At 36.3% G+C, this 46,626-nt stretch carries 34 protein-coding genes and 6 tRNA genes (1 of these 40 only partly in view); 19 read left to right on the top strand and 21 right to left on the bottom strand.

The window, feature by feature from the left end; all coding sequences use genetic code 11:
• From F3J23_RS16220 to F3J23_RS16235, 4 genes are all read left to right on the top strand, one after another.
• On the top strand, positions 1–400 hold the 3' end of the coding sequence (locus tag F3J23_RS16220; RefSeq protein WP_167031319.1) for an ABC transporter permease. The gene continues 830 nt to the left of window position 1, outside the view; only the last 400 of its 1,230 coding nucleotides appear in the window; its start codon lies off the left edge, out of view; it ends in the stop codon at positions 398–400.
• A 116-nt stretch (positions 401–516) separates the two neighbouring features.
• Positions 517–1,182, top strand: coding sequence for a DUF2461 domain-containing protein (locus F3J23_RS16225; protein WP_167031322.1), 666 nt, complete (start codon positions 517–519; stop codon positions 1,180–1,182).
• 290 nt (positions 1,183–1,472) lie between these two features.
• Positions 1,473–2,267: an FkbM family methyltransferase gene (locus tag F3J23_RS16230; RefSeq protein ID WP_167031325.1), complete on the top strand. Its 795-nt coding sequence runs from the start codon at positions 1,473–1,475 to the stop codon at positions 2,265–2,267.
• A gap of 9 nt (positions 2,268–2,276) precedes the next feature.
• Positions 2,277–3,776 carry a lipopolysaccharide biosynthesis protein gene (locus F3J23_RS16235; RefSeq protein ID WP_167031328.1) on the top strand — a complete coding sequence of 500 codons (1,500 nt, stop codon included), beginning with the start codon at positions 2,277–2,279 and terminating at the stop codon, positions 3,774–3,776.
• 32 nt (positions 3,777–3,808) lie between these two features.
• On the opposite strand, the gene F3J23_RS16240 is transcribed toward F3J23_RS16235, so the two are convergent.
• The 4 genes from F3J23_RS16240 to F3J23_RS16255 form a co-directional block, all read right to left on the bottom strand.
• The gene (locus tag F3J23_RS16240) at positions 3,809–4,855 is read right to left on the bottom strand and encodes a hypothetical protein (protein ID WP_167031331.1); all 1,047 of its coding nucleotides are present in this window, start codon (positions 4,853–4,855) and stop codon (positions 3,809–3,811) included.
• 152 nt (positions 4,856–5,007) lie between these two features.
• Entirely contained in the window at positions 5,008–5,862 is an 855-nt protein-coding gene (locus F3J23_RS16245) for a glycosyltransferase (protein ID WP_167031334.1), read from the bottom strand.
• Between the two features lie 72 nt (positions 5,863–5,934).
• Positions 5,935–7,335, bottom strand: a complete 1,401-nt coding sequence (gene aspA / locus F3J23_RS16250; RefSeq protein WP_167031337.1) for an aspartate ammonia-lyase — start codon at positions 7,333–7,335, stop codon at positions 5,935–5,937.
• A gap of 72 nt (positions 7,336–7,407) precedes the next feature.
• On the bottom strand, positions 7,408–8,433 hold the full coding sequence (locus F3J23_RS16255) for an N-acetylmuramoyl-L-alanine amidase (protein WP_167031340.1): 1,026 nt from the start codon (positions 8,431–8,433) through the stop codon (positions 7,408–7,410).
• A 136-nt stretch (positions 8,434–8,569) separates the two neighbouring features.
• Between F3J23_RS16255 and F3J23_RS16260 the strand changes: the two genes are divergently transcribed.
• The 9 genes from F3J23_RS16260 to F3J23_RS16300 all read left to right on the top strand — a co-directional run bounded on the left by F3J23_RS16260 (position 8,570) and on the right by F3J23_RS16300 (position 13,529).
• Positions 8,570–8,654 (top strand) — tRNA-Ser (locus F3J23_RS16260).
• A 14-nt stretch (positions 8,655–8,668) separates the two neighbouring features.
• Positions 8,669–8,743: transfer RNA gene (locus F3J23_RS16265), tRNA-Pro, on the top strand.
• Between the two features lie 43 nt (positions 8,744–8,786).
• Positions 8,787–8,860 (top strand) — tRNA-Arg (locus F3J23_RS16270).
• A 46-nt stretch (positions 8,861–8,906) separates the two neighbouring features.
• Positions 8,907–9,179 (top strand): GIY-YIG nuclease family protein, encoded by a 273-nt coding sequence (locus F3J23_RS16275; protein WP_167031343.1) that lies wholly within the window; start codon positions 8,907–8,909, stop codon positions 9,177–9,179.
• A gap of 82 nt (positions 9,180–9,261) precedes the next feature.
• Entirely contained in the window at positions 9,262–9,534 is a 273-nt protein-coding gene (locus F3J23_RS16280; RefSeq protein WP_167031346.1) for a GIY-YIG nuclease family protein, read from the top strand.
• 279 nt (positions 9,535–9,813) lie between these two features.
• On the top strand, positions 9,814–10,638 hold the full coding sequence (locus F3J23_RS16285) for a helix-turn-helix domain-containing protein (protein WP_167031349.1): 825 nt from the start codon (positions 9,814–9,816) through the stop codon (positions 10,636–10,638).
• A gap of 156 nt (positions 10,639–10,794) precedes the next feature.
• Positions 10,795–12,021, top strand: coding sequence for a serine hydrolase domain-containing protein (locus F3J23_RS16290; RefSeq protein ID WP_228455360.1), 1,227 nt, complete (start codon positions 10,795–10,797; stop codon positions 12,019–12,021).
• 259 nt (positions 12,022–12,280) lie between these two features.
• On the top strand, positions 12,281–13,105 hold the full coding sequence (locus F3J23_RS16295) for a 5'-nucleotidase, lipoprotein e(P4) family (RefSeq protein WP_167031355.1): 825 nt from the start codon (positions 12,281–12,283) through the stop codon (positions 13,103–13,105).
• 349 nt (positions 13,106–13,454) lie between these two features.
• Positions 13,455–13,529: transfer RNA gene (locus tag F3J23_RS16300), tRNA-Pro, on the top strand.
• A 186-nt stretch (positions 13,530–13,715) separates the two neighbouring features.
• On the opposite strand, the gene F3J23_RS16305 is transcribed toward F3J23_RS16300, so the two are convergent.
• Entirely contained in the window at positions 13,716–14,240 is a 525-nt protein-coding gene (locus F3J23_RS16305) for a thermonuclease family protein (RefSeq protein ID WP_167031358.1), read from the bottom strand.
• A gap of 114 nt (positions 14,241–14,354) precedes the next feature.
• Positions 14,355–14,696 (bottom strand): hypothetical protein, encoded by a 342-nt coding sequence (locus F3J23_RS16310; protein ID WP_167031361.1) that lies wholly within the window; start codon positions 14,694–14,696, stop codon positions 14,355–14,357.
• Between the two features lie 261 nt (positions 14,697–14,957).
• Between F3J23_RS16310 and F3J23_RS16315 the strand changes: the two genes are divergently transcribed.
• From F3J23_RS16315 to F3J23_RS16325, 3 genes are all read left to right on the top strand, one after another.
• Positions 14,958–15,032, top strand: a tRNA-Pro gene (locus tag F3J23_RS16315).
• 19 nt (positions 15,033–15,051) lie between these two features.
• A tRNA-Arg gene (locus F3J23_RS16320) sits at positions 15,052–15,125 on the top strand.
• Between the two features lie 250 nt (positions 15,126–15,375).
• Entirely contained in the window at positions 15,376–15,792 is a 417-nt protein-coding gene (locus F3J23_RS16325) for an EamA family transporter (RefSeq protein ID WP_167031364.1), read from the top strand.
• 295 nt (positions 15,793–16,087) lie between these two features.
• On the opposite strand, the gene F3J23_RS16330 is transcribed toward F3J23_RS16325, so the two are convergent.
• The 8 genes from F3J23_RS16330 to F3J23_RS16365 form a co-directional block, all read right to left on the bottom strand.
• A complete protein-coding gene (locus F3J23_RS16330; protein WP_167031367.1) occupies positions 16,088–16,720 on the bottom strand; it encodes an MgtC/SapB family protein in 633 nt (210 codons plus the stop codon).
• Positions 16,721–16,908: 188 nt separating this feature from the next.
• Positions 16,909–17,736, bottom strand: a complete 828-nt coding sequence (gene prmA / locus F3J23_RS16335) for a 50S ribosomal protein L11 methyltransferase (RefSeq protein ID WP_167031370.1) — start codon at positions 17,734–17,736, stop codon at positions 16,909–16,911.
• Between the two features lie 194 nt (positions 17,737–17,930).
• Positions 17,931–18,644, bottom strand: coding sequence for a 3-ketoacyl-ACP reductase (locus F3J23_RS16340; RefSeq protein ID WP_167031373.1), 714 nt, complete (start codon positions 18,642–18,644; stop codon positions 17,931–17,933).
• A gap of 251 nt (positions 18,645–18,895) precedes the next feature.
• Entirely contained in the window at positions 18,896–20,458 is a 1,563-nt protein-coding gene (locus F3J23_RS16345) for a calcineurin-like phosphoesterase C-terminal domain-containing protein (RefSeq protein WP_185156470.1), read from the bottom strand.
• Positions 20,459–20,527: 69 nt separating this feature from the next.
• The gene (locus F3J23_RS16350) at positions 20,528–21,976 is read right to left on the bottom strand and encodes a SusD/RagB family nutrient-binding outer membrane lipoprotein (protein WP_167031379.1); all 1,449 of its coding nucleotides are present in this window, start codon (positions 21,974–21,976) and stop codon (positions 20,528–20,530) included.
• Between the two features lie 11 nt (positions 21,977–21,987).
• The gene (locus tag F3J23_RS16355) at positions 21,988–24,951 is read right to left on the bottom strand and encodes a SusC/RagA family TonB-linked outer membrane protein (protein ID WP_167031382.1); all 2,964 of its coding nucleotides are present in this window, start codon (positions 24,949–24,951) and stop codon (positions 21,988–21,990) included.
• A gap of 474 nt (positions 24,952–25,425) precedes the next feature.
• Complete coding sequence (locus F3J23_RS16360; protein WP_167031385.1) at positions 25,426–26,172, bottom strand: glycerophosphodiester phosphodiesterase family protein; 747 nt, start codon at positions 26,170–26,172, stop codon at positions 25,426–25,428.
• 158 nt (positions 26,173–26,330) lie between these two features.
• A complete protein-coding gene (locus F3J23_RS16365) occupies positions 26,331–29,417 on the bottom strand; it encodes a TonB-dependent receptor (protein ID WP_167031388.1) in 3,087 nt (1,028 codons plus the stop codon).
• A 323-nt stretch (positions 29,418–29,740) separates the two neighbouring features.
• Between F3J23_RS16365 and ligA the strand changes: the two genes are divergently transcribed.
• Positions 29,741–31,747 (top strand): NAD-dependent DNA ligase LigA, encoded by a 2,007-nt coding sequence (ligA, locus tag F3J23_RS16370; protein WP_167031390.1) that lies wholly within the window; start codon positions 29,741–29,743, stop codon positions 31,745–31,747.
• Between the two features lie 198 nt (positions 31,748–31,945).
• Positions 31,946–34,447: a T9SS type A sorting domain-containing protein gene (locus F3J23_RS16375; protein ID WP_167031393.1), complete on the top strand. Its 2,502-nt coding sequence runs from the start codon at positions 31,946–31,948 to the stop codon at positions 34,445–34,447.
• Positions 34,448–34,751: 304 nt separating this feature from the next.
• Here the strand turns inward: F3J23_RS16375 and F3J23_RS16380 are convergent, their stop codons facing one another.
• The 7 genes from F3J23_RS16380 to F3J23_RS16415 all read right to left on the bottom strand — a co-directional run bounded on the left by F3J23_RS16380 (position 34,752) and on the right by F3J23_RS16415 (position 45,255).
• A complete protein-coding gene (locus F3J23_RS16380; protein WP_167031396.1) occupies positions 34,752–36,467 on the bottom strand; it encodes an ATP-binding protein in 1,716 nt (571 codons plus the stop codon).
• A gap of 5 nt (positions 36,468–36,472) precedes the next feature.
• Complete coding sequence (locus F3J23_RS16385; RefSeq protein WP_167031399.1) at positions 36,473–37,582, bottom strand: sensor protein KdpD; 1,110 nt, start codon at positions 37,580–37,582, stop codon at positions 36,473–36,475.
• Positions 37,583–37,855: 273 nt separating this feature from the next.
• Positions 37,856–38,941 (bottom strand): porin, encoded by a 1,086-nt coding sequence (locus tag F3J23_RS16390; RefSeq protein WP_185156469.1) that lies wholly within the window; start codon positions 38,939–38,941, stop codon positions 37,856–37,858.
• A gap of 67 nt (positions 38,942–39,008) precedes the next feature.
• Positions 39,009–39,566, bottom strand: a complete 558-nt coding sequence (kdpC, locus tag F3J23_RS16395) for a K(+)-transporting ATPase subunit C (RefSeq protein WP_167031402.1) — start codon at positions 39,564–39,566, stop codon at positions 39,009–39,011.
• A 10-nt stretch (positions 39,567–39,576) separates the two neighbouring features.
• Positions 39,577–41,616, bottom strand: coding sequence for a potassium-transporting ATPase subunit KdpB (kdpB, locus tag F3J23_RS16400; RefSeq protein WP_167031404.1), 2,040 nt, complete (start codon positions 41,614–41,616; stop codon positions 39,577–39,579).
• A 182-nt stretch (positions 41,617–41,798) separates the two neighbouring features.
• Positions 41,799–43,493, bottom strand: a complete 1,695-nt coding sequence (gene kdpA / locus F3J23_RS16405) for a potassium-transporting ATPase subunit KdpA (RefSeq protein ID WP_167031406.1) — start codon at positions 43,491–43,493, stop codon at positions 41,799–41,801.
• 439 nt (positions 43,494–43,932) lie between these two features.
• Positions 43,933–45,255, bottom strand: a complete 1,323-nt coding sequence (locus F3J23_RS16415; RefSeq protein WP_167031408.1) for a sigma-54-dependent transcriptional regulator — start codon at positions 45,253–45,255, stop codon at positions 43,933–43,935.
• A gap of 1,141 nt (positions 45,256–46,396) precedes the next feature.
• Here F3J23_RS16415 and F3J23_RS16420 point away from each other — a divergent pair.
• The coding region (locus F3J23_RS16420) for a hypothetical protein (RefSeq protein WP_167031410.1) at positions 46,397–46,626 on the top strand (230 nt) is incomplete at its 3' end.

Below are 46,626 nucleotides of genomic sequence, written 5' to 3' on the forward strand. Positions count from 1 at the left end.
CTCCACCAGCCAGCTTTTAACGGTCCTTTTATCTGCAATTGCCGGGATTTCCCTGATTGTGGGCGGTATCGGAATTATGAATATCATGTATGTTTCCGTTACAGAGCGAACAAAGGAAATCGGCTTAAGAATGTCTATTGGAGCCAGAGGAAAGGATATCCTGTATCAGTTTCTTATTGAGGCGGTGCTTATCAGCATTACGGGTGGAGTGCTCGGGGTGGTTTTAGGCGTTTTATCCTCAGAACTGGTCACTTTTTTCCTGTCCTGGCCTACTTTCATTACAGAATCTTCCATTATCATTTCATTTATCGTCTGTGCAGTAACCGGTGTATTTTTCGGATATTATCCGGCATTGAAAGCTTCGAAACTGGATCCTATTGAAGCATTGAGATATGAATAGTTTTTGTAAATTTGGAATGAATAAGGTACAAAGTTTAAGTTTTAGAATAACAGATTTCAGGACATAAAATCTGAAATTTAAACGAATCGGCAATAATAAAAACACCAAATAAAAATATGTCAGCAAGCATTTCACCAAAAACATTTGATTTTTTAAAAAAGTTAAATAAAAACAATAATCGTGAGTGGTTCAATGAAAACAAAAGTCTTTATACAGAATCACAGGAAAATATTGTTTCTTTCCTGGACGGTCTAATTAAAGAAATGTCCGGATTTGATGAGGAGCTTGCAAAAATTGACAGTAAAAAAGCATTATTCAGAATTTATCGGGATACCAGATTTTCAAAAGATAAATCACCTTATAAAACCAATTTCGGTGCCTCTCTGGGAATGGGAAAAGGAAACCAGAAAGGAGGATATTATCTCCACATGGAACCTGGAAAATCCTTTTTAGCCGGCGGAATCTACATGCCTGAATCTTCTGTTCTTAAAGAAGTACGAAAGGAAATTTCATTATATGGAGATGATTTCCTAAAAATTCTAAATCATAAAGATTTTAAAAAGCATTTCCCTGAACTTGATCAGGATGATAAACTGAAGAAAGTTCCCCAAGGTTTTGAAAAAGAAGATCCGATGGCGGAATATCTGAAACTTAAAAACTTCATTGTGGTTTATTCTCTTAAAGACGAAGAAGTTCTTGATAAAAATGCCGTAAAAAATTTATCTAAAGTTTTTAAACTGATGAAACCTTTCAATGATTTTCTAAATACTCCTTTTCTTTAAATCACCGAACGATCTCAAACGTTTGCAGATATATCAAACCGGCAGTAAACATTTGTCTGTGAGGGTCTGTTTTAATATTCCAAGGTGAATTATTCAGATTTTCACGGGCAATTGTTGTTTGAATTTTTATCATCTCCACAAGAATTCGGCCATTCAAAACCTGTTAAAACTCATTTACAACAAAAAACACCCAAAAGCCTATCTATTGATAATCAATTAATTATATTTAACATTTTTTAAGATAAGTTTTACATTTTTGCTTATCTTTGCTATTCGTCAAAAAGCAAAGGATGTCTTTATACCAACAAATTGCAGAGAAGCTACAATATATAAGTCCGAATTTCTACAAAAAAAGATATTTTAAGAACTTAAATAATCTTAACAAAGATAATTTTTCGACCCGTAATGTAGAACCGGAGCTGGTATGGATCAAAGAATACCTTCCTAAAAATGCAGTAATACTAGACATTGGTGCGAATGTGGGAACTTTTCTCTATCAATTGGAAGACAAGCTGGATCATGAGCATATTTATGGTTTTGAACCCAATAAAAAGCTTTACAGAAGGTTGAAAAGGCTGTTTCCTGCAATGCGTATCTTCCCTCTGGCCCTTTCTGACGAAAATATGACTGCTGAATTCAAAGTACCTGTCATTAACGGTAAAACCATAGCTTCCCGTGGAACTTTAAATACTTCCTATAAAGAAAAAGGCGAGGAAAAAAGTTACACAGAGAAAGTGAAGGTAATCAAACTGGATGAATGGGCAGCACTGGAACATTTCAACCGACTTGACTTCATCAAAATAGATGTTGAAGGAAATGAAATAAAAACGCTTTCAGGAGCTAAAGAGACCATCAGACAATTCAAACCGACATTAATGGTCGAAATGGAACAAAGACACCACCAAACACCTATATGGACGGAAATCTCTGAAGTAATGAGCTGGGGATATGAAGCTAAATATCTGAATAGAAAAAACTTCATTCTGGAACCTCTCACGGAAGATATCATATCACAAAATATAAACGACGAAAAAAATAAAACTCAGTATATCAACAATATTATTTTTATACCTAAAAACATTTAAAACAACTTTATGAGTGTAGTAGCGAGACAAGGCTTCAAATATTCCATTATCGGTTATATTGGTTTTTTGCTGGGCACAGTTTCCGCAATATTCATTTTCCCGAATGATTTTGAATTTTATGGAAAACTTCGCTATATCCTTCCTACTGCTGAAATGCTGGTTCCTTTTGTGGTATTAGGGATTTCGTACTCTAATGTAAAGTTTTTTCATACGGTTGAAAAAGATGGTAAAAAGCAGAATATGCTTTCATTGTCATTACTTACTGTTTTTATCAACTTTCTAATTTTTACGGCAGTTTTTTTTGTGCTCCCCTTTTTTTATCCGAAATTCAGGCATTCGGAAGCATGGAAAATCAAAGAAATGATCCTTCCCTTAATTTTGATTCTCTCGCTTTGTGCGATTTTTAATAAATATACTTCCAACTATAAAAGAATTGTTGTTTCCAACATTTTTGATAATCTGTTTCCAAAGATTGCTAACCTGGGTGCGTTCTGCCTCTTTTTCTTTGCATTATCGCAGAATATTCCCACTGCAGCATCACAAAAAATTGCTTTTGCATTTTTCTTTGGAGTATTTCTTTTAATGCTTTTCGGGTATGTTTATTACACCAACAAGCTGGAGAAGATTCAGCCGGATTTCAATACGGACTATTTCAAGAAGAATAATTTCTGGAAAGAGTTTTTTAATTATAGTTTCTTCGGATTTCTGGGAACCTTTGGAAATTATCTGGCCATCAATAGTTTTATGATCGGAGAATTTATGGGTATGGAAGAAGTAGGAATCTATTCCGTTCTGTATGCTCTGATCTCACTGATCTCTATTCCGCAGCTCGGATTATTCAATATCTCCGCTCCCATTATCAACAAAACTTTAGCCGACGGAGATATGGAAGAACTGGACAGGTTTCACAAAAAAACTTCTCTGACTTTATATTTTCTTGGCGCTGTTCTATTCTCCTGCATTATGGTAGGTTTTCCTTATCTGACCCAGTTTATGCCAAAGAATGGAACTATGCTCAGAGAATACGAACCTGTAGTCTGGATCTGGGGTTCTGCAGTATTGATAGATCTGGCAACAGGGTTCAACGGAAATATTATTTCTCTTTCTAAATATTACAGATTCAATATCCTGGTTATGCTTTTATTGGCTGGATTAACCATCGGACTGAATTATTATTTCATTAAAAATACGGATCTGAAACTGATCGGAATTGCTTTATCTACAGCAATTTCTCTTACTATTTACAATGTTGTAAAAATAGTTTTCAATTATTTTGTATTCAAAGTTTCCCCATTGAGTATTGAAATGATCTTCGTTTCCATTATCTGTACGCTTGCGATTACTGTAGCAATTGTTCTTCCGAATTTTGAAAGTAATTTCCTCAACCTGATCTATAAACCCGCGGTTGTTTTACTTCTGATTTACATCGGCAATTATTTCACAAAAATATTTCCGATCGAAGATTACCTGAATATGAGGTTTATTAAAAGTGTTTTTAAAATTAAATAGGTTGAATAGCTGAGAAAGCCAAGAGGATAGTATTAATTGGAAATAAGTTGACTTAAAAGCTGTTCCAGTTTATTCTGAACTTTATCTTTTCCGTATATTTTCTGAAAATCAAAATGAACGGATGAAAGCTCTTTTAACTGCTCAAGAACATTTTCTTTTGCCGGTATAATAAAATCTACTTTTGAAGGGTATTTTTCAGGAAAAACAGCCAGTTTTCCATAAGTTACAGCATCACCGAAGTTTCCTGTCACCTTAGTTACTCCATACACTTCTTTCATACTGAAAAATTCTGTTTCCTGCTGAATAGGACACCAAAGAATATCTGCTTTCCGCATCCATTTTTCAAAATTCTCTGTGGAAACTCTTTCGGAAAAATAAGTAATCCTGATATTGGCAGCTAACTCCTTAGAAAGGTTTTCAAGCTGTTTCAGTTCATGATCTTTTGCTTTTCCCAGGAATACAAATTCGTACTTGCGATCGGTATTTATATCCTGAATGATTCTAAAAACAGAGTCGTAATCTCTTCTCTTCTGTGAAACTCCGCCGGGAATAACTACAGTGAGAAATTCATTCTCAGATTTATCAAATTCCTTTGTGTAAAACAGCGGTAAAAACTGCTGTCTTTCCGATATCATTGTTTCATCCAGAACCAACAGTGCTTTTGACTTCTGATATACTTTAGTTTTGTAAAACAACCCTTCTTTCAGCCATAGCTTTAGTCTGAAAATCACATCACCTTTGAAAAAACTTTTCATCAGATCCAGCTTTGAGGCTTTGGTAAAATTAAGATTATGTGATATAATAGCCGTATTATATTTTTTTGTTATTGCCGAAAAGGTATTAAAATACCGATGAACAGTCCCAATAATAACCAGTTCATATCCTTTATCTTTCAATTGATCAAAAATCATAGAACTGTCTGATAGGAAAATATTTTCGTCTTTTGAAATAACCTGATCCTTGATTTTTTTTGAAAAATAATAGTCTACAACAAAGGCCTGGGAGCCTTTCATAACATCAATGAAAGCCTGAGCAATTTCTGCGTGAGTGTCTATTTCTATGTAAGCTATTTTTTTCACAGATTTAAGGAAATCTTATAAGTTTTGGCTACAGCCAATTGATTTTAATTTTTATTGAACGGGCTAAAGCCTATCCCTATTGAATTTGCAGACCATTTTTTGTAAAAATTTTACCATTCTGCGATTTTTCCTTTTTACTTTTTCCCTTTCATCTACATTTTCAGCCATTTCTTCTTCAACATTCTCCAACGTTGATCGTTAACGGCTTTTTGTTCTTCTTTTGTAATCTTAAGCTCCAGTTTTTTTGATTTACAGTTTTCATAAGACTTAATAATTTCAAAGAAAAAAGAGGGAGACTTACTTTTCATGGCTTCTTTTGAGGAAGCAATATACGCCAGAAATCTGTTCAGTCCTAAGAAATAAAAGTATCGTCCATAATAATCGGCAGGCCGTATGGTGTAATCCGCTCCTTTTACTTTGATGAGTTTTACATGAAGCTCCGGAAGAACCACTTCTTTCCACCCTAATGTTTCCAATAATATGGAATCAATATTATCCCAACCCAAAGTTTCTCTCAAACCACCGATCTGAATGAAGCATTCTTTCCGATAGGCTTTCATAGGTCCTCTAACATGGTGTTTGTTGGAATTTCCTTCGTATACCCAGTTTCCATCTTTTTCAATATACAATAACCCTCCTACTAGTCCATATTCAGGGTTATTTGTGAAAGCATGTGCAATTGTTTCAAGATAATTTTCCGGAAGAATGATATCGGCATCAAATTTACAGATGATATCAAATTCATCCATAGATTGTGTCCGTAACCCATTTTTAAAGGCATGAACAACTTTAGAACCCGGCTGATGTTCAGATTTTTGAAGATTAATAGTTTCAAAACGGGAATCACTCTCTGTGTATTTCCTGATCAACTCGGGAGTTCTGTCTGTAGAGCCGTCATTTACCACTACCACTTTAAAATTCTCGCAGCTTTGCTGTTGTAAAGAATTGAGTGTAAATGGGAGGTTATCTTCTTCGTTATGGGCAGGAATTATAATTAAAAACCTCACGGATTAATATATAAATGATGAATGATAAGTGATAAATGATCTGAATGACCATTCATCACTTATTGTTTGATATTATTTGTTATGCGGTTTCAGCATATTTTTCGGATCAAGGATCTCATCTAGTTTTTCCTGAGAAAGAATTCCTTTCTCCAGAACAAGATTGTAAACGCTTTTTCCGGTTTCTAATGCTTCTTTCGCAATCTGTGTAGATTGTTTGTAACCGATATAAGGGTTAAGCGCCGTTACAATACCGATACTGTGCTTCACCATATTCAGACAAACTTCTTTATTGGCAGTGATTCCTACAACACATTTATCACGAAGGGTATCCAGAGCGTTGCAAAGGAAGTTGATATTTTCCATGATTGCATGCGACAATACCGGCTCCATTACGTTAAGTTGTAACTGCCCTGCTTCTGCGGCAAATGTTACGGTAAGATCATTACCAAATACCTTAAAGCAAACCTGATTTACAACTTCCGGAATTACAGGGTTTACTTTACCCGGCATGATTGAAGATCCCGGCTGCATTGGCGGAAGGTTGATTTCAAAAAGACCGGCTCTTGGCCCTGATGAAAGTAATCTTAAATCGTTACAGATTTTTGATAGCTTCACCGCTAAACGCTTCATAGCCGAGGAGTAAATTACATAAGAACCTGTATCAGGGGTAGCTTCTACTAAATCCGGCGCAGAGATAATCGGGAACCCTGTGATCTGAGCCAAATTTTTAGCACAAAGGGTTGCATATCCAACGGGAGCATTCAAACCTGTTCCGATCGCTGTTGCACCCATATTCACTTCCACAAAAAGGTTTGCATTGTTATTGAGTTTTGAAATATCTTCTTCCAATGTAGCGGCATACGCTTCAAATTCCTGCCCCAATGTCATCGGAACTGCATCCTGAAGCTGTGTACGTCCCATTTTAATAACATCATGGAACTCCTGCCCTTTGGCGCGGAAAGCGGCAATAATTTTTTCAAGTCTTTCTACCAGTCCGATGTTCATCTGTAACAGTCCCATTTTGATGGCTGTAGGATAAGCATCATTGGTTGACTGGGATAGGTTGATATGGTCATTAGGTGAACAGAATTCGTATTCTCCTTTATTTTTTCCTAATTTTTCTAAAACGATGTTTGCGATTACTTCATTCGCATTCATATTGATAGAAGTTCCTGCCCCACCCTGAATCATATCTACCGGGAACTGTTCATGATATTTTCCTTGTACAATTTCATCACAAGCTTCTGCTATTTTGAAATATAGGTTTTCATCAAGAAGTCCTAATTCATAATTGGTTTTTGCTGCTGCTTTTTTTACAAAAGCCAACCCTTTGATAAAATCCGGATATGAAGACAAAAGCTGCCCTGAAATCTTGAAGTTGTTGATAGCTCGTTGTGTCTGAACCCCATAATAAGCATCTAAAGGCACATTTAGTTCACCTAATAGATCACTCTCTTTTCTGAAATTTTCCATTACAGATATTTTACTGTTTTTGATCGTTTAAAGATAGCAAAAACGCATCTAACCGATGCGTTTTAATTTGAATTATTTTACTGGATATTTTTGATTCAAAGCCTGCAGTATCGCCCATGATTCGGCATCCATGATTCCGTCATAGTTTTGTGGACGGAAATGGTACTGGAATGCTTCAATGGTTTTCTTGGTAGCATCATCCCATTTCCCGCTAAGATCCAGTCCGTAGCCTAATTTCTGTAATGCGGTCTGGATAAGGAAAACAAAGGAAGGTTCGTTATATCTTACAGCAAAGTCTGTTTGTGCCTGATCGAAAAAGGTTTGTTTAGCGGCATCATCATACCACATCCCGATCTGGTATTCATCATATAATTTTTTCCAGGGGAACATTGGACCCGGATCTTGTTTTCTTGTAGGAGCAATATCTGAGTGAGCAAGTACATTGGTTGGAGGGATCTGATACCTTGTAACAATATCTTTAACTAATGCTGACACTTTTTTCATCTGGTCATCATTAAAAGGAGCAAATGTTCTTTTGCCGGCCGCATCTGTAGTATAGCCCATATTTACAATCTCAATTCCAATAGAGGTATCATTAAGATTCTTATCATTTCTCCATGAGCTTACTCCGGCATGGTATGCCCGTTTATTCTCATCTACCAACTGATAGATTTCGTTGTCTCCTGTATTGTTGACAAGATAATGAGCGCTCACTGCCTGCTGGGTAAGAACAGTAATTGATTTATCATCAGGAAGTGCTGTATAATGTAATATAAGGTAACGTTGTCTGAAATTTTGGGCTACAGCAGGAAAATAAGTCTTTACGACTTTATATCCGGCTGGTTTTGCCGATACAATAGAACCGTAGCTTGCTGTATTATCATTTTTTGTCGGGTCTGCTATATTAGTAGTAAAAAAGTCTACTCCATGATCCGACACTACTTTTGGTTTCGGAGCTTCCGGAGTTTGGGTTTTGACTACCGGTTTCGCCTGTGTTATGGGGGTTTTCGGTTTGTAAGTATTTTTTTTCACATTTTGTTGGGAAGTACATGAAAAAACAAAAGTGCTTAATCCGATGATATATAATGTCTTACGCATCAGTTTGATTTTTGAATGATTTATTAGTTCAAAAATACACAAATTTTTCTTGAATTTTATTTGGTAAATAAAGAAATCTGTTCTATATTTGCACTCGCAATAACGGAACAACGATCATTAAAAAATAAACAAAAAAGGAGGGTTGCCGGAGTGGTTAACGGAGCAGTTTGCTAAACTGTCGACGCGAAAGTGTCGCAAGGGTTCGAATCCCTTACCCTCCGCTCTTCTATATATTCGGGGCGTAGCGTAGTCCGGTCATCGCGCCTGGTTTGGGACCAGGAGGTCGCAGGTTCGAATCCTGCCGCCCCGACTTTTTTTAATGCGCTTATTAACTAAGCGAGAATCAACTTTAAGGGTGCGTAGCTCAGCTGGATAGAGCATCTGCCTTCTAAGCAGACGGTCACAGGTTCGAATCCTGTCGCGCTCACAAGACTCACTAGAAATAGTGAGTCTTTTTTGTTTATTTTAGTACAATGTGTTACTGTTATATACTTTATTCTAAATTTCTAGACAAATATTACATCGGACATTCTTCTGAAGCTCTACAAGAAAGATTAAGAAGACATCTCTCTAATCATAAAGGTTTTACCTCAAAAGCGAAAGATTGGGACATTGTTTATTTTGAAACTTTTAAGACTAAATCTGAAGCATACAAAAGAGAACAAGAAATAAAAGCATGGAAAAGCAAAACTAAAATCCAAAAATTAATTAACAACTCTGATGAGATAGAGCATCCCGATCTATAATCGGGACGGTCACAGGTTCGAATCCTGTCGCGCTCACAAGACTCACTAGAAATAGTGAGTCTTTTTTGTTTATTTTAGTACAATGTGTTACTGTTATATACTTTATTCTAAGTTTCTAGACAAATATTACATCGGACATTCTTCTGAAGCTCTACAAGAAAGATTAAGAAAACACCTCTCTAATCATAAAGGTTTTACCTCAAAAGCGAAAGATTGGGACATTGTTTATTTTGAAACTTTTAAGACTAAATCTCAAGCATACAAAAGAGAACGAGAAATAAAAGCATGGAAAAGCAAAACTAAAATCCAAAAATTAATTAACAACTCTGATGAGATAGAGCATCCCGATCTATAATCGGGACGGTCACAGGTTCGAATCCTGTCGCGCTCACAAGACTCACTAGAAATAGTGAGTCTTTTTTGTTTATTTTAGTACAATGTGTTACTGTTATATACTTTATTCTAAATTTCTAGACAAATAAATCCTAATCATCCCTTCGCATCTTACTAAAACCTAATAATCCCAGGGCTAAGGATAATCACAAATGTTCATTATATTTAACATTCAAATAACCATTCATCCAAAAGCTGAAACCATTAGTTGAATTAAGATGTATTTACCAAAGTAAAAAACATGATCGTAAAGACCTATAAACCTGAAAATCCATTATTGAAAAGATATATTGAGTGCTTTTATATACTTGAAATAAACTCTGAGGAAAAGCCTATTACTTATCTAACCTTTCCCAATATTTATACAATTGTTACTGTGAGTGAAAAGACTATAACTTTTGTAAACGAAAATATTATCACGATAAAACATTGCCCATCCAGCTCAATTGAATCAAATCTGGTATGCAATTTCAATGAGCCGGTCTTAGTGAAATATGAAGGAAAAATAAATGAAATCACAACCTATTTCAAACCTCTTGGAATCAATACATTTATAAAGGATAATTTGAAAGATTACAGCGAAGGAACCTTCCCCGATTTTAATCCATACGAAGATTATAAAAATGTTATGACAGGTATTCTTTCAATAAAAGATCATAGCGAAAAAATCAGGACTTTAGAATCTTACTGGGTTTCAAAAATACGTCCATTTGAAGATCTTTTACTGGAAAATGTACTCAGCGAAATGCTGGATGCAACCAACCTCAATCAATCTATGACAGAACTATCTCATAAAACCGGCCGGTCACGAACAACAATAAATAAACATTTTGATCAACATATTTGTAAAACACCTTCTCAATTCAAAAAAATCATTAGGTTCAGAGCAGCTATTCAAAGTCAGCTCGAAGATAAAAATAAAATAAGCAGGTCATATAATCTAGATTATTTTGACCAGTCGCACATGATCAGGGATTTTAAAAGATTAACAGGTTTTACACCAAAAGTTTTTTTTTCTAAAATAAAAGCTTTCGAACAAGAGCAGATAAAATGGATTTTTGTTTAACAGGTTTACAAAAATACAATGATACGAGTTTTTTAAATGGTAACATTGTAATTCAATTATGTTATTAAATAATTTATGAAGCTTATCCTGATAATAATCCTGTTTCCATTTTTGATTTTTGGGCAGAAAAATATACCAACTGATCTTGCTAAATATATGCAAGCTCAAGCTGATGTAAATAACTTTAGCGGAACAGTCCTTGTTACACAAAACGGTTCTGTTTTACTGAAAAAAGCATACGGTCTGGCAGATTACGAATGGAACATTAAAAATACCATAGACACCAAATTTCAGCTGGCTTCCGTAACGAAACAGTTTACCGCTGCAGCTATTCTGCTATTAGCACAAAGAAAACAACTATCCCTGAATGATAAGCTCAGTAAATTTTTTCCTGACTATCCAAAAGCTGACAGTGTCACTATCCATATGTTATTGTCTCATACTTCAGGGTTGGCTTTAGGTTTCAAAGAAATTGCATTAAGTACCATCAGCCAAGACTCTGCTTTCTCTCTGATCAGGAAAATCCCTTATGAGTTTTCACCGGGAACTAAAAGTACATACAGCAATATAGGATATTATTTATTAGCTAAGATCATTGAAAAAGTTTCGGGTGAAAAGTACGCTGTTTTTTTAAAGAAAAATATATTTGAAAAAGCAGGTATGAAGAATACGGGAGTCAGCAACAATGACTCTATAATTCAAAAAAAGGCACAGGTTTATTGTCATACAGAAAAAGGATACATCCACAATCCTTATATCAATTGGGAAGTTAATCTGGGACATGACGGGGTTTATTCTACCGTTGAAGATCTGGCTCTTTGGGACAAGGCTCTATATGGAACAGCTATTCTAAACGCTGAAATGAAAAAAAAGATGTTTACCCCTCATAGTTCGGAGAATTGGGGATATGGATTTATTATTAATCCTTTTTACAATCATGGCCATCAATTAATTGCTCATGACGGAGGCTTCTTTGGCACAATAACATCCTTCAACCGATTTACAGATGATAAACTCTTTGTTACTGTACTTTCTAATAATGGATCCCTATCTCATATTATTGGCTACGGGCTTTCGGCGATTGCCCTTGGAAAAGAGGTAGAACTCCCTTACAAGCATCATAGAACCAAAGTAGACACTACAATATACGACAACTATGTGGGCAGGTTTGGAAAGATTGAGATATTGAAAGCTGATAATAAACTTTACTACAATAATACAGAAATTGAACTCATACCTGAATCCAAAACAAAATTTTTCAGAACGGACGATAATGACAGGACAATTGAGTTTATACAGGATAAAACAGGCGCATACAATTCTATAATTTTGACCAAAGGTGGTGTTAAGGAAACTTTTGTTAAACAAAATCAGTCACAATAAGTAGGAAAAGTATCCATATTCGGTAAAGGAGAGGTACACTTTGTTAAAATTTAGAATATTTAAATAGTACTTAGAATTCGGTCAATATCAGCAACAAATTGGTTCGGGAATAATCCTTTAGTGGCGACGAGACTCACTATTTCTAGTGAGTCTTTTTGTGGTGTATCATTATTCAAAGAATAAAGAGGAATGATTACATTTATAAAATACTTGTCATAAAAATCAAATTGCATAATTTTGCTTTCTCTATTCTAATTCAATGAAAAATTTTAATATCATCATCTCAGGCTGTTTATTAGTTTCAGCTCTATCGTGTACAACTACACCTTCAGCATCAAAGGTTTCCACTCCAAATACGCCGTATGAAAATCTTGGACGTGACGGGAAGATATATGCAGCATTTTATCAGCAAAGAGCTGCAGAGTACGAAGCATTATGTCTTCAAGCTTACAATATTGCAAAACTTCGTCTGGACGAAGCTTTAGCTCATCAATCCGATAAACCTTTAGCAATTATTTCGGATATTGATGAGACTTTCCTTGATAATTCTTATTATGCTGTTGAGCGTGCAAAAATGGGAAAGAACTATGATCAGAAAACATGGGAAGAATGGACAGCTAAGGGCATTGCAAAACCACTTACGGGCTCGCAGGAATTTTATCAGTATGCAGCCCATAAAGGGGTTCAGCTTTTTTACGTTACCAACCGTGTGGAACAGGAACGAGAAGGAACCCTGAAAAACTTAAGAAAATATAATTTTCCTCTTCAAAATGAGAATAACCTCATCCTTCGATCAAAAGAAAGCAGCAAGGAAAACCGTCGAAGGGATATCGCTAAAAACTATAATATTGTTTTACTGTTAGGTGACAATCTCGCCGACTTTTCCGCTATATTTGATAAAAAATCAGAAGCGGAAAGATCTGCAGCTGTTAAGAGTTCTGCAGAAGATTTCGGTAAAAAATTCATTATCATTCCCAATGTTGGTTATGGAGACTGGGAATCTTCATTTTATAATTATAAATACGATTATACGGATCAACAGAAAGATTCCTTGATGTACAATGCAGTAAAGGCCCAGCCTTAAAATAAGACCTGAATAGCAACAAGAAAATGTTGAATCCTTTCTCCCATCTTATACTCCTCACAGATCTTAAAACTGTGAGGTTTTTATTGTTATAAGTTTTGTGATTTAAAAAAAATTCACATTTCTAAGAGAATAAATATTATCCTGGAAATATATTGCATGATCCTTCAATAGGAGTATTCTTTTTTTCAATCGGAAATCATTCACATTCAATCAGATAAATTTATTTATGGTAAAATGTTAAAAAAAACATTATTTTTTTCACCTTTTTATCCTCCTTATCAAAAAAAGTATACTTATATTTGCACACGCAAAAACTACCCTGATACAGGTAGTTTCCATGACCATTCGGGGCGTAGCGTAGTCCGGTCATCGCGCCTGGTTTGGGACCAGGAGGTCGCAGGTTCGAATCCTGCCGCCCCGACTTTTTTACTCATTATACAGACTCACTATTATTGTGGGTCTTTTTTATTTAAAGAGGCTGCTCATAAAAATGAGACAGCCTTTATAGTTTTATAAAAAAAGAAATGAAAATAGCTCGAATTACAGCAAGCTGAAGGCTGGAAGTTATTAGCACAGCAATTAACTTCAAACTTCCTTGCCAAAGTATTTATGCTACTTCTCTTATTTTAGCTCTGGTTTTAGCAACTTCAATTTTCTTCTTATTTCTAAGTTCTCGTTTCATTTTACGGTATTCCCAGGGAGCAATTGCATTAATATCCTGCCAAAGGCCAATCTTTCCGCGTTTAGCACTTTCCTGAATTTGACCTAAAGAAGCATCTTTGGAATAAGAAAAATACCACCATCCTAATCCTGCCCTGATAAGCTCTTTTGAAAGGTATTTCCCATCATCATAGTACACTTTTGCAATAGATCTTCCATAACGATCTGTAGTGGTTTCTACAAAACTTACAGTTTTTCCGAATACTTTAGCTGAGGTAAACTGTTTGGCATTTTTCCCAAATGCCTGCCCATTTTCCGGGCAATCGACCTCAGCCAGTCTGATTTTCTTTTGCTGATTGCCTTTTAGCAGTAAAGTAATGGTATCTCCGTCTGAAATTTTGATCACTTTTCCGGTAGTCTGTGAGAATAGAAATACAGGGAAAAGCAGGTACGTCAACATTAATCTTTTCATGTGGCAAATATAAGTGTTATAAAGAATAAAAACACTTCAAACGCTCTATACATCAGGTAAAACATTCATCATCAGGCACAAATTTTCATAACGATTTCTTTCCCACAATATTTTTTATTGTATCTCCCAATATCCAATACTTATAGGTAAGGAAGGATAAGTTTTTACCAAAGTATCATGATCAAAACTGGAAAAATAAAAATCTTCAATATTGATCTCAATTTTACTGATTCCAATTTTAAGATTAATAAAAAATACAATAAAGTTTTTTATAAAATCATTAATATTAACAATCATATTTTCATCAGCATATAAACCTCCATTGAGCTGATTGCAAGAATAACTACCTCCCCAATACACTGAACAATCTTCTATAAAAGCAATAAAACTGTCAATTACAGAATCATTTGACAAACCTTCATGAATTACAATTTTAAACTCTAATATATCTCTCATTAATCTTTATTTTTTTTAAAAAAAATATAACAATAAAATGGCTCCGTTATTGGAAAAAACAGATGTACTGAAAAAAAAATATTTTTTTTCATCATTTTTAAAAATAAGATAAGTCCATGGTTACTAACTGGGTAAAGGTAACAAAAAATGGGTGTCGAAAAATTAATTAAAAATTATTGTTCAATTTATTTTTTTATTTCAAAAAGTATTGTACCTTTGCAACCGCAAAAACGAAGTAAAATTCGTTACTGATGACAGCCTCGGGGCGTAGCGTAGTCCGGTCATCGCGCCTGGTTTGGGACCAGGAGGTCGCAGGTTCGAATCCTGCCGCCCCGACTTTTTTTCAAAATTTTATGGGTGCGTAGCTCAGCTGGATAGAGCATCTGCCTTCTAAGCAGACGGTCAAAGGTTCGAATCCTTTCGCGCTCACAAGACTCACTAGAAATAGTGAGTCTTTTTTTGTTTATCATTAATTCAAAAAATATCAGAATGGATAGAGCATCCCGATTACAAATCGGGACGGTCAAGTTTAATACTTTACCCTATTGAAAAAATAAAAAAGAAATTTATTCATCCCAATAAAATATCACTAACTTTAATATAGATATTTTCCTGGCGGTTGGCAACCCCCAAAGCTCTATTAGTAGATCAGATCAATAATTTTTTTAAACTTAAAAATATGTGGTGGGTATACGCAATTCTTTCAGCTTTTTTCGCTTCATTGACGGCAGTTTTTGCCAAGATCGGAATTACAGGGGTTAATTCAAACCTTGCAACCGCTATAAGGAGTATTATCATCCTGTTGGTAGCATGGGGAATTGTTTTCGCAAGAAGCGAATACAAAGGAATACCGGCTCTATCCCGCCATAACCTTGCTTATATTGTGATTTCAGGGATTACTACAGGGCTTTCCTGGATATTTTATTTTAAAGCCCTGCAAACAGGCAAAGTTACACAAGTAGCTCCGGTAGACAAACTCAGTGTGGCCTTAACCATTCTCCTGTCAGTTATATTTCTTGGAGAGTCATTAACATTAAAAACATCGATAGGGGCATTATTGATCATTATTGGGACCATTATATTGATTTTTGAATAACTTCCATCCGGTTATTCACTTCATCCGCCAAAAACGCTGTTTCAACCTCTTTTTTTGTTGAATCAGTTGAACTTTTACTTTCTCAACTAATGATTCACTTTACTTTTACAAAAGAAAACTTAACCGAAAGGTTATAAAAGTTAGTTTTAATTAGTATGTAAAAGAAACATTGATTAGGGATCAATAAAAATCTTTTTGTGCATTGTAATTCCTTGTAGCCTTTTAGGCTCAACTATACACTTAATCATGTTTGGGTAGGATTGGTTTATACCAGTCCTATTTTTTTCAAAAGATATCAAAATTTAAATTCTTCAATTCCCGGATCATTAAGCAGGACTTTTGTGCAGACCTGATGATTCTTTGCTGCACCCTGCACGCGCCAGATGACAGTATATTTATTCCCGCTTCTCATCTGCTTTCCCCTGATTGATATTAAATGATATTCTTTAAACATGTTTTCATATCTTTCTACGACTCCGTCTTCATAAGGAAGTGTGATCTGATAGGTATAACGGGTACTGATCCTGTCAATGACCTCCTGAATATATTTAAACATAATAAGCAGCAGGAAAACAACCACAGAACCAATGGTAGCTTCCTGGTAATAGCCTGCACCTATCGTCATTCCCAATGCGGCACAAATCCATATGGTAACAGCAGTAGTAAGTCCTGACACTCTGTTTTCTTCTTTAAAAATCACCCCTGCTCCTACAAAACCTATTCCCGTGATAATATTGGCTGCAATGCGGTCGGGACTTCCTTTTTCACCCAGATTCATGGAAAGCATTGTAAATATACAGGCTCCCAGTGTTACAAGAATCATTGTTCGCAGCCCTGCAGATTTTAGCTGATATTCTCTCTCAATTCCTATAATACCGCCTACCAGAACAGAAAATAAAATAGGAAGCAAATCATCAAGTAAATCCATTGGTTGTTTTTTCTTTAAATTTATTTGATTTTTTCCAAAAAATAAACATGTTTTTAAGCCTATGAATTTTTTTACGAATAGAATCCCATAAAAATTATACAGATTTGCTGCGTACTGATTAAAAAAAAGGACCGCTATAATCATAATGATACAGCGGCCCCATTTATTTAAGTAAAAATCTTTTGGTATTATTTTTCAAGCAGAAGACTTACCCACTCTTCTCGCTGTAATTGCTTTTTCAGCTCAAGTCCACTTTCTTTGCATACTTCAAGAATATCATCTACATCGAAGAAACACAGTCCTGAAAGCAATAGCTTCCCACCTTCATTCAATACTGAAACGTAGGTTGGAATATCTGAGATCAGGATATTTCTATTGATATTGGCTAAAATAATATCATAGTTTTCCTTTCCTAAATTTTCGGCAGTTCCCTGCTCAATATCCAGTTCAACATTGTTTCTTTCTGCATTTTCTTTTGAATTTTCTACTGACCATTCATCAATATCGATCGCTTTCGTTTCCCCGGCTCCCTGTTGTTTTGCATAAATTGCCAATACAGAAGTACCGCAACCCATGTCCAGCACTTTTTTACCGTTGAAATCGATATCCATCATCTGCTGAATCATCAAATGGGTAGTCGGGTGATGCCCGGTTCCGAAAGACATTTTAGGCTGGATAATAATTTCATGCATTCCTGGTACAGACTCATGAAACTCTGCTCTGATCAATACTTTATCATCGATATTAATTGGAGAGAAGTTTTTTTCCCATTCTTCATTCCAGTTAATATTCGGCATTTCCTGGAAAGAATACTCAATCTTCACCAATTCATTTTCAAAGATCGGAAGTGCATTAAGCTGATCTTCATTAAATAAATCTGTCTGGATATATCCTAAAATTCCGTCAATTTCTTCTGTAAAGCTGTCAAAACCTATCTCAATAAGCTCAGCCATTAATATCTCATTCCAAGGCTGTAATGGAGAAATTTTGAAATTGAATTCTAAATAATTTTGCATGTGATTAATTTGCTGCAAAAATACTAATGTTATTATTGTTAAAAAAATGAAGTCGTAAGTTTTGGCTAAAGCCAAATAGTGAAAGGTAAAAAGAAAGCGGGCTAAAGCCCGCTCCTAATGAATTTTATCATTCAAGGCAAGGTAACAATTATTTACTGGTGACCTTAATCCTGAATTTTGAATTGTAAACTTTTTTATGGATTTGTAGAGAAAATAGAACCATTTGCAATCAATGCTCTTCTGTTCATTTTCAGGATATCTCTTACCCATTCTGCGAAGTCTTCCGGCTGTAATACTTTATCAGGATTTCCGTCTGTAAGTCCTCCCTGTATGCTCATGTCAGAAGCAATGGTACTTGGAGTTAAAGTGATCACACGAATATTTTCTTTTCTCCATTCCGCCATCATAGATTGTGATAAAGACACTACAGCTGCTTTTGAAGCGGCATATGCTGACATATTCGGACCACCTTTCAAACCGGCAGTAGAAGCTACGTTTACGATATCTCCTTCTCCCTGAGCTTTCATAAATGGATGGGCTGCCTTTGCAGCATAGTATACACCAAATAGGTTGGTCTTGATCACCTGCTCCCATGTTTCAGAAGGCATATTTTCAATAGTTCCAAAGTCCCCGATTCCTGCGTTATTGATCAAAATATCAATACTTCCCAATTGCTCTGCTAAAGATTCTATTCCGGCTTTTACCTGAATTTCATTGTCCATAGAAAAAACGGCATATGTTGAATTTACACCTGCTTTTTTGATTTCCTCAACCGTCATTTTCAGGTTTTCTTCATTTCTTCCTGTAATAGCAACGTTTACTCCTTCATTTGCCAAAGCTAATGCTACAGCTTTCCCCAGTCCTCTTCCACCACCTGTTACGATGGCATTTTTTCCGTTTATATTCATAGTAATAATACTTTTCTTTGTACAAAGTTACGAAACAACATTTTTACGCAAGAGTGAAAACATGGATTTAATAGTTTTTTAATGGTTTTTAGATGACCATTGAAAATTATACTGTATTAACCTACAAAAGTCAGGAAAGTTTTAAACACTTAGAGCCTGTTTAAATTTTATACCTAGCTGATTAAAATTAAAACCGGCTCCAACGAACCGGTTTCAAAATCTAAAAAAAGGTATAGTAAAAAAATGAAAGCTTAAGGAATCTGAATTGAATTCTGAACTTCAAAATCTTCTGAAGCTGAAAATTCATTTCCATACATATCAACAGCTTTTACCTCCACTTTATGTTTTCCTAATGATAGTTTCTTAGGAAAATCTCCGATCCAGATATGCTTTGACATTTCAGGATTAGAAGGCCTTCTTCCGGGTAAAATTTTCTCTGTAGCATCCCATTTGAAAACGGATAAGGCAAAATTCGGATCTATGGTTTCGTCATATTCCATCTCTTCCCATTTTCCGCCATCTATTCTGTATTCTACTTTATCTTTGCTGCTGCCCATGAAGAAATTAGCCAGTATTTTTGCAGAAGTTCTTGATGAAGGAATCACTTTCGGAATATACAATTTGATCTGATAATCTTCCGGTTTTCCGGCTGTTTTGTATTTAACTTTATACTGATTGTCTGTAAAACTGATGAATGAATATCCTTTTGCGGTTCCGTCTCTCATTGTTGAGGTAGGAAGCCCTGCATCATCAGGGGTTCCGGAATACCAGTCTCCACAAGTGGTTCCTACATTATATTCATGTAATTCTTTGATACCATTCCAGCCAGCTTTTTTACCATAGAAAATCTGTTGTTGAATGTGTGTGTGTGCTGATAAAAGCAATACATTCTGGAAAGGATTCAGGAAATCGAATAACTTCTGGCGATCAGCATTTCTGAAATTATCTTCATTTTTATGTTCCAGCGGAATATGGAAAGACACTACAATCAGCTTGTTCTTATCCACCAGTTTCAGATCATTTTCAATAAACTGAAGCTGATCTTCGCGAAACCCGCCCCAATATCCTTTGCCATCTCTCGGGTCCGGATACAGAATATCATCTAAAATGATAAAGTGTACGTTACCATAATTGAAAGAGTAATTGGCAGGACCAAAATTTGATTCGAATGTTTCATCTGAAAGGTGGTCTTCTTTCGCATCATAATTCATATCATGATTACCCATCACATTATACCAAGGAAGCCCCACTTCTTTCATTACATCTGCATAAGGTTTCTGCAGACTCAGATTATCACCCACTAAATCTCCCAGACTAATTCCTAATACCGCATTTTTCTTGGTGTTCCTCACTTCATTCACAATTCCTCTCTTGAAATAATCCAGTTCTTTTTCTGTGTAAGGCTGCGGATCCCCGAAAACAAGAATGTCAAAATTCTTATTCTCGTTTTGCTTGTACAGTGGGAAATTCAACTCTTTAGGAAGATCTCCGGTGGGTGCTACTCCTTTATATTTAAAATCTGCCGGAGAGCCTTTTGGCTTATGATGATAATAAAACTGCGGAAGATTGTTTGCATTTAAAGCCGTTTGATATCCTGAAGGTTTGATCACAAAAATCGTTTGATCTTCCTGAACCGGCAGGCTGTATCGTCCGTTTTTATCGGTAAGAACTACCTGAACTCCATTGGAAACCGCTACTCCTTCAACTCCTTTTTCGCGGTTTTCTTTCTTTTGGTTTTTGTTGCTGTCCTCATATACATATCCGGAAACGGAAGTTTGTGAAAATGCCATTGCTGAAATCAGCAGACAAGGCATGATACATTTTATATTGATATTCATTATCTTTTAATTTTTAAATTATTTTCAATTTTTAAATCCAGTTTATTATTTATTCCACCACATTTTTACGTTGATATTATCTCCTCCCATTGATTGTACCGCTGCATTATAATTATCAGTATTCATGACTTTTGTGGTGGTAGGATACATAAATCTTACAGGCATCTGGCCTCCATTCTGAAGCCCTCCGTTATTAGGTAATACTGGCAGCTTGGTACGTCTGTATTCATACCATTGCTGATGATCTACAAAAAACAACGATATATATTTCTGAAGCATCAGCTTTTCCAGAGTACCATCATAGACTACTTTGGCATTACTGAAATAATTCGCAGGAACCGTTGCCCCCCATTGCTCAATGATTGACTTTACTCCTGTTTCGTAATAAGTCTGCTGATTTCCCGCAACAATTCCCCTGTTTACCAATTCTGCCAAAATAAACTGAACTTCAGAATAGGTCATAATTAAAATCTTTAAGGGTGCTTTTGCCAGGTTCTGATTAAGATTGGAAGGCTGATAATTGAAAGCTGTTCCTAAAGCATATCCGGATGGAGCTCCTTTGTATCCAAGATCTTCACCTGTTGTAGCTTTGGCTTTGGTGAAAAACATACTTAATCTCGGATCATTATTATCTCTCATAGCACCTACAAAGAACTCCCCTGCGGCTCTATATGCCGTAAAGTCCTGTGGACGGGCTATTGGAGGCAGGTATGGAGATATCCCCGAAATTGGCAATACCGCACTGTCGGTATTGTTTTGGAAAATAGGATATTGCGCAGGATTATTAACAATTTCCTGAATCCTTTCATATACATTTACTTCGCCGTTTCTGCTGAGAATTCTGGTCAAAAGTCTTAGTGAAAGTGAATTACAGAACTTTTTCCATCCCAAAATTCCTGTCTGGCTATTTGTATTGGCATTATAAAATAAATCTGTTTCAGATAAGGCCTGTGTTGTATTGAATAATGAATTTGCTGTTTTCAGATCATTTAACAACTGAATATAAATGTCTTTCTGCTTATCATATTTAGGTCTTAAAATATCTTCATCAATTCTCACAGATTCAGATAAAGGAACATCTCCGAAAGCATCGGTAAGGTTGGAAGCGATCCATGCGTTCAGAACCATTGATATCGCCAGGTAGTTATTGTTTTGTTCTTTCGCAGCATATTTTCTAAGGTCGCTTACCTGCTTCAGCCATTTATATGAATTATTCCAGTATCCGTTTCCGCTTTTCTCATCCATATAATATCTGCTGTAAGAGTTCCCTTCGTTCGGAAAGTCTAAAGCGATTTGCATAATATCAAAAGTGAAATCATCTGCTCTGTTATATCCATAACTTCCCATTTCATACTGAATAGGTGCCAAAAGACTTCCTACAGAAGGATCTTTGATCTTACTGGTGTCTGTATTGATCTCTTCAAATGTTCTGTCACAGGATTGAAGCATGAAAACAGAAACAGCCAACGCCAGGTTTATAATTATTTTTTTCATTTTTTTAGATTTTAGAATTTAAAATTTAACTGAAAACCAACGGTTCTTGCCGCAGGAAGCTGCCCCATTTCCACTCCTGGAGTAATGGTTGCATTATCCAGAGTAGCAACTTCAGGATCAAACAGCGGAAACTTGGTCCACATCCAGAGGTTCTTTCCGAAAATAGCCAGCGTAAGATCATCCAGGCCTAAGGATTTTATGGTCTCTTTCGGGAAAGAATAGGCTATTCTTGCATCTCTCAGTTTAATAAAATCTGTACTAAAGCTGTTGGTTTCTACATTGGCTCTTCTGTAATAATCTCCGTAGTAAGAAGATACCGTTACTCCTTTTGTATTTGGGCTGAAAGATCCGTCAGAGTTCTGGACAACACCATCTCCCACAATCATTCCGCCAGGATTATCTCTTCCCGGAAGGGTAGATTTCAGCTTACCTTGTTCGGACATTTTGTGGTGTGACTGAGAATAGGCAATACCACCATACTGGCCGTCGAATGAGAAGCTTATCGTAAAGTTTTTAATTCTAAAGTCATTCTGAAGACCTGCTCTCCATTTCGGGAATGCATTTCCTACTTTTTCAATATCTGCAGGCCTTCCGGGAAGTCCATTATCACCGTAGATAACTCTTCCGTCCGGAGTTCTTAGGAGCTTAAAGCCGTACATATCTCCAAGCGAGCCTCCTACTTCCATTTTATAAAATACAACATCTCCTATATTAGAAACAATTCCGTCAAACCCATCCGGCAAAGTCATTACTCTGTTTTCATTGGTAGACCAGTTTCCACCAACTTTCCATGAGAAGTTTTTACCTTTTACCGCTAAGAGATCCATTGAAAGTTCAAGACCTCTGTTTCGGATTTTACCTGCATTGATTACCCTTTTTGAATATCCGCTTTCGTAAGGAAGAGATACAGGGATGATCTGGTTTTCACTGACATTCTGATACGCAGTAAGATTAAGGTTCAATCTGTTTTTGAAAAGACTGAAATCCATACCTGCTTCAATATTGGTATTTTTCTCCGGCTTTAGATAAGGGTTGTTAAAGGTAGTTGGAGCCACTACACTTCCTGTTATATTGCTTGCCGTATAATAGTTATCCAGAAGATACGGATCGCTGTCAATTCCTACCTTGGCCCATGAACCTCTCAGTTTCCATAAATTCAGGTTATTACTTTTCAGGTTAAAAATATCCGAAAGAATAAAACTGGTACTTACCGAAGGATAAAAGAATGATCTGTTTTGTTTAGGAAGAGTTGAGCTCCAGTCGTTTCTTCCGGTAACGTCTACAAATATTTTATTGTCATATCCCAGCGTAAGCAATCCGTAAACACTGTCTACATGTTTATCTCTGGGCACCGGAAATTTAATAGGAATCGAAAGAGCATTAGTGAGATTATATTCACCGGCAGTTTTTAATCCGATCGCCTGATAATCAGTCATCAAATATTCATTATAACGGATACTTCCTCCGGCAGATGCGGAAATACTGAATTTATTCCAGTCTGCTTTATAAGAAAATAAAAGGTCGTTGTTATATTCCTGATTTTTGATAAACTGTTCACGATAGAAGCCTTTCAGATAGTTGGCAGAGCTCCAGGGCCTTTTTGTGGTTCTTTTTTCATTCAGAATTTCAATTCCCGACCTCAGCATTAAACTGAAATTTTTATTGAATTGATAATCTGCAGTAATGTTTCCCGTAATTGTCTTTTTTCTGACTCCATTCAGCATTTCGTAAGCAATCATATAAGGATTATCAATATAGGAACTGAATGGATGGATTTGATCTACCTGTTCCTGCCCTGGTTTCCAGATCGGTTTATACCATTCAAGATCTACATTGGGATTCTGGAAGATCATGAAATAAGAAATCGACTGGTTGTTATATCCCGTCGCAGGAAGGTTATCACTCGTAGTAGTGTTATAAGCAAATTTTGTAGATATTTTTAGTTTTTTAGTTAGCTGATGCGCAAAAGACAGAGCGAAATTGAACCTGTCAAAACCTGTATTGGGCATCATCCACTCATTATTAAGATAGGTAAGTGATGTTCTGAAGCTGGTTTTATCGGTTGAGCTTTCTACTGAAATACTGTTTGAGTAGGTGGAACCTGTTCTCCAGAAGCCTTTGATATTATTTTCGTAAGGTCTCCATAATTGTCTTTCTTTACTTTGCCCCATCACATTAGGATCATACTGGAAGTAGTATTGCCCGGCAAACTTAGGTCCGAAAGCACTACTTGTACCGCCGGTACTCGGTCCGTCTGTGGAAAGACCGTAAGAATAGTAGAAATTCCCGGCTGGATTTACGGCCAGTGTTCCCTGCCCGTATTCATACTGCCAGTCCGGCCATTTTAATACAGAGTCAAAACTTGAAGACGAATTAAAGGCCACTCTCAGTTTTCCGGATTTTGTTTTTCCTGATTTTGTGGTAACCATTAGAGCTCCGTTGGCAGCACGGGACCCGTATAGTGCGGCGGCAGAAGCCCCTTTCAGAACGGTTACAGATTCAATATCATCCGGGTTGATGCTGTTCAGTCCGTTTCCAAGGTCAATAGGAACATCTCCACCAGAACCTGCTCCATATGCAGCCGTACCGGAACCTGTTGTAGAATTTCCTAACGGCACACCATCTACTACAATCAATGCATAGTTGTGATCCATCATAATGGATTTTTCTCCTCTCAAAGTAATTCTGGAAGTTCCAAGAGGCCCTGCCCCGGCGGTCTGAACTTTAAGGCCGGCTACTTTTCCTTCCATAGATTGTGCCCAGTTGTTATTCTGGGTTTCTTCAAATGTTTTGGCTTCTACTTTTTCAGCAACGTAACCTAAACCCCTGTCGTGTCTTTTAATCCCCAAAGCGGTTACCACCACTTCATCGATTCCTTTAATAGTGTCTTTTTTAGCTTTCTGCTGAGCTGCAAGATTGACGCTGATTAATCCTAACAGTGACAAAACCAACAACTTTTGTGTCTCTTTACGCATTTCATTTTTGTTTGCGCAAAATTAAAATGTCATTATGAGTATGATTTTAATACTATTTTAACATTTTTTAAAAATTTATTAAATCATATATTAACGTATCCTTAATAACATTGAATAAAAAACTGGTTAACAACCGCTTAAAGAATTAAGGATTTTTAATGCCTTTTCACAGCTATATTTGTGTATCTTATTGTCTTTGTGTGAGATAATACCACAAAAACAAATACAAACAATTGTTAAACAATAAGTTACAATATTCCAACTAATTCACTATTGCCTGTACTCTCTAAAAAATGGGAATTTTCCCTTAAAAAATAAAGGCCTGCCCTTTACAGAAAGGCAGACCTTATAAATATTGATTATTATAATTCCGGTTTAATAATATTGTAAACACATTCCGCCAAAAATTCTTTAAATTTTAGATATCTGATCGGAATGAGGGAATTTACTGTTCTAACAAAAGGGTTTACTCTATTATTTGTTTTTCAATTGTTCAGGAATGTTCGTTGTTACAAATCCGATTCCTTGTTTTTTTAATTCATCATATACGGCAACGTCATTTACCGTCCATGAATTAGTGATAAGTCCCAGTGTTTTAGCTTCCCCTATCCAGGTAGGATTTTTCTGGAAAACACTGTAATGATAATCCATACCATCCAACCCTTCTTTCTTAATCTGTTCCGGTGATAATTCTCCGTTCAGGTATTGTACTTTGAAGGTTGGAGCCAATTTTTTGATCTCTTTACAGATATTCAGGCTGAAAGAAATAAATTCACTCTGAGCTTCCAGCTTCATATCTTTGATCATTTTGATCGTTTTTTGAGTGATCTCATTCTCCAATTCCGGAGTTTTAGCAGGTTTAATTTCAACGATAAGTTTTACGGACGAATCTTTTTTCCCTTGTTTTAAATAATCTTTTAAGGTAGGAAACTTTTCACCATTAGATAATTTCAGTGTCTCCAGTTCCTTGAATGAAGTTTCTGAAATTTCCATTTTACCATGATGTTCATCATGATTGATTACCAATATTCCATCTTTCGTCATTCTTACATCAAATTCTGACCCATAAACTTTTAACTTCTGGGCATTTTCCAAAGATGCAAGAGAATTTTCCGTTGTAGGAGGCTGAGCCTGGAAATACCCTCTGTGGGCTATGATCTGGGTTTGTGCTTTCATCAAAACTGTACTTAAAACTGCTAACCCTAAGATAAAATTTTTCATAATATAATTTAGATAATTAAGACAAAGTCCTGAAACTTTTGATAAAGGTAGTTATTAAAAAATGTAAACCACAAAGACGTAAAGGATTTTTAGATTAAGGTTAAGATTGAAATCAATCGGGTTTTATACCTCTAACGTCTTTTGTGGTTTAAGAATAATTAAAAGCTGTATTTTGCACCAATCTGTATCTGATAAGGGTTTCCTGATAAAGGTACCAGACCGCTTCCACTGATATTTTTGGCATATTCATACTGCATTGTTTCCTTGTTGAATTTAGTAACTTTATACAGAGAGGTATTTCCGTATGATTTGTTTACTCCCCATTCTTTATTAAGGAGATTCGCTACATTGAAAATATCCACGGAAAGCTCAAATGCCCCTATTTTATCAAATTTGATTTTCTTGGCCACACGAACGTCCCATACTCCATAGAATCCGTTTTTACCTCCATTACGTTCTGCAATTTTTCCGTTGTATTCGCTGATATAATTCTTCAATGCCTGTCCTACCTGCGGATCATCCAAAATAGTCTGGGCGATATTAGGGAAAATATAAGCCAGGTCATTGGAATCTACAAAGTCTCCATTGATGTTCCCCCCTGTTGTAGCAGAAAAGCGGGTTCCTCCGATTCCCGAATACCTGATTCCCAATGTAAATCCGGCAATAGTAGGCGAGTTACCGTAGATCACTACTTTATGACGGAACTGGTTATCAGAATACGTCATTCTTAAATCCCTCGGATCACTTTGGATCATGGTAGACAATGTTGCAGAGTTAGCTACGTTTCCGTTATAAGAAGTATTGTCTTTGATATCAGACCAGGTATAACTTGCGGTAATTTCTCCATCTTTCCAGTAACGGTAACTTGTATCTATAACAAATGAAAACTGGTTTACTTTACCATCACTTACCAATTCCAGCACTCTACCGAAGTTTGGATTAATTCTTCCTGCCTTCCAGTCAAAACTTACACTGTTATTACTGTTATTGGTAATGGCACTTGTAGGAATAAACACCCCTCTCCCTCCTTCATTAGCCAATGTAAAGAAAGGGTTGGCCACCATGTTTCTGTCATAGTAATAATAGTTGTTTCTTCCCAATGCCATATATCCTGAGATTCCAGCTCGGAATCTTTCATTGAAGAAGTGGGTGTAGGAAATATTTGCTTTATATACAATCGGGATCTTTGCATCTTTCCCTGTATAATTGATTGTAGGAATCTGATACTTAGCTAATGTAGGTACGGTACCATAATCACTTCTATAGCTGTTAAAATCTGGTGTAAGACCAATAGCTGTAGGATTAACATCTACGGTTGCAAGGTGCTTCCCATCGAACACAAGATTATTAATGATCATATAATTGTTGATATCAGAAGAGAATACTCCGGCCCCGAACCTAAGAAAATCTTTATTTCCTTCATTGATGTTCCAGTCAAACTGAAATCTTGGCTGAACTACAAACGACTTGATCTTATTATCGGTTCTGATTCCCATTTCGTCAAACAGTTTCTGGTTGAGTTCTGCTTTCGGATAACCGCCATAGTCTAATCTTACACCAGCCATCAAATCAAGACCTTTTGCAATTTTAGTCTGAAACTGTCCGTATATCCCAATATTCCAGATATTTGATCTTACTGACGGATCTGCCATCAAAGGAACTTCTCTGTAGAATCTGTATGGGGTCAGATTATCGAAATTCGTCATCCCCTGAAAATGAAATCTCCCGTTCACTTCACTTCCGTATACAGATTTTGCTGTTGTATACATCAGATCTGCTCCGAATGTATATTTTACTTTATCTGTGTTGTAATATAAATTATCTACAATCTGGAATACATTATTTCTAAAGCTCTCCTGCGCAAAACGATGCCCGCCAATCTGAATGTTGGTAGATCCCACGCTTGAAGCTACTCCTTCTACAATTGCCCTTGGAACCGGCTTTCCTAATTCGCTGTTTTGGTAGCTATCCTGGAAAGTATACAGATACTGTGCTTTTAATTCGTTCGTTACATTAGACTGAAGATTGGATCTTAAGGTCAATAGCAAGCTGTTATCAAGGTTCTTGTCGTTTCCGTAAGATTCGAAGAAATTGATATTGGTATTATCACCAAGCCCGTTTTTATTAAGATCGTACGTGAAGTTATTTCTAAGTGTCAACAAATGCTTTTCATTGATCTGCCAATCTAAACGTAAAAATGCAGCATCTGAGTTTCTCACTTTATCAAAAGTTCCGAATTGCGGGGTATTTCCTACTCCATATTTTGCTCTTGCAATATCCAGAAACTGATTAAGTGTTTGTGTTGTTGTATTGAATCGTTTCTCATCATCCGGAGATTTGATATCTGCAATGATCAAAGGCCTCGAATCCAATTGATGATCCCATGCTGCGAAGAAATGTAATTTATTTTTGATAATAGGCCCGCCCAATGAAAATCCGAACTGCGAAGTAGAGAAATCATTTTGCCTTTTATTTCCTCTGATATCATAAGGGCTGGAAAGCCAGTTTGTTCTTAAATATTCCCAGGCACTTCCTGAAAATGTATTGGTTCCAGATTTGGTAACTGCACTTATGGTTCCACCTCCGCTTCTTCCTTGTGTTACATCATATTGGTTGGTCGTAATTTTAAATTCGCGTACCGCTTCAATGGAAATAGAGAAAGGAGCCCCGCTCCGGCTGGTGGTAGATCCGGCAGAAGTAGGGTTTTTTGCGGTCATCCCGTCAATTGTAAAGTTGGTGGAAGAGCCAAGCTGCCCGGACAGGTTTCCTCCTTTTCCGCTTAGTGGAGAAAGCTCCGCAAGGTTGGCAAAGTTTCGCCCGTTCACCGGAAGTATACTGATATTTTTAGCAGAAATAGATGTGGCTGCGCCCAGGTTTCCAATTTTATTCTTAAGGTTTCCGGTAATTTTTACTTCTTCAATATGTTTCTCTGCTCCCAGATTCATGTTCACCGTTACCTGATCTCCGAAGTTAACATTGTACCCTTCTTTTCTGTCATCGTTCACAATAACCGTATAAGGCCCTCCAAGAGGAATTTCCTTAAAAATATATTCTCCTTTTGTGTTGGTTTCCGTTTCTGTTCTGAATCCTGTAGACTCATTCACAATCGTTACTTTCACTTTTTCCTGAGCCATACTTCCCGGCCCGGTTATTTTCCCTACAATAGAAGCCTGAGTGGTCTGTGCATAAGCCATTGTTCCAAGCCCTAAAAACAATAATCCCAGTACAATCTTTACTTTTTTCATTTCTTCCGAAGATCTTTATTATTAATTTTTTTGTGATTGTTGAAGAACCTCATTGATTTTCATATTGATAGTTCATGTAAGGTTTCTTCTTATTAGATGTGCAAAGGTATTTTGACTTTAAAGGCCAATTGTTTAAGAAAGTTTTAACATTTTTTTAATTAAATCAAAACGTTGTGTTAAATTATTTTAAACACTTATTTTATTCTCTACAGAACCAGTTTGTTGAAGCGTATTACGTATTTTTAATTTTCCTGAACTATTTAATTCAGTTATTTTTTAAATGCGATTACTTTAATTATTTTTGCTAAAAAGATATAAAAGCAATGTCTGAAAACATTCAACAAAAGATAGAACAGCTCCGTAAAGAGCTTCACCAACATAACGAAAACTATTACCTTCTGGACACTCCTACCATTACAGATTATGAATTTGATATGCTCTTGGAGGAGCTTCAGGATCTGGAAGCAAAGCATCCGGAATTCTATGATGAAAACTCGCCTACTGTACGTGTAGGAGGTGGAATTACGAAAGTTTTCCCGACTATTCAGCATAAATTCAGAATGTATTCATTAGACAATTCTTATGATTTTGATGACCTGGAAGACTGGGAAAAAAGAATTATCAAAACCATAAATGATCCGGTAGAATTTGTAGCTGAATTGAAATATGACGGTGCCTCTATTTCCATTCTTTATGAAAACGGAAAACTGGTACAGGCGGTCACCCGTGGTGACGGCTTCCAGGGGGATGAAATTACTCCGAATGTACGTACAATTTCAGATATTCCTTTGACTTTAAAGGGTGATTTTCCGGCTCAGTTCTTTATGCGTGGGGAAATTTATCTGACCAGGAAAAACTTTGACAAAATTAATAAACTACGCGAGGAGGAAGGTCTTGATCCATTCATGAATCCACGAAATACAGCAAGCGGAAGTTTAAAAATGCAGGACAGTGCTGAGGTAAGAAAGCGCGGGCTTTCTTCTGTACTTTATCAGTTTATTTCCGAGGAAGTTCCGGCAGAAACACATTGGGAACTGCTTCAGAAAGCTCAGGGCTGGGGCTTCAAAACTTCTCAGCAGGCAAAATTATGCAAGACACTGGATGAAGTGAAGGAATTTATCACATTCTGGGATACGGAACGTCATAATCTTCCTTTCGAGATTGATGGGATCGTTTTAAAAGTAAATTCATTACAGCAGCAGAGACAGCTTGGGTATACGGCGAAGTCTCCGCGATGGGCGATGGCTTATAAATTTAAAGCGGAAAAAGTGGAAACGGAACTTCAAAGCGTTTCGTACCAAGTGGGAAGAACAGGTGCTATTACTCCTGTTGCCAACCTGAAGCCGGTTTTACTTGCAGGAACTATTGTGAAAAGGGCTTCCCTTCATAATGAGGATATTATCAAAAAGCTGGATCTGCATGAACATGATTTTGTGTATGTGGAGAAAGGCGGAGAGATCATTCCAAAAATTGTAGGTGTTAATACAGATAAAAGGACTGAAGAAAGTAAAGAGATAGAATATATCAAACATTGTCCTGAATGTGGAACGGAGCTTGTAAAAATTGAAGATCAGGCCATCCATTTCTGCCCGAATGAACTTCACTGCCCGCCACAGGTTGTAGGAAGAATGATTCATTATGTTTCCAGAAAGGCTTTAAATATTGAAAATCTCGGAAGTGAAACCATTGAACAGCTTTACAGAGAGAAATTGATTGAAAATCCTGCCGACTTCTATGTTTTAACAAAGGAACAACTTCTTCCGCTGGAAAGAATGGCTGAAAAATCTGCCCAGAACATTATTTCCGGAATTGAAAAGTCTAAAGAAATACCGTTTGAAAAAGTATTATATGGAATCGGAATCAAACACGTGGGAGAAACGGTTGCCAAAAAGCTGGTAAAGAATTTCCCAACGATTGAAGAATTAAAGAATGCAACGGCAGAAGAGCTTTGTCAGGTAGAAGATATCGGAGCAAAAATTGCAGTAAGCATCGTTGAATTTTTCCAGAATTCTGAAAACATATTGATGATAGAACGTCTGAAATCTTATGGTGTACAGCTTGAAAAGGGAGAAAGCACCAATGAGGTTTTATCGAATGTTCTGGAAGGAAAAACGTTCCTTTTCACCGGAAAATTATCGCTATTCACCAGAGAATCTGCCGAAGAAATGGTAGAAAAGCATGGCGGAAAAAATATTTCTGCAGTATCTAAAAACCTGAACTATCTTGTAGTTGGAGAAAAAGCAGGAAGTAAGCTTAAAAAAGCCCAGGATATTGGAACAATTCATATTCTTGATGAGCAGCAATTTCTGGATCTGATCGAAAAGCAATAAGAAAGCAATAATCTGATCATTAAAATGATATCGGCTGTGATGAATTTCACAGCCTTTTTTATTAATCACCACTATAAAGCATTAAAAATCAAATAAAAAGACAAGATTAAAAAAAATAATAAAGTATTCTTTTAAAAGTTTACATTTGCTTTCTGTTTGAAATCAAATAGAAAAAACTAAAACTTAATAAACTAATCCATGAAAAAAATCTACTTAATCATCTTCATGATGGTTTTTACTGTATTTCAGGCTCAAATTGTGAGTATTCCCGATACAGCTTTTAAGAACTTTTTGTTAGCAGCCAATTACAGCAATGGCTACGCAAAAGATCAATATGGAAACAGTATTCCCGTTGACACCAATAACGATGGTATTATACAGCAAAGTGAAGCTAATAATGTGATAAGGCTATCTGATCTTTATTATGGAAACAGAGCCAGTATTCAATCAATAGAAGGTATTAAAAGTTTCACTAATTTAACAGAGCTATATCTCTTTGGAACTTCGATTTCTACTGTTGATGTAAGTAATATGACCACCCTTATTGCTTTAGCACTAAGCAGTAATCCACAATTAACATCTCTGAATATTACAGGCTGTACATCTTTAGCTACTATGTCTTCTGAGAATAATAATATTACGAATTACAACTTGCAAAGTAATTCGTTGAAAAAACTGCTTCTCAGCAACTTGAATTCAACTCAGCCCATAAGCAGCATTAATCTTAGCCTTTGTCCTAATCTGGATTTTTTAGAGATAACAAGGACCAGCATTCAATCTTTGAATTTTAGTAATATGAGTTCTCTGGCATGGCTTCAAATAAGAAACAGCCCTTTAACAAACAATATTAACTTCACCGGCTGTACGAATCTGAATAATCTGGGAATTAATAATTGTACTTCTTTAACATCACTTCAGTTGGATAATTTGCAAAATTTAAATACTGTTTATCTTTCAGAATGCCCACTCTCTACACTATCTTTAAACAATACTACAAACATAACCTCTCTTGGCATACAATCTACAAATTTAGCGGCTATCGATCTTTCGGTTTTTTCAGCATTAAGACAGTTTGCAACGGTAAACAATAAATTTACCACACTGGATTTGAGTATGAATCCTTTATTGGAAAATATAACGATCTATGACAATTCTCTTCTAAAAAATATTAATCTGAAAAGCGGAGGAACCGTACTGAATGTTGCCTCCTGGTTCCATATTAATAACAACAATCCTAATCTTAAATATATTTGTTGTGACAATGATGATTTTGCTGCCATCAGCAATTATTTATCTATTTATTCTCTCAATGCTATCAATTTAAATTCTTACTGCTCATTCACTCCGGGTGGTACCTTCTATAAGGTTATCGGCAATACAAAATATGATATTGACAACAATGGCTGCGATACCAATGATATTAACAAATCCTTCCAAAAGTTTTCGATTACGAGCGGATCTGTTTCAGGAAATATGATTGCTGATGCTTCAGGAAATTATTCTATTCCTTTACAGGCGGGAACTCATACGATTACCCCAATTTCAGAGAATCCAACATATTGGACAATATCTCCAAGTACTTTGACTGTAAACTTTCCTGCACAGGCAAGCCCATTAACTCAAAATTTCTGTTTAACAGCCAACGGAATTCATAATGATCTGGAAGCGATTATTGTACCTTTAACAGCTGCTTCACCAGGTTTTCAGGCAAAATATAAAATCATTTGTAAAAATAAAGGAAATGCGGCCCAATCCGGGGCTTTAGTATTTAACTATAATGATATTACGTCTGATTATATCAGTGCTACCCTTACTCCAAACGCTCAATCAGCAGGAACATTAAACTGGAACTTCACCAATCTTCTTCCGTTTCAAACAAAAGAGATTATTGTTACTTTAAAATTAAACTCACCAATAGAAACTCCACCGTTAAATAGTGGTGATGTTCTGCAATACACTCTCCAAGCTAACGGAGCTGTTGATGAAACACCGGCAGATAATCATTTCACATTAAACCAAACGGTTGTCAATTCTTTTGATCCGAATGATAAAACCTGTCTGGAAGGAACTTCCATTACCCAGACTCAGGTGGGAGATTATGTACATTATCTGATCAGGTTTGAAAATACAGGAACTGCCAATGCACAGAATATTGTAGTTAAGGACGAAATTGATACTGCGAAGTTTGATCTCTCCTCTCTTGTAGCAATGAACGGAAGCCATAATTTTGTTACCAGAATCAGCAGCCCTAATGTGGTTGAATTTATCTTTGAAAATATTCAGCTTCCTTTTGATAATGCGACTAATGACGGATATGTTTCATTCAAGATCAAGACAAAATCTACACTGAATCTTGGTGATACTTTCAGCAATACGGCGAAAATCTATTTCGATTATAATCACCCGATTATTACCAATACCTTCACTACCAAGGTTCAGAATACGGTTTTGGCCACTGCAGAAATCAACAAAAATGATGAAGGTTTCACTGTTTATCCTAACCCTGTAAAAGAGGTTTTATATATTAAATCCAAACAGGAAATCTTCAAAGCTGAAATTTATGATGTAGCGGGTAGAATTATCAATTCAACTCCTGTAAAAGAAAACTCAGTAAATGTTTCTGGACTTTCTAAAGGAAATTATATCATCAAAGTTTTCACAAAAGACAAAGCAACGGTACATAAGTTTATTAAAGATTAAACATAAAACCCATATAAAAAAGGCAGCGAAAGTTTATTCGCTGCCTTTTTATTTTACTATTTTTTTTCTTCCGCTTGTAGACTGATTCGCTCATAAACTTATATCATATAGAATCAGTTTATTGGGTTTAAAACGTTTTAGATTTATTTCTGAGAATCCAATATTCAAGAATATCTTTTCCTTCCTGAATACCAAAACAGCCAAAGGCAAATAGAAAAAGGATCCATCGATTTTAAAAGAATAGAATTACAAGTTTTTGAATAAGAAAATATTTGATTTTCTCATTCAAATATAACAATAATCCTTATGCAACCGGCAGCCTGAAATAAAATGTACTTCCATGATTCAGGGAACTCTTCACACCAATTTCTCCATGCTGCTTTTCAATAAAATTTTTGGAGATGGCTAAGCCAAGTCCTGTTCCGTTCTGATGTTCTCCGGGGACCTGAAAATAGCGGTCGAAGATTTGACGGTGGTATTTTTCATCAATCCCGCTTCCCGTATCTACAATACTGAACTGAATGAATCCTTCCATTCTTTCCACTATAATCCTGATGTTTTCATCCTGAAAGGAATGCTTCACAGCATTCGTAAGGAAATTATTCATCACCCAGACCGTTTTATCAAAATCAGCTGTCACAAAATCGCTTTCCTGCAGGAGATATTCTGTATTGATTACGATGTTTTTCTGCTCAGCCAGTTTCTCAACATTCTTTACTGCGGTCTGAACAATCTCTTTTGGGGAGCACTTTTCAACAGTCAGTCTTATGTTCCCTGATTCTACCTGGGAAAGATTTAATAATTCACCAGTGATATCCAATAAGCGTTGTCCATCTTCATTGATGCTCTTCAGCAATTCCTGCTGCTGTTCATTCAATTCTCCGAATTTTTGATTTCCAAGCAGCTGAACTCCCATTTTAATGGCAGAGATCGGTGTTTTTAATTCATGGGAAATGGTGGCAATGAAATTGGTTTTTGCAAAATCCAGTTCTTTGAACGGGGTAATATTCCGTAACAAAATAACCTTTCCGATATATTTCTTCTCTTTCTCTCCGGTTTTTACAATATTAATAGGGACGATATCCTGTTCAAAATAATTCTCTTTATTGTCACGCACGATCTTGATGGGTTCTTTTACCGGATGATCGATATTTTTCAGCAATTCGCGCATCAGATCATTATTAACTGCAACTTCGTGGGCAGTTTTTCCTATAATTTCTTCTTTGTGGAGATTGGTTATTTTCAAGGCTTCATCATTGATCATGTAGATAAAGTGATTCTCATCGAGGCCAATAACCGCATCATGCATATTATTCACCAGCGTTTCGATCCTTTTTTTATCCATCAATTGTTTTGAAAGTGTACTGCTTTCGTACTCCTGCAGTTTTTCCGCCATACTGTTGAATGATTCTGCAAGGCTGCTAAACTCTTCGCTTCCTTTAAAATGAACCCTTTCGCTATAATTTTTAGCTGCAATCTGTTTGATACTAAATGTTAGCTGATTAATTGGTTCCGCAATGGTTTGGGGTAGATTAAAAAGCAGGATAAATGCAATCAGAAAACATACGGTTCCCAGGCTCACAATCCAGAAAGTAGCATTTTCCGCTGTAATAATCGCGATATCACTTTTACGTTCTATCCCTTTCATATTGAGAGACATAATCTTAGCGAGATCTTCCCGGATCAGCTTTTCTTTATTGGGAGACGGCTGTTCAAGATAGCTGTTGAAATGCAGATTTAGATTCTGGGTTGCTTCTTTCTCTCCGAATTCTGTGAGGTTCTTTTCCTGAAGTTTGTTATTTTTCTGGAAATCGGCGATGGCAACTGTACTGTCTGTACTGATATTATCTAGTGCCAGAAGCATATTTTTAGAGAATTCCAAGCTGTTGTAATTGGCGGTAAGGATTTTCTCAGTATCAGATTTTAATTTGTTGATATATACAGAACCTATCACTGAAAGCAGAACAATCAGCAGAAATAAAAGGCCTACGCCTAAGGTGAGTTTTGTTTTAAGTTTCATTACTTTTAAGATAAAATAATAATATCTATCTGTCTTTCATTCAATCTGTTCATAAGGGTATAGATCCAGCTGTACCCCAGCAGCCGCTGCCAGAATCTGGCATGAGGTTTTCCAATGCAGACCGTAGTGATATTATGGGCAATCACATATTCCAGAATTCCATGATGAACACTGTTTTCTTTGATCCGGACGACTTTCGCTCCTAATTCCTGCGCTAAATTAAAATTATTAATCAAATACCGTTGTTTATCCAGTGCTATTTTTTCAGGATTCTCTGAGGGTTTCTGAATATATAAAACTGTCCACGGACTGTTATAATAACTGGCTAACCGGGCCGTTTTCCTGATAATTGTTTTCGCAATTTTTTCATTACTGCTGATACAGGCCAGGAATTTTATGGGTTTAAAATTTTCTGTTTTAATTTCAGTTTCAACCTTTCGTTCAACGTGTGTTGCTACTTCTTTTAAGGCAAGTTCACGCAGCTGAAGAATATGTCCGCTTTGGAAAAAATTACTGAGTGCCGTCTGAATTTTTTCTTTTTTATAGATCTTTCCTTCTTTCAGACGAGTCAGCAGTTCATCGGCGGTAAGGTCTATATTAACTACTTCATCAGCAAGTGCCAGAATCTTATCGGGAACTCTTTCCGCAACTTCTACGCCTGTAATTTTCTTTACTTCTTCATTTAAGCTTTCAATATGCTGGATATTCATGGCGCTGATAACATTGATTCCGTTATCCAATATTTCCAGGACATCCTGCCATCTTTTTTTATTTTTGGAACCTTCTACGTTGGTATGCGCCAGTTCATCAACAAGAACCACTTCAGGATGTTCATTGATGATAGCCTGAAGATCCATTTCTTCAAGGTTCTTTCCTTTATAAAAAACTGATTTTCTATCTATTTCCGGGATACCTTCTACCAGGGCTACGGTTTCTTCCCGGCCGTGGGTTTCAATATATCCTATCTTTACATCAATGCCGTTTCTTAACAGGGAATGCGCTTCCTGAAGCATCCGGAAAGTCTTTCCTACGCCTGCACTCATCCCGATATAAATTTTGAATTTACCTTTTCGGGACTTCTGAATCAGTTCTAAAAAATGTTTCGCTGATGACATTGATGATTAATTTTACAATATTAAGTTACTATATTTTTTATGGAGTTACGAAGCTTTTAACCACCCCGCCAAAAATTCTTTGAATTTTCGTCACCCCTCCAGTGGAGGAGAATTTCACATCTTCAACTCAAAGATTTATGAATATTGAAGATGTGTCATCCTGTCTTTTAAGCATTTAAGTTATCTCTAAGTTACTATTAACTATTTGATAAGACCATTTAAATTATTTAAAATAGAATCCCTTCTCCCGGCCTTCAGCCTATTTTTTCTTTACTAAAACCACACTGCAAGACTTGATGTAATAAAGAAGTTTCCTTTTTTAAACTCATCATTTTTTGCAAAAATGGCATCTTTGGAAGTAAAACCTCTGGCTTCTGTACGGAAAACCACATTTTTAAACACTGCATAATCTATATTCAATGAGTATCCGAAAGTTTGAAATCCATTAGGTGTTTTCGTATTGATGATAACTCCGTTTTTGTCGCTATAATATTCCAGTCTTCCGGCTAATGCCCATTTGTCATCCAGCTGATATTTCATCTGAACATTCGGGCTGTACCAGATATTATACTGATTACTTCCCTTCGATTTCTGTTCTGCACCGATATCAAAGCCAAGCAAAGCTAAAAACCGGTCCGTTAACTGAAAGCTTCCGTACAAATCATGGAAATAACGCATTCTTTTGTCTTCTTTTACTTTATCATTTCCGATGAATGAACTGCTGTTCAGGGTTATTTTATCATTAGGTTTATAGGTGACCTGATGCCCGAAAGAAATGCTCTGATTGCCTTCCGGTTTTGCAATACGCTGCCACCCGTTCAGCACCAAACCGCTTAAAAACCATTTCCCGTTATCCGAGGTATAGGAAACTTTAGCTCCGGTTTCGAAATAAGGAGAATTTTCTGCTGCAAAACTTCTTGTCAGGTTGATATTATCTTTTCCTATGGCACTTTCCCAACCGATATGAGAGGGCATAATTCCCACATCTACCCAAAGATTCTTATTTTTTGAAATTTTGATTCCAATATTGGCTTCATTGATATATCGCAGTCCTTCCTGCTCAGCTGCCAAATTATCCTGTGCATAAGCTCCAGCCATCAAAGCCAGATTAGCACGTACATTTTCAGTTTGGTAGGCTGCTTTTATTAGTCCAAGATTCAAATTTACTTCATTATGTCTATTGTATGAGTATAAAAAATTCTGACGGAGATGGCTGTTCGGATTATCAAAATCATAGGTATAGAAAAGTTCTGCATATGCGGAAAATGTAACCTTATTTCCTGTTTTTAATGAATCCGATGATTGTGCTTTGGCTAAAAAAATTCCCAATAATGCACTTATAACTAGATATTTTTTCACGTTAGTTGAGAGGATATTAACCATGTCAAGGTTTTAAACTTTGACATGGTTATTGATTATTGAATTACTATTTTAATTGATCTAAAGCTATATTCAGCTTTAAGACATTGATTTTTGCCGGACCGAAAAGTCCTAAAAGGGGTTTTTCAGTCTGTGTATTGATTAAGTTTTTGATCTGTTCTTCAGAAAGGTTTCTCACTTTGGCAATTCTCTTTGCCTGATATAACGCACCTTCTTTAGAAATGTCCGGATCCAGTCCGCTTCCACTTGCGGTAACAAGCTCTGCAGGAACTTTTGTATTTCCCATTTCAGGATTCTTCATTTTTAAAGTATCAATCCTTTTCTCTACGGTTTCCAGATATTCTTTATTACTTGGTCCTTTGTTACTTCCTCCACTTCCGGCAGCATTATAATTAACTGATGAAGGACGGCCCTGAAAATATTGATCCGACTTGAATTCCTGACCAATATTAGCATAGAACTTCTGCCCTTTATAATTAATGATCTCTGCATTTCCCTGGGTAGGTAATATTTTGGAACCTCCATACACGAAAATCAGATAAACACCTACAACAGCCAGCATCACGAGAGTTAGTCTGAATGCTGAAACAATATGATTTTTCATTTTTTTAATTTTAATAGAATAAACTGATTATCAAATCAATAATCTTGATCCCGATAAACGGAACAATTACACCGCCCAAACCATAGATCAGAAGATTTCTTCTCAACAATGCACTGGCACCGATTGGTTTGTATGCAACTCCTTTTAAAGCCAGCGGAATCAGAAACGGAATAATCACTGCGTTAAAAATAACAGCAGATAATATGGCTGTTTCCGGGCTATGAAGATTCATAATATTCAATTTCTGAAGAGAAGGGATAAATGTGATGAAGAGCGCAGGAATAATGGCAAAATATTTAGCAACATCATTCGCAATACTAAAAGTAGTTAATGTCCCTCTTGTCATCAGCAGCTGTTTCCCGATCTCAACGATTTCGATTAGCTTCGTAGGATCATTATCCAGATCTACCATATTTCCCGCTTCTTTTGCTGCCTGGGTTCCGCTGTTCATGGCAACACCTACATCTGCCTGAGCCAGAGCCGGCGCATCATTTGTTCCGTCTCCCATCATCGCAACCAGTTTTCCTTCCTGCTGTTCTTTTTTGATGTAATTCATCTTATCTTCCGGCTTAGCTTCGGCAATGAAATCATCAACTCCAGCTTTTTCTGCAATGAATTTTGCGGTTAAAGGATTATCTCCGGTTACCATTACCGTTTTCACTCCCATTTTTCTGAGTCTCTGAAAACGCTCCTGAATTCCTGTTTTAATGATATCCTGAAGTTCAATTACGCCCCAGACCTTTTCATTAACAGCCACTACCAGGGGAGTTCCTCCGTTTTCAGAAATTTTGGTAACGGCGTCCTGTGTTTCCTGTGGGAAAGTATTCCCGGTTTTCTCAGTCAGTTTTTTTATCGTATCATATGCTCCTTTACGGATTCTTGTTTCCTCAAAATCAATACCTGAGGTTCTTGTTTCCGCCGTAAAATCAATATAGGTAGGATTGGGAACCAACAGATCTTCAGATTTCAATTGGCTCAGCTCTATAATTGATTTTCCTTCCGGAGTTTCATCCGCTACGGAACTTAGTGCAGAAGCTCTAATAAAATCTTCAAGCTGGATCCCGTTAGCAGGGTGAAATTGTGTTGCTTTACGGTTCCCAATTGTGATGGTACCTGTTTTATCAAGCAGCAAAACATCAATATCTCCTGCTGTTTCTACGGCTTTTCCACTTTTGGTAATCACATTGGCTCTTAATGCCCTGTCCATACCTGCAATCCCGATTGCAGAAAGCAGACCACCGATTGTTGTCGGAATGAGACATACGAAAAGAGAAATAAATGCCGCAATGGTTATCGGAGTCTGCGCATAATCTGCAAAAGGCTTTAAAGTGAGGGTAACAATTATAAATGTCAGGGTGAATCCTGCTAAAAGTATGGTTAATGCGATTTCGTTTGGTGTTTTTTGTCTTGATGCTCCTTCTACAAGAGCAATCATTTTATCTAAGAAAGATTCTCCCGGTTTGGTTGTTACTTTTACTTTAATTCTGTCTGACAGAACTTTTGTACCTCCTGTTACAGAACTTTTATCTCCTCCGGCTTCACGGATAACAGGAGCACTTTCTCCGGTAATAGCAGATTCATCAATGGTTGCCAATCCTTCAATGATCTCCCCATCCATCGGGATTTGATCTCCGGCTTCACAAAGGAAAATATCACCTAGTTTCATTTCGGCAGACATTTTAAGAGTAGTCTCTACCTGAAATCCGGGTTTGTTTTCAATCACAAGCTTTGCCGGAGTTTCTTCTCTTGTTTTTCTAAGGGTATCAGCCTGTGCTTTTCCTCTTGCCTCTGCAATGGCTTCTGCAAAATTGGCAAACAGAACGGTGAAAAATAAAATTATAAATACTAAAAAATTATAGGAAAAGCTTCCCTGGGTTTTATCACCAGTCAGGCTGAACATGCTTACTATAAACATGACAACGGTTCCTACTTCTACCAGGAACATCACTGGATTTTTAAACATAATTTTCGGATTCAGCTTTACGAAGGACTGTTTTATGGCTTCGTTTACCAAATCTCTCTGAAATAATGTTTGTGACTGATTTTTCATTTTTTTGAAAGAGTTTATATCATTATCAATCAATAATAACCATTAAGGTGAACCAAAATTATAAGGAAGAGAAATGGATAATATTAAAGTGAACGTTTCGGTAAGTGTCAGACTAGTTTTTCCTCAAACATTTCAGCTTCCTTAATGGTATTGTATTGATTTTAATTTTTATTGTTCATAATTTATTTTGAGAAATACTGGATCTGTTCTGCAATAGGTCCTAACGTTAATGCAGGGAAGAATGACAGCGCTGCAATAAGTAAAATAACTGCCAGAGTCATAAAACCAAAGGTGGCTGTATCGGTCTTCAATGTTCCGGAACTTTCCGGAATAAATTTCTTCTGTGCCAATAATCCTGCAATGGCTACCGGCCCTATGATCGGGATAAATCTTGATAACAATAGAACAATTCCTGTTGAAATATTCCACCAAGGGGTATTATCTCCCAATCCTTCGAATCCTGATCCGTTATTGGCTGAGGAAGAGGTGAATTCATACAGCATTTCACTAAATCCATGGAACCCCGGGTTATTTAATGTCTTTGCACCAAACTCTGGTAAATAAGCAGTTAGTGCGGTTCCTACAAGAATTAAGAAGGGGTGGAATAATGCAACAATCATTGCAATTTTCATTTCCTTGGCTTCGATCTTTTTTCCCATAAATTCCGGCGTTCGTCCCACCATTAAACCACTGATAAATACAGCAAGAATGATAAAGATGAAATAATTCAGAATTCCTACACCGCAGCCTCCGTAGAAGCAGTTGATCATCATAGCCAGCAGCTCATTCATACCTGATAGCGGCATTGTGCTGTCATGCATTGCATTTACGGATCCTGTTGAGATCACTGTAGTTGCAATGCTCCAATATCCGGATGCGGCACTTCCAAAGCGGATCTCTTTGCCTTCCATAGCTCCCAGACTGCTGTCTGCTCCCATTTTTGTAATTAAAGGATTACCGTTTGTCTCATTAATGATATTCGGAACGGCAAGTGCCAGAAAACCAACCGTCATTACGGTAAAGATCACCCAGGAAAGTTTTCTTTTATTCAGATAAAAACCAAGAGCAAATACCAGCGCGAATGGAATGATCATTTGTGTGATCATCTCTGTCATGTTGGTGGTATAGTTAGGATTTTCAAGCGGATGTGCTGAATTCGCACCAAAGAAACCACCTCCATTCGTTCCAAGATGTTTAATTGCAACAAAAGCAGCAACAGGGCCTCTTGAAACGTCTACCTTCTGTCCTTCCAAGGTTGTGATATGATCTTTTCCTTCAAAGGTCATCGGGCTTCCGTTCATAGACAGGATAAAAGCTACAATCACACTTATCGGAATCAGAATTCTGATCATAGATTTAATGAAAAAATCGTAGAAATTTCCTAATTCCGTACTCGTCTTTTCTTTAAAGGCCTTGAAAAGGACTGCCATTGCAGCCATTCCTGTTGCAGCCGTTACAAACTGTAAGAACATCAGATAGAGCTGGCTCAGATAGCTTACTCCCGTCTCTCCTGAATAATGCTGCAAATTACAATTGACCAAAAACGAAATAGTTGTATTAAAAGCCAGATCAGGAGACATATTTGGATTCCCATCCGGATTCAGAGGAAGCCAGGACTGGTTGAGCAAGAGTAAGAATCCTATAATAAACCAAACCAGGTTAATCGTCAGCATAGCATACATATTCTGCTTCCAGTTCATCTGACGATGGGGATTGATTCCCGATAATTTATAAATTAACTTTTCAAACGGCTCAAAAACCGGATCCAGAAAAGTTTTTTTGTATCCATACACATTAGCGATGTATTTACCTAAAAATATTCCGATAACTAATGTGATCACAAACATTGCTATAATGCCTAAAATTTCTGTATTCATGACCGATTAAAATTTTTCAGGTTTCATTAAAACATAACAGATATACACAAAGGCAAGTATTGAAAGGAAAAATAAACTCCACATAATTTATATTCTATCAAAAAATTCAACTGATTTATATAAAAGCCAATACAATACTGCAAACAGCAGAATTAAACTTATAAGCATCATATCTTTATTATTAAAGTTAAAAGAGTCAACAATACATACGATACAATCAGCAGGCTAAAAGTGGCATGCTCCCGTTTCTTAAACGTTTTTCTTGAAATTGTCATTTTTAAATATTTTATTCAGATATTATATGCCAAAAGAAAGTCCAATCTGAAAACAAAATCAATAAAATACTGTATTACAGATAGTTAAACATATAAAACAAACCTTACAAAAACAAAAAAGCCTATCAAAATGATAGGCTCGTTATTAAAATGATAAAATAGGTTTATTTTAGTCCATATTCTTCCAGTTTACGATATAATGTGGCAATACCGATCTCAAGAAGTCTGGCAGCTTCTGCTTTATTTCCTTTTGTATACTGGAGTACTTTTTGAATATGTACTTTTTCCAGAGATCTTATGCTTAGAGAATCGCTTTCTGCAGCAACTTTTTCAGAATAATGAGGAAGACTCTCAGAATCCAGAATATTATTATCCATTAAAATTAAGCTTCTTTCCACTGTATTTCTCAATTCTCGGATATTTCCTTTCCAATCATTCTTTTCAAGGGTTTTATAGTAGTCCGGGCTTACCTGAACTGATGATAAATGAAGTTTATTAGAAAAAACGTCAATAAAATTCTTAGCAAGTGTTTTCAGATCTTCCTTTCGGTTTCTTAAAGCGGGAAGAGTAATTTCAAACACGTTCAGCCTGAAATAAAGATCTTCTCTGAAATTCCCAAGCTTAATCTCTTCTTCCAGATCTCTGTTGGTTGCTGCTACTAATCTGAAATCAGATTTTGAAACTTTCGTTTCACCCATTTTTATAAACTCTTTCGTTTCCAGAACACGAAGCAGCTTGGCTTGAAGTTCTATCGGCATTTCTCCTATCTCATCAAGAAACAGAGTTCCGCTATTTGCCTCTTCAATTAAGCCCTTTTTATCCTTCAAAGCGCCTGTAAACGCCCCTTGCTTATGCCCGAAAAGCTCACTTTCCAGAATCTCTTTACTGAATGCCGAGCAATTAATTGCTACAAAACTGTTTTTCTTTCTTTCACTACCTTCATGAATGGCACTAGCAAACACTTCTTTTCCTGTGCCGGTTTCCCCTGTTAGCAATACTGCTGCATCCGTTAATGCTACTTTTTCAGCCAGTTTCTTAGCTTGCAAAATAGCAGGAGACTTCCCTATAATCTGGTCAAACCCTTTTGTTGTTACCTGCTGAATTATTCTTGATCTGTTATCTTTAGCCTTATCAAGTGCTTTATATACAAGCGGAATAATTTTCTCATTATCATCTCCTTTCACAAGATAGTCATAAGCACCATTCTTCATAGCCTGAACAGCATCTGTGATATTACCAAATGCCGTCATCAAAATGATCTCCAAATGCGGATATTTGGTTTTAATAGACTTCACCAGTTCCACACCAAAAGCATCTGGTAAGCGGACATCACTAAGAACAACATCAAAATCGTATTGCTCCAGCATCGTCATAGCAGAGCGAGCCGTAGAAGCTTCTTTTACATTAAAATTTTCTTGGGAAAGGATCATCCCTAATAACTTAAGGAGCTTGATCTCATCGTCGATGATCAAAATGTTTCCGGACATTATAATTATTTTTGGAAAACTGATACAAACTTATTGAAATTATTTGAGTAAAATGGGGTTATACAAGGAAATAGTTTTATAAACACACACTGAAACCTCAGGAGCTATTTCCCGCTATCCGCTCATACTCCTCGCTCCTGGCTTCCCATATCATCTTTCCCCTCGTTTCCTGTCTTGCTGCGGGGTAACCGCTGCTATCGGGGCTAAAATAAAGGTACAGCAAGATACAAGATCCTGGTTACCTATTTGAAGAATAATCTTATGTGCACTGTATCTATTCATTATCATACCATAAGGATACAGACTCTAAAAAATTACAATATGCTTTGATTATTATGCTTTGCTTCACTTCTCAGTCTTTGTCATACTGCAGGAATCTAGCCAGTGTTATCCATAAATATTATCTCATCAATGTTAGGGTACGATTTAAAATAAGAAGTATTCTATTTTTTCTTATTGTTTAGATCCTTACAGGATGATAAATACGGTAAGACAAACAAAAGTAATGATACTAAGCAACATATATATGATAAAAAGGATATGAATAAAAAGTAGTTTCTAATGAGCCACAAACATTTGTATGATATAGTCGTTTGCTTTACTCCCCAGTCTTTGTCATTCCGTAGGAAGCTCAATAACGTTATCTATAAATATTATCTTATCAATATTTAATATATGATTTAAAATAAGAAGTATTCTATTTTTCCTTATTGTTTAGATCCTTACAGGATGACAAATACGGTAAGAGAAACAAAAGTAATGATACTAAGCAACATATATATATGATAAAAAGGATATGAATAAAAAAGTAGTTTCTAATGAACCACAAACATTTGTATGATATAGTCGTTTGCTTCACTCCTCAGCCTTTGTCATTCCGCAGGAATCTAGCCAGCGTTATCCACAAATATTATCTTATCAATGTTAGGGTACGATTTAAAATAAGAAGCTTTCTATTTTTCCTTATTGTTTAGATCCTTACAGGATGACAAATACGGTAAGAAGGGATTACAGATTCTTATAATACTTACAAAAGTAGTTCATAATAAAAAAGGAACTGTACCGATGGGGATAGAATAAGTATTGAATAGCTTGGATCCCTCCGGGATGACAAAGTGGGAATGGTAAACGGTAATAGGATATGAAAGAAAGAAAGAAAGAGATAAAATATAAAAAGAGAGTAAATACTGATGTAGAATACAAAAAAGATAAAAAGTGGAATACAAAAACAGTAAAAAGTATAAACCAAAAAAAAGTCTCATGCAATATGCATGAGACTTTTAAAAATAAAATAAAAACTGGCGGCGGCCTACTCTCCCGCGTTAGCAGTACCATCGGCGCTGGTGGGCTTAACTTCTGTGTTCGGAATGG

It is taken from the genome of Chryseobacterium sp. Tr-659 (assembly GCF_011752975.1).
Taxonomy (GTDB): domain Bacteria; phylum Bacteroidota; class Bacteroidia; order Flavobacteriales; family Weeksellaceae; genus Chryseobacterium.

Excerpts from the sequence above, each read along its gene's own strand:
- F3J23_RS16225 (WP_167031322.1), top strand. The coding sequence starts at position 517 with ATGTCAGCAAGCATTTCACCAAAAACATTTGATTTTTTAAAAAAGTTA.
- F3J23_RS16230 (WP_167031325.1), top strand. The coding sequence starts at position 1,473 with ATGTCTTTATACCAACAAATTGCAGAGAAGCTACAATATATAAGTCCG.
- F3J23_RS16235 (WP_167031328.1), top strand. The coding sequence starts at position 2,277 with ATGAGTGTAGTAGCGAGACAAGGCTTCAAATATTCCATTATCGGTTAT.
- aspA (WP_167031337.1), bottom strand. The coding sequence starts at position 7,335 with ATGGAAAATTTCAGAAAAGAGAGTGATCTATTAGGTGAACTAAATGTG.
- F3J23_RS16255 (WP_167031340.1), bottom strand. The coding sequence starts at position 8,433 with ATGCGTAAGACATTATATATCATCGGATTAAGCACTTTTGTTTTTTCA.
- F3J23_RS16275 (WP_167031343.1), top strand. The coding sequence starts at position 8,907 with ATGTGTTACTGTTATATACTTTATTCTAAATTTCTAGACAAATATTAC.
- F3J23_RS16280 (WP_167031346.1), top strand. The coding sequence starts at position 9,262 with ATGTGTTACTGTTATATACTTTATTCTAAGTTTCTAGACAAATATTAC.
- F3J23_RS16285 (WP_167031349.1), top strand. The coding sequence starts at position 9,814 with ATGATCGTAAAGACCTATAAACCTGAAAATCCATTATTGAAAAGATAT.
- F3J23_RS16290 (WP_228455360.1), top strand. The coding sequence starts at position 10,795 with ATGCAAGCTCAAGCTGATGTAAATAACTTTAGCGGAACAGTCCTTGTT.
- F3J23_RS16295 (WP_167031355.1), top strand. The coding sequence starts at position 12,281 with ATGAAAAATTTTAATATCATCATCTCAGGCTGTTTATTAGTTTCAGCT.
- F3J23_RS16305 (WP_167031358.1), bottom strand. The coding sequence starts at position 14,240 with ATGAAAAGATTAATGTTGACGTACCTGCTTTTCCCTGTATTTCTATTC.
- F3J23_RS16310 (WP_167031361.1), bottom strand. The coding sequence starts at position 14,696 with ATGAGAGATATATTAGAGTTTAAAATTGTAATTCATGAAGGTTTGTCA.
- F3J23_RS16325 (WP_167031364.1), top strand. The coding sequence starts at position 15,376 with ATGTGGTGGGTATACGCAATTCTTTCAGCTTTTTTCGCTTCATTGACG.
- F3J23_RS16330 (WP_167031367.1), bottom strand. The coding sequence starts at position 16,720 with ATGGATTTACTTGATGATTTGCTTCCTATTTTATTTTCTGTTCTGGTA.
- prmA (WP_167031370.1), bottom strand. The coding sequence starts at position 17,736 with ATGCAAAATTATTTAGAATTCAATTTCAAAATTTCTCCATTACAGCCT.
- F3J23_RS16340 (WP_167031373.1), bottom strand. The coding sequence starts at position 18,644 with ATGAATATAAACGGAAAAAATGCCATCGTAACAGGTGGTGGAAGAGGA.
- F3J23_RS16345 (WP_185156470.1), bottom strand. The coding sequence starts at position 20,458 with ATGCCTTGTCTGCTGATTTCAGCAATGGCATTTTCACAAACTTCCGTT.
- F3J23_RS16350 (WP_167031379.1), bottom strand. The coding sequence starts at position 21,976 with ATGAAAAAAATAATTATAAACCTGGCGTTGGCTGTTTCTGTTTTCATG.
- F3J23_RS16355 (WP_167031382.1), bottom strand. The coding sequence starts at position 24,951 with ATGCGTAAAGAGACACAAAAGTTGTTGGTTTTGTCACTGTTAGGATTA.
- F3J23_RS16360 (WP_167031385.1), bottom strand. The coding sequence starts at position 26,172 with ATGAAAAATTTTATCTTAGGGTTAGCAGTTTTAAGTACAGTTTTGATG.
- F3J23_RS16365 (WP_167031388.1), bottom strand. The coding sequence starts at position 29,417 with ATGAAAAAAGTAAAGATTGTACTGGGATTATTGTTTTTAGGGCTTGGA.
- ligA (WP_167031390.1), top strand. The coding sequence starts at position 29,741 with ATGTCTGAAAACATTCAACAAAAGATAGAACAGCTCCGTAAAGAGCTT.
- F3J23_RS16375 (WP_167031393.1), top strand. The coding sequence starts at position 31,946 with ATGAAAAAAATCTACTTAATCATCTTCATGATGGTTTTTACTGTATTT.
- F3J23_RS16380 (WP_167031396.1), bottom strand. The coding sequence starts at position 36,467 with ATGAAACTTAAAACAAAACTCACCTTAGGCGTAGGCCTTTTATTTCTG.
- F3J23_RS16385 (WP_167031399.1), bottom strand. The coding sequence starts at position 37,582 with ATGTCATCAGCGAAACATTTTTTAGAACTGATTCAGAAGTCCCGAAAA.
- kdpC (WP_167031402.1), bottom strand. The coding sequence starts at position 39,566 with ATGAAAAATCATATTGTTTCAGCATTCAGACTAACTCTCGTGATGCTG.
- kdpB (WP_167031404.1), bottom strand. The coding sequence starts at position 41,616 with ATGAAAAATCAGTCACAAACATTATTTCAGAGAGATTTGGTAAACGAA.
- kdpA (WP_167031406.1), bottom strand. The coding sequence starts at position 43,493 with ATGAATACAGAAATTTTAGGCATTATAGCAATGTTTGTGATCACATTA.
- F3J23_RS16415 (WP_167031408.1), bottom strand. The coding sequence starts at position 45,255 with ATGTCCGGAAACATTTTGATCATCGACGATGAGATCAAGCTCCTTAAG.